The organism is Nostoc sp. (assembly GCF_036917975.1).
Classification (GTDB): Bacteria; Cyanobacteriota; Cyanobacteriia; order Cyanobacteriales; family Nostocaceae; genus Nostoc.
Map to the genome: position 1 here is coordinate 1 of NZ_JBALEJ010000059.1, position 57671 is coordinate 57671.

Here is a 57671-nt window from a genome sequence, read left to right on the forward strand (position 1 = left end):
GGGCTATTTTACCTTCAAATCTTGCACCGGAATATACTTCTTTGGTCTGATAATCTAGATACTGCAACCTTGTCTTTCTTTTTCAGCAACCCCTAATTAGTGATTCAGTAGTCACACCACCAGAATTTGCTGATGGTTTCAGCGAGAAGTTAGTCACCTTACCCCACAGCTATCAAGTTAACGATCATCAACAAGCGATCGCTTCTACCCCTGTGACTCGTTCTGAGTATGCTTTACCAGAGTCGGGTTTTGTCTTTTGCTGCTTCAATAACAACTATAAAATTGAACCGCAGATTTTCGATATTTGGATGAGGATTCTCGCCGCAGTTCCAGGAAGTGTGCTGTGGTTACTTGTCAGATTCCCTATTGCCGAGGATAATCTTAAAAGAGAAGCTCAAGCTAGGGGAATTAATAGCGATCGCTTAATTTTTGCCCAATATCACTCCAAAGCAGAACATTTAGCCAGACATCAATTAGCAGACTTATTTCTAGATACCTTTTATTGTAATGCTCACACTACTGCTAGTGATGCTTTATGGGCAGGTTTACCAATTATTACCTGTCTAGGAAAAACCTTTGCTTCTCGTGTTGCTGCTAGTTTGCTAACAGCAGTTGGTTTACCAGAGTTAATCACTAATAACTTAGAGCAATATGAGCAATTAGCCATATATTTAGCTCATTCTCCTACAGCATTGCAGGAAATCAAACAGAAATTAGCACAAAATCGTACCACTTACCCACTGTTTGATACACCACGTTTCACCCGCAATCTTGAACTTGCCTACCGTGTTATGTGGGATATCTACGCTGCTGGGAAATCACCGCAAGCCATAGAGTTAAAAAGTGAAAAGTAAAAACAACAAAGATCCCCGACTTCTTGAAGAAGTCGGGGATCTTTTTGTTCATAACTATTTTTTAAATGCTATATCAGCACCTACGAATTATCATCTTTACGCTTATCGTAAGGCTCACCTGTAAAAGGTTGTATCCCAGTAGCAGGATAAGCATCATCCGTAGGGCCAAAAATCCGCATCGCAGCTTCAGAAATATACTGGGTTATGTTAGCAATGATTTTGGCAATAGCCATAATATTTGACTCCTTTTTTTGAGTCTATTTAATTGTGATGCTTCCACTCTAACGCTAATATTCTTGGTTCGCTAAAATTCTCAATATATTGAGAATATATGCAATGTTTATTTAGATAACTTCGCAATACTTTAGCTTCTCAAAAAGCCAAACTTTCCTCTTCGATTCTAATTGTAACATAGTTATTTCTTCAACCCTAGTCGGGGAAAGAGGCTGGCAAACAAACTTTCTCTGACAGAATCTTGTTTTTTCATTAGCCGCCCGATCTGATTAACATTATTGCTAGCTATTACTATTAAAAAATATTAAGTATTTGATAAAGTTAGTATTAATTTGACTATGAATCTGCCTTTTGACAGGGATCTCAGAAAATATACTTGCTGGTAGTTGACATTATTTATGGTAAATATTACCATAAATGAAAGAAGCATCTTGTAAGGAAGCTCTTGCATGACAACTTTGCCAGATTTGAATTATGTACATAAACAGCAAAGCCAGCAGAACCAGGAATTAAACCTTTCTGCGGATGAGTACAGCTTGCTGACCGACCTTTACCAGTTAACAATGGCAGCTTGTTACACAGGTGAAGGTATAGAACAACGACGGGCAAGCTTTGAATTGTTTGTCAGACGATTGCCAGAGGGTTTTGGTTATTTAATTGCAATGGGGCTGACCCAGGCATTGGAATATTTAGCCAAAATCCGCTTTAGTTCGGCGCAAATTGCAGCATTACAAGCAACGGGAATTTTTGTTCACGCAGGCGATCGCTTTTGGTCACTTTTAGCTGAGGGAAAGTTTACGGGTGATGTTTGGGCAGTACCAGAAGGGACGGCTGTATTTGCCAATCAACCACTGTTGCGGGTGGAAGCACCCCTGTGGCAAGCCCAACTAGTAGAAACTTACCTTTTAAATACGATTAATTACCAGACTTTGATTGCTACAAAAGCAGCCCGGTTGCGGGATATTGCGGGGGAATCAGCAACACTTTTAGAATTTGGCACAAGACGAGCATTTAGTCCCCAAGGGTCTTTGTGGGCGGCGCGGGCGGCTTTGGCAGGTGGTTTAGATGCCACCTCCAATGTGTTAGCAGCGCTACAACTGGGACAACAACCAAGTGGTACGATGGCACACGCCCTGGTGATGGCGTTGTCAGCAATAGAAGGCACTGAAGAACAAGCCTTTAGTGCATTTCATCGATATTTTCCGGGTGCGCCGTTGCTGATTGATACTTACGATACCATTGCTGCTGCCCAGCGCTTGGCTGAAAAAGTAAATTCCGGGGAAATGCAATTGACAGGAGTGCGATTGGACTCAGGAGATTTAGTTACCTTATCAAAACAGGTGCGATCGCTCCTTCCCGGTGTGCCAATTTTTGCTAGTGGCGACTTGGATGAGTGGGAAATTGCCAGATTAAAAGCTGCTGGGGCGCAAATTGATGGTTACGGACTGGGAACGCGATTAGTTACAGGTTCGCCTGTCAATGGAGTTTATAAACTTGTAGACATTGATGGCATCCCAGTGATGAAGCAGTCTAGTGGTAAAGTTACTTATCCAGGACGCAAGCAGATTTTTCGCTCGTTTACGGGAGGTAAGGTAAAAGCAGACAGGTTGGGGCTTTTAGGTGAAAGTTCTGTGGAAGAAGAACCTTTGTTGCAGTTGGTAGTGCAAGAAGGTGAACGGGTGCAACCGTTGGAGTCGTTGGCAACAATTCGTCAGCGTACCGCCGCCTCAGTTGCTAGTTTGCCACAGGAGACACGGCGTTTGGATCATCCGGTGGGGGTGCAAGTGGAGATTTCTGCCGCACTGCAACAGTTAACGGAGGAAACTAAGAAACGAACCGCAGAGGCGCTGAGTACACAGAGATAAAAGTACTTTTTGAGTCTGTCTTAATTACGAATTACGAATTACGAATTACGAATTATTATGAGAGTTGCTTTGTTTGGTACTAGTGCCGATCCACCAACTGCGGGACATCAAAAAATTCTGAGTTGGCTGTCTGAGGGTTATGATTGGGTAGCGGTTTGGGCCGCGGATAATCCATTTAAGTCCCATCAAACACCCTTGGAACATCGGGCGGCAATGTTACGATTGTTGATTGCGGATATAGACGCACCACGGCACAATATTGCTTTGGAACAAGAATTGAGTAGCTTTAGAACACTGGAAACAGTCGAAAAAGCGAAGGTTATTTGGGGTGAGGATGCTGAATTAACAATGATCATTGGTTCAGATTTACTGAGTCAGCTACCACGTTGGTATCGCATTGAAGATTTGTTACAGGAAGTGCAACTACTGATTGTACCGCGACCCGGATATGCAATAGATAAATCTAGTTCAGAGGTAGTGCAAAAGCTGGGAGGGAAGATGGCGATCGCTAGTCTGACCGGTCTAGATGTTTCCTCAACAGCGTACCGCGAACATGGAGATTCTCAAGCCCTCATAGCCCCTGTAGTTGCCTATATTAATCGAGAGCATTTGTACGAATGCCAGGACGTTCACAAAAAAAGATACCAACTCCGTTAAACCAACAACCTTTGGCCGATTTCAAGGTTGGTGTTGATAATGTAATTTTTTCTGTAGATACTGTACAAAATCGGCTGTTAGTTCTATTAGTAATGCGACAGCAAGAACCATTTTTAAATCATTGGAGTCTTCCCGGTACTTTGGTACGTCCTGGAGAGTCTTTAGAAGATGCTGCCTATCGCATTATGGCGGAGAAAATTAAGGTCAATAATCTCTACTTAGAACAACTGTATACCTTTGGCGGGCCGAATCGCGATCCACGGGAAGCAACTGATAGTTATGGCGTGCGTTATCTATCAGTTAGTTACTTTGCCCTAGTGCGATTTGAAGAAGCCGAATTAATTGCCGATCGCATGACTGGTATAGCTTGGTATCCGGTAAAACAAGTGCCGCAACTAGCTTTTGACCATAATGAAATTTTGGCTTATGGCCATAGGCGGTTGCGAAATAAATTAGAGTATAGCCCAGTAGCTTTTGAAGTCTTGCCAGAAATGTTCACCTTGAATGATTTATATCAGTTATACGCCACAGTTTTAGGTGACAATTTTTCCGATTATTCTAATTTTCGGGCGCGTCTACTCAAGTTAGGTTTTTTATGCGATACCGGAATTAAGGTATCACGGGGTGCTGGCCGTCCGGCTAGCTTGTATAAATTCGACGCGGAAGCATTTGCTCCCTTAAAAGATAAACCTTTAGTGTTTATTTAATGCACTGTTACGTAGAGTTAACTGGTTCCCAGCCTCCGGGCTGGGAACGTATTCCGAGAGGCTCTGCCTCTGGTCAAGCCACTGGAGGCAGAGCCTCCGAGGATCGGTTCCCAGCCCGGAGGCTGGGAACGAGGCAAACTTTTGATCTCAAACTCCTAACTCCTAACTCTTAACTAAAATGAAGATTGCGATCGCTCAAATTAATCCTACTATCGGTGATTTGCTTTTAAATGCCCAAAAAATCCTGGAGGCGGCACAAATAGCAGCATCTAGCGGTGCGCGTTTGTTGTTGACACCCGAACTTTCTTTGTGTGGCTATCCACCAAGAGATTTATTACTAAATCCTAGTTTTGTAGAAGCGATGGGCATCACTTTACAAAAGTTAGCTCAAGATTTGCCAGCAAATTTAGCTGTGTTGGTAGGAACTGTTGAACCGAATCTCCAAGCACATATTAGTGGCGGTAAAACTTTATTTAACAGCATAGCTTTGTTAGAGAATGGTAAGGTTGAGCAACTTTTTCACAAGCGACTTTTACCTACTTACGATGTATTTGATGAACGCCGCTATTTTGAAGAAGGCTTACAAGCTAATTATTTCACTCTCGATGATATCCATATTGGCGTAACCATTTGCGAAGATTTATGGAACGATGAGGAATTTTGGGGTAAACGGAGTTATGCAGCAAATCCGATTGCTGACTTAGCAATTTTGGGTGTAGATTTGATTGTAAATTTGTCTGCTTCGCCCTACACGGCTGGCAAGCAGCAGTTTCGTGAAACTATGCTTAGACATAGTGCAGTACGTTTTCAACAACCATTTATTTATGCCAATCAGGTCGGGGGAAATGACGATCTAATTTTTGATGGGCGTAGTTTTGCCTTAAATCGTCAAGGTGAAATTATGTGTCGCGCCCGTGGTTTTGAAACTGATTTATTAGTAGTGGAATTTGACGAGGTGCAACGTGATTTGCAGTTGGGTTCTGTAGAACCGATATATGAATCGGAAGATGAAGAAATTTGGCAAGCTTTAGTTTTGGGAGTGCGAGATTACGCTCGTAAGTGTCGTTTTTCTAAAGTAGTATTGGGTTTAAGTGGCGGGATTGACTCGGCAATAGTAGCTGCGATCGCTACGGCTGCACTTGGTAAAGAAAATGTCCTCGGTGTTCTCATGCCTTCCCCTTACAGTTCCGAGCATTCCATTAGTGATGCTGTGGCATTAGCCGAAAATTTGGGGATTAAGACTAATCTTTTACCAATTGGCGAGTTAATGCAAGGCTTCGATCAAACATTAGGTGAATTGTTTGCAGGTACGGAGTTTGGACTAGCTGAAGAGAATATACAGTCTCGGATTCGCGGTAATTTATTAATGGCGATCGCTAATAAATTTGGCTATCTGCTTTTATCTACCGGTAACAAGTCAGAAATGGCTGTGGGTTACTGTACCCTCTACGGCGACATGAATGGCGGGTTAGCGGTGATTGCAGATGTTCCGAAAACCCGTGTGTATTCACTTTGCCAATGGTTAAATCGCAATAATGAAATCATCCCGCAAAACGTCTTAACTAAACCACCCAGCGCCGAACTCAAACCGGGTCAAGTGGATCAAGATTCTCTACCGCCTTACGAAATTTTGGACGATATTTTGCAACGCCTAATTCACAACCACCAATCAGCAGCGCAAATTGTCGCAGCCGGTTACGATGCGGTGATTGTAGATAGAGTAATCCAAATGGTAGCGCGGGCTGAATTTAAACGGCGACAAGCACCCCCCGGCTTAAAAATCACCGATCGCGCCTTTGGAACAGGTTGGCGAATGCCAATTGCTAGTAACTGGGTTGGTGTCAAAAATGCTTACCAGGCTAAAAGCATAGCTACACCTACCTCAATACTGCTCGGTTAAGGAATTTCTTGGTTGAGGTAAGCAGTTCTTGAGTTTTGCCTCCCCTCCCTCAAGAGCTTATCCGAGCAGTATTGACATAACTCATGTGGGGTGGGCGTCTCGCCTGCCCAGGCTATATGGCGGGCAAGATGCCCACCCCACAATATTGGATAATTTAATTTCTTGGAGTTCCCTTAATAGCGATCACACCCAGTCTTTTTTTCACTAATGATTCAGGATTGCCGTAGTACTTTTAAATCTGGGTAATCAATTACGAATTACGTAGCTTGCTTCTCGCCGGAGATGAGTATTACGCGAATTATCTTGACACTTGCGCTACGATATCCCCTATTGCTTGCGTGCAATGTATATGAGGAGTAGTGCAGGTCAAACACATGACAGAAGAAATCAATACACAGAATACCCGAAACCTAGTGGCGATCGCTAACCAATTCGCCCAACTGGGGAAGGTTACAGGCGTTAAAGTCTTTGGCAGTGGTAATATAAATGACACCTTTTTAGCAACTCTAGATTCCTCAAAAGAACAACATTTTGTCCTACAACGCATTAACACACAAGTGTTTCGTCAGCCACAACTGATTATGCAGAACATGCGTACTTTCACGGAACATGTTCACAAACGGTTGCATGATACACCCCTTGATCGTCGCTGGGAAGTGCCACGCGTACTGTTAACCAAAGATGCTCAAGACCATTGCAAGGATGCAGATGGCTCCTTTTGGCGGGCAATTAGCTTTATTGAAGGCTCCCAGTCTTTTGATAGTATAGGCGATCGCTCACACGCCAAAGAAATCGGTTATGCCTTGGGGATGTTTCACAATCTCATCAGCGATTTGCCACCAGAAAAACTTGCTGATACTCTCGAAGGGTTCCATATTACACCGCTTTATCTCCAACATTACGAGGAAGTTTTGGCGAAAACTAGCGTGAGTGAATCTACTGAAGTTAATTATTGCTTACAGTTTGTTAGCGATCGCCAAGTCTTTGCACATATCCTAGAAAATGCCAAATCTGAAGGCATTCTACCTCTGCGTCTGATGCACGGCGATCCAAAAATCAATAACGTGATGTTTGACACTGTTACTCAGCAAGCCGTTAGTGTTATAGACCTAGACACAGTTAAACCCGGTCTGGTACATTACGATATTGGTGATTGCCTGCGATCGGGTTGTAATCCGGCTGGTGAAGAAACCGATAATTGGGAAAGTATTTATTTTGATACTGATTTGTGTCAGGAAATTCTACAGGGTTATCTCGCTGTGGCTAAGGCATTTCTGACTGAGAATGATTATGCATATATATATGATGCAATTCGTCTAATTACTTTTGAACTAGGACTGAGATTTTTTGCTGATTATTTAGCAGGGAATATCTACTTTAAAGTGAAGCATCCAGAACATAACTTGGCAAGAGCGATCGTTCAGTTTAAGCTTACCGAAAGTATTGAATCTCAAGAAACGCAGATTCGCAAAATTATCCAAGACATGAAATGAACAACCAGATATTTTCCCTGCAACCTTTCCCTTCTACTGAGTCCTTTCCTAATTTGAAAATTACAGGCAATATCTCCCGGAATGCTAATCAACTTGCCATCGACTACAACCTTGGAGGCGACTTAAAAGAAATTGCAATTTCTTCAGCATCAAATGCACCATCACGCAAGTACGAATTGTGGGAAGACACTTGCTTCGAGTTCTTCCTTGGTATCAAAGATTCTCAACGGTATTGGGAATTTAACCTCTCTCCTGCTGGACACTGGAATGTCTATCGTTTTGATGGGTATCGTCAAGGGATGCAAGAAGAAACAGCCTTTGAAAAGCTACCGTTTAGTGTTCAGAATCAAACCGATGCTTTGGTACTGGCGTTAGATGTCGATTTGGATAAAATCGTTTCGGTAAATCAAGCCATTGAAGTTGGCATTACTACCGTTATTAAACATAGAGATGGCGAGGTAACTTACTGGGCGTTAACTCATCAAAGCGCGGAGGCTGACTTTCATCTACGAGACGGTTTTATTATTGAGTTGTGAGATGTGCTTGCTGCTACCAATATGCCAGAACAATAAACCAGCAAATAAGTCACTCATTTGGATGAGAAACAAATCACCCGTTTGGGTGAGTTAATTGTATAAGTTAATTTCTATAAATATAAATTAAGAGGAATCTATTAGTAGAAACTATTGATTCTACTTCCCTCTAGTTAAGGAGTAGGTTATGAAATTAACAACATTGATAAATTCCACAGTGATCATTGCTTCTCTTGCGCTCACATCTGGTATTGCTAGCGCTCAAACAGCCGCAAACAACAATACAAGTACTGGTGCCACTACTGGGAAACCAATAAACACAGCAGTTAATCCTGATGCATTAGGCAGTAATTACACCAATGTTGGCTATATTCAACCCTTTAATCTTGTTAATCTTGCTTACCAAGGTGGTTTTAAAGAGCAAGGAATTCCTAGTGGAGGAACTTTGATTTCTGAAGGACAGCGCGGAAATATTACTCCGAAAGATTTAGTAAAAGCTGCGATCAAAGCTCACAAGTTACCGGCACAAGTTTTAAACAATCAAGCTTACATAGGCGCTGTTAGCTCACAATTGGAGACATTAACCGGAGCAAATTATCCTGGATAAGTACAGCTTTGTCTATGGCTCTTTGTAAGTTTGTAATTTGATGCAACACAAGTTAACCTTTTCTTTGAAATTTCCCTGCAAGCTGAAATAACCCCTGTACATTTAAGGTATGGGGGTTTTAGATTAGACATCTCCAGAAATTAAATATGCGTTATCCAAAACCCTTGTAGAGACGTAGCAGTGCTACGTCTCTACATTCATTTTCGGAGATGTCTATTAGGTTCTTCGGCTATTTATATTAAGTAAGAACATTACGTGCCTGCTATCTTAATCGAATTATGCCATTCGACAGTTGAGTAACGGGAGCATCCCAAATGTGCAAGTTATATCAAACTCAGGTTACAAATTGTCATTGCGTACTCCTTCGGAGAACCCGCAGGGTACGCAACGTAGTGGAGTGAAGCAATCCCATATCTTGCGATTGCTTCACTACGCTATCGCTTCGTTCGCAATGACAAACATGTTCTTGCAAAATTGGGATGCTCCCTGAGTAACAGCGATCGCATCCTATGTGAGTTGTGAAAATTGTAACCCACACTGGCTGTTAACTGCCTCAACATTGTTAGTTCAATTGTTTTAAACTTGAATTAACTAGCCATCGCCAAGAGTTAATAGAGGTGGCTTCATAAATGGGTGTGTCTTTTACTCCTGATACCAAATGAAGAGGCGCTAAACCATATTTAAGTACAAGGAAGAAAACGAACCGCAAAGGACAGAAAGAAAGAAAGAAAGAAAGAAAGAAAGAAAGAAATATCGTGGATACTGGATAAGTCTTAGAAAATAGCGATCGCTACATCTAAAACGTGACGATTTTACGCAAAGTTATACTTAGTGAGACAATTGTGCTTTCAGATGGTCTGCCAATCTGATTGCCAAGGCAACAATGGTGAGCGTAGGATTAGCATAGCCTCCTGTAGGGAAAACAGAGCTACCTGTCATGAATAAATTAGAAATGCCGTGAACTTGACAATTTGCATCGACTACTCCTTGTTTTGGGTCATGATTCATACGCGTTGTTCCCATATTATGATGGGTACTCAGTGAAGCAACTGGACGATCTCCATCTAATTCAATCTGCAACTCACCCAGACCGACACTAGCAAACTCTTGTGCAAATACTAACTGCGATCGCTTCACACTGCAAATATCTATTTCGCCCCAATGATTAATTAATTTTGCTTGAGGACAGCCAAGTTTATCTAGTTGATTACTGAGTGTCACCCGATTATTTGGATTTGGTGTTTGTTCGGTTTGGCTGAGAACTTCAAACTTTGTATATTTCTGTTCATTACCTTCATGGTCAGACCATCCTCCATGACTCAAATCAGGAAATAAATATTCTTTTTTGACATTATACTTATACCAATCAGCTACTAAATCATCAAGATTTGTAATGACTTTTTGTAAATGTTGAAGAACATTCTTAGGTAACTGTCTTTGCCGAAGTGAAGAGAATAAAATTTTTGCAGAAGCCTTTGCAGGCGATCTAAATCTTTCATCTCTGGGATATAACAACGCGGTCATATTTAGTAATTTTTCGCGGCGCATCACTTGTTCAGTTAGGGCAAATTTCCCCATGACTGTGACATTATTAACCCGGCGTAAGTCATACAAAGCCATCGAATTAAAGATTTTGCGATTTTGCGGAACAAGCATACCACAACGGATAAAAGGATGATCCATAAAGAATCTACCTACTAAATCATGTTGATTGCCTAATCCATTCTTTTGAATTTTGTTTGATAGTAATAATAAACGTGCATTCTCAATACCACCTGTGCCTAAAATAAATATTTTGGCAGCTACCCAAAATTTATTACCAGATAAACAAGCTACTTGTACGCGTTTCACCGTTTGGGCTGCTTCGTCGGCCTCAATTTCTACTACGTTGGCGTTCAGGAATGTGGTGATATTAGGAGATTGATTAATTTGGTGACGATATTCATTGGTGAAAATATCGCGTGGGCCAAACTGAAACATACTAGTAGTAACTCGGTCACTTGTGAAATGTGTCCGGGGAGATTGAGCATTTTCCCAAGCCTCGGCTTCATAAGCAAAGGAACCGAGTTTACAGACTGCTTGAGCGCGTTCATAAAATGGATTCAGATGAGATTTCTCAAAAGGCCAACCACTATATGGAACCCAATCTCTTTTTTCAAAATCTATTTCGTCTAATGGCACATGCCTCAGACCAAGTTGATTTTTATTAATTTCAATATTCCAGACATTCGCCAATCCACCAAATTGACGATGGCGCATATCTTGCAGTGGTGGAAAAGGATCTCCAACGGTTTCGCCTTCACCAAGAGATGCAGTCTCTTGATTAAATTCAATATCACCACTTTCTAGTAAGCAAACTCGAAAGTCTTGCCCAATTAGTTCTCGTGCAAGTGTAATTCCTGCTGGGCCAGCACCAACTATACAAACTTCGGTATTGATAATTTCATCTATTGGCACTTTGCGGCTATCAATCAACATTAATTTAATTCCTTTTAATCTAATTTATTTAGGACTTACGGAAAAGCGAACCACAGAGGACGCAGAGAACACGGAGAAACAAGAGTCTGAGAGGTTTTTTGCATAAGTCCTATTATTATTTGTAACCACAGATGTATACAGATAATTAATCGATGTAAATCTGTGGTTTCATTTTTATAAAATTGACTTTTGCAAGAAGTTTACTGTTTTATTCAGCCTATGAAATGCTTGGGATTGCAGAACGAATTGCATTAATAAAATTTTGGGCATAATTCTGTGTTGAGAAATCGAGGGCGCGTTGTCTGGCAGCTATTCCCGCACTTCGGGCAAATTCTTGCTCGTCAAGATAGCGGAGAATTGCGATCGCTAATTGATCCGCATCGCCGTAAGGTGTTAATAGTCCATTCATGCCATCGGTAATAATCTCTGTCGGCCCGCCTGCACTGCCAGCAATTACAGGTTTACCCAATGCCATCGCCTCAATAATCACAATCCCAAAGGGTTCTTTATCTGACGCATGAACGAATACATCCATCGCCTGCACCCACTCCGGGATATTACGCTGTAGTCCAGCCATAATTACTTGGTCTTTTAAGCCTAAAGCGGTGATTTCAGCTTTTAAGAAGTCCTCATAATCCGGTTCTAAATCGTGCTTACCGCCAACCACCACACAATGGGCATCGGGATACTTCTGTAAAATTTTGGGCATCGCTTGCACCAGTACGTGCATTCCCTTCCATCGTTGCAATCGTCCTACAATTCCAATCAATGGCCCGTGTAAAGGTAAGCCTAGTTTCCGCCGTGCTTCTTCTGGAGTTGGTAAAGCATTAGGCTCAAATCGGTCTAATGCGACACCAGGATAAACCAGAGGCGTTGGTCTGTGGGGCCAAATCTCTGCCTGTGCTTGCTTGCCATCTTGCGAAAGGGTGATAATTGCACGGGCTGGAATTAAAGTAGCAATTCGTACTAACCAAGTTTTATCAGTAGGTACTTCTAGTTGATACCACACAGCAGGTAAGCCCGCCAGCATAGCCGCCAAACCTCCTGATATATGCGTGATCCACATCCAATTGACAATTATATCTGCACGTTCGCGGCGTGCGATCGCAGCTATCCGCAAAACAGCACCAATAAAACGGTGGATTTGGCGTAAACGTCCACTTTCCACAACTCGCGCATCAATACCGAGAGACTTTACTTGTTCGACCATTGGGCCGTTTTCTAAAAATATCACCAGCCACTCGACACCAGCATTACGTCCCTGCTGCACCAAATCCCAAAGCATCATTTCACCGCCGCCTCGTTGCTCGGCCAGTGGCATTACAATAATTACTTTCATAATCTATAAGAGTCCTATTTAAGTTGTAAGATTTATCAAATTCTCGACTTCTTAGAGAAGTCGGGGATCTTTAGGATTGCTATAGTACTTATGTCCTGCCATCGCCATAGCTAAAAATCCCCAAAGAATCATCCCGGCTACGCTCAACATACCGCTACCGATAACTAGCTGTGAAGCGGAACTGATACCAATGGCACGGGCAGCACTGATAAAGCTATCAAAACGGCCTTCACCATAACTGCTAACACTAACAATTAACAAAATTAATCCACCCATATAAAAGATGGCTCCAAACCAGCCAAGGGTGAAAAACATATCTAAAATGCCACTATCAATTACCACCACTTCAATTTGACCAGTTTTTTCGTTGACTTTCCAGATATTTCCTAAGCCGTTACCTAAACCATTAGAAAGGGCTAAACCAAGGTTTTTGTCATAACTTCCCGATCTATCTTTAAAGCTACCATCTTCTTGAAGATTAGAAAAAGTTTCCAAACGGGTTGCTACAACTCCAGCAATTGGCTCAATAGTTGTCAACGGCACAACGCAAATTGCCATAACCACAATTATGGTAATTAAGCGCATTTGAATTTTGGCTTTGACTGAACCCATAATCATAATTATTCCAAATAACCAGCCTCCCCAATTAGTCCGTGCTTGTGTCAATAAAAAAGATAAGTAACCAACAGCTGAAGCCGGAAAAATTAAGTTTCCTGAACTGGTAAATAACAACAGTAACCCAGCCTGCATAACAGAACCAAAGGGGCCGACTGAGTGTAATGTACTCCAGACGCGCATCCCAAAAGGTACAGGATTTCCAGAACTCATGAATAGTTTTGATTGTATTAGCCAGTACCTATCCCACTCAGGAGCTACCACGAATTGATATACGCCATAAGTTCCTAAAATCAACACACACCAGAGAAATGTTCGCTGAAAGTTTTGGCGATAGCTGGGATAATCTCGCCAGTTAATAAATAAGTGAAAAGCGAAGATAATCGGACTGAGCCAATCCATTAACCCCCGTGCTACAGGGATAGGTGGGTTATAAACCAGACCGATGAGAAAGCCATAAAACACTCCGATAAAAGCCAAAACAAACGGCAAAGCCCCTTGCCGAGAAGCGCGGGGAAAGTGTCGGAAGAATGTTGCTATGGTGACAAACACTACCAAGTAAGGTGCTATCAGCATTTGACGAGTAGCGTCCCAACCCACTCGATAGTCAACTAAGCGCGTAGCTAAAGGTGTGAGAAACCAAATCCACCAGGTAAAGCTGATATAGAGAATGGGATGGCGCAAGTATAAAAATATGCCTACTGCTAAAGCTGTCACCGGGTAAATTAGGCGCAATGCGGCAGTAGCACCAGCAAAATAGCAAACTACAGTTAGTAGTATAAAACCTGCGATCGCCATCCACCCCTGTTGCGATCGCTCTTCGGGAGAATAGTTTTCTTGTAAAAAACTATTGAAAAGTATCTGCTTAGAATTCATTCAATTTTGGATTTTAGATTTTAGATTTTGGATTACTGGCTCTCTAGAGACAGCAGCCCAAGCATCTTAATTCCCAGTCTGGAAACTAGAACTAAGAAGAAATTGAATTCATTTTGAATTTTGAATTTTGAATTTTGAATTCTTGATATCCTTGCCAACGTCCCCGCCAAGATGCTAGCAATTTTTTCCCTGCCAACTGCCCTTGACTAGGTAAAAATCTCAGCCATTGTACTAAGCCCAAACTATCGCATGTACCGACGAATATTGCCCAAAATAAAAATACAATCCGGCGGATAAATGGCAAATGCTCTAGTAAAACTAAGGTTTCATTATGGACTAAATTAATAAAGGCAATTTCATTAAAGTTATTTCGCTGATCTTCATCAAAACGTTGTGCTGGATAGTGATCTACAGCAACGTTTGGATCGTAAATTATCTTCCAACCAGCCCGCTTTAATGTCAGAGTAAATGCCATTTCAAAGTGTACCTGCGCTCCAGTACCACGCATCCGCTCGTCAAAGCGTAGTTGTCCGATTGCTTGGGTACGAAAACTCATGTTTACGCCCTTGAGAATATCCACTTCACGGGGTTCTCCCACTCCCAGATGATGGTTGCCAATGACTCGCCCAAACCACTGCAACTGTCCCACCACTGGGCGGGATTCGTCTTCTAATTTGCTGCCGTGATGTATCCAATCACGCCCACCCAGACCGCCGAGGCGACTATCTGAAACAAAGTAAGCAGCGATGCGCTCTAACCAATCGGGGTGAGGTGCGGCATCATCATCAGTAATGGAAACAATATCGCCCTCCACTGCTTCTAGTCCGGCGTTGAGGGCTGCTACTACCCCAGGTTGCGTCACTTTTATGGTATGCAGTGGCAAATTCTCCGTGTTTAGTTGCGCCAGAAATTGCCAAGTTTCTGCATCCGTATCGCGGACAACCACTATCACCTGATCAACTGGTTTAGTTTGCTCCTGTAGCGCCAAAAGGCAGCGTGAGAGGTCTTGTGGACGGCGATAAGTCGGTATCAGAACGGTGTTCCGCATTCTTGCTTAACTCCTCGAATAGATCCACATAAGTTTGTGCCATAGTAATCCAGCTATGTTGTTCTGCCACAGAACGAGCTGCTTGACTCATCTGTTTCATCAGGGCAGAATCCCTTACCAAGGACATCATCGCCACAGCCAAAGCATCGATATCATTTGAGTCGGTTAAGACAATGCCACATTCTGGTGTCACCAACTCTGCACCCCCGGTAGCTATGGCAGTAATTACTGGTAGTCCTGAAGAAAGTGCTTCTAACAATACGAGGCTACAAGCTTCATATCGGGAAGGAAAAATAAATAAATCTACTGACCGCATAATTTCGGGGATATCACGGCGAAATCCGACAAAATGAACGCGATCGCTTAACCCCAAGGATGCCGCTAGTTGAGGGAAGGGACTGCCTTCGATATGACCTACCACCGCAAGATGTAAATCGGGAACTTGCACCAAGGCGTGTAGAACTGTATCTAAATTTTTTCTAGGTGTGCGGATGTCTCCGGCGAACATCGCTAAGGTGACATTCTCCGGTAAACCTAATTTTTGGCGATTGCTTTCACCGGGGGTAAACTCTTCTAAGTCTACTCCATTGACAATTACCCGAATCCGAGAACGCGGTACACCAATGTTGACTAATTCTTGGGCTATCTTTTCGGATACAGCCACCACAACCTGGGCTTTTTGGAAAGCCTGTTTTTCCCAACGGGCATTAAAAGCCGTAAATAGCCATTGGTAGAAACCATATAAATCGCGGCGATCGCGGGAAATATGAACAGGCGATCGCAACCATGAACTGTGGACAAAATGTACAGCATTCACATCAGCCGCAGCCAGATTAATTGCTCCATTGACTTTAACAAAATCAATATTAGAGCGATGTTTACGTAACCAATCTGCACTTTTTCGGGCAAATATAAAATTACGCACAAATTCCGTTGGATAGCCTTTAACTGGAATTTTAATCCAATTAACTTGGTTATTATTTTCTAGTTCTGGTGCGACTTCACTAGCTAATAATGTCAAATTATGACCACGACGAATTGCTTCATTAGCAACCTCATAGTTTACTCGTCCCTGACCATCACCTTTTTTGATTTTATGAGTAACAATACAAATTTTCATCCAATATCTTCCTTAGTAATATAAACTCACATACAAGTGCAAGCCAATAATTAAAAATATTCTTGTTTTTATTCTCTCTGTGTCCTCTGCGTCTCTGCGGTTAGTTTAAAAGATAACTTTTATAACTTAGGTGCAATTCCTCGATTACTTCGATATTTTCATTAACTTATTAGCTAAAAAACGCGGAGTAAAACTCAGACCAAATGCCGCCAGAGTTCGGACATTAAACTTTTGTTTTTTCAAGGTCTTCCAAAAATAAGGACGTGATGCTGCTATCTGTTCACTTCGTAGCAAACCAATTCCAAAAGTGGTATTAGCTTCTAACCATTTCTGTTGAAAAAAAGTTCTAAATTCTTGTAGACGAGCATCTTCCATAAAGACTTGATAACAAAACATTTCGCTTTTAGCTTTGCGGAGTTTTGCCTGCACATCTCGACTACCACTGAGCATAGTATCAGTTTGCTCATGGGCACGATATCGCGTCAATCTTTCTGGATAATAGTAAGCGCCATGACCAGATATACAGCATATATAAGCTAAATATAAATCCCACATACCGCCAACTTCTGAGGGAATACTATCCCAATTCACAAAATTATTGCGAATCACACAAGATGCTGCGGTAGGTATGCTTTTATCTACCAATCCAATTTTGTGAAAAGGTTGATGAATTCCTTTTGCTAGTTTATCTCGCTTATAACCACGTGTATTTTCTTCAGTTCCAACATCATTAATTATGCCATCAGCATCTATGATATATTGATCACAAAAAGCGATAATTAAATCAGAATTTGCTTCGAGTGGTGGTACAAGCTTTGCTAAAAAATCTTCATTCCAGATATCATCGTCATGGAGACTAGCAACATATTTACCTTGCGCCATCTTGAAGCCATGTAGCTGATTAGCTAACATACCTACATTTTGTTGATGTCGCCAAAATCTGATGCGTGAATCACCAAAAGATTCGACAAGTTCTTGGGGATTTTCTGAACTACAATTATCAGAAATAATAATTTCAATATTTTGATAAGTTTGTTTTATAGCACTAGCGATCGCTTGCTTGAGATACTCTGGTCGATTATAGGTGGGGATAATAACGCTGACTAAAGGTTGTTGGGATTCTTGATGCAATGACATATTTTTCTCTCTTTATATTTCATAGATAAAAGATGCACCATTTAATATGTTGACCAAACTAAACTTTATTTAGCTTGAGAAATGCTATATATTTTTTTAGCTTTATCAGGAAATTGAGCTATTGTTTTTGCATAAATTTTTCGGAGATTATTTACATGAGTAGCCATTGTAAATTCCTTCATCAATAAAGCATGTCCTTGTTCACCCATATATCGGCTTTTTGGATGATCTATATACAACTCATTAATAGCATCAGCCAGCTTTTGGATATCATTAGCTGGAACAAGAATACCTGTTTCTCCATCTTGTAAATGTTCTGGAATCCCTCCCACTGCACTAGCAATTACAGGTCGGTAACGAGCATAAGATTCTAGAGTTATAAGACCAGCAGGTTCAGGCCAAACACTGGGAAAAATAACTGCAAAACACTGTTGATAAAGTTTATTTAATTTGTCAGCATCGCACCAACCATGCCAAGTAATCCGCTTATTCAATCCAAGGGTATTTGCTAACTTTTCTAAGCGTGGTCGTTCCCAACCTTCACCTGCAATATCAAGTTGAATTTTCGGGTCTGTATGTATTAAGGTTTTGAGTAACCATTCCAGACCTTTATCAGAAACAATCCGTCCAGCAAACAAAATTCTATGATTTTGATGGACTTCTAAACTCAAAGGTGTTGTTGCTGTTTGTGGTATAGAGATTCCACAGTGTAGAGTTACAGTTTGTTCTGGAGGTACACCATTTTTAATTAACTCTTGCCGGACATATTCGCTATTAGCAATAAAAGTAATTTTTATCTTTTTTAATACATCCAAAAACTCATGAGTGGTTTGCAGTTCTTTAAGGGTTCTTAAGGGTTTACGGCTACCACACTTATCTACTAATTTACCCCAGGTACATCCTACGTAAGAAAAGTTGCGATCGCAGACTGTCTGTTGCCCTGCTAAATACTTTGTGCCACTGGGACAGTATAATGAGTGATTATGAACACTGAAGATAGTCGGACATTCGCCTGTAAGCTGCAATAGCAAATCTGGACTGTGGATGTGCAGCAGTTTGAACTGGCTTTGATCGATATTTTTCAGTGATTTTAACACGCGATCGCTAATATCAGGTGGTCGATGTTCAAATAGAGAAGCTAAATAAGTTTCAACACCTCCGCTTCCACCGACATTAAAATTGGAGCATTGATAAATCAGGTTTTGGTCAACTATCTTCTGATACATATTTCTGTTATTGTTAATACCGTTTCTTTGTGAAGCTGCGCCAAATCTCTTAATTTCTTATTTATTGGCGTACTTGGCGTACTTGGCGGTTCGTTCTTTATTTCTTGTAGCGCATCTTTATACAGAATTGGTATAAGAATAGAGCATTAATTTTAAACATTTATTTGTAGAGATAATAAGTATTTAAAATCCTGTTTTTTTACTAGTTCACAAAACTACTGATACATAGTTATAGATTTACGGCTGTAGAGATGTACAGCCGATAAATATGTTGCAAGTACTTTGGTAATTGGATATTATTTCTAATCCAACGGTCTTACTTCATACTGCATTTGATGATATTTCCAAAGCTTACCTTTGAGTTCCAAGAGTTCTTGATATTTACCTTGCTCTACTATCCGTCCCTGTTCTAAAACTACAACTTTATCTGCCTTAGAAATGGTAGAAAGACGGTGAGCGATCGCAATTACTGTTTTACCTACAGATAGCTTTTCTAAGGAATCTTGAATTAATCGCTCAGATAGTGAATCTAAGGCACTGGTTGCCTCATCTAAAATCAAGATTTCTGGGTTCCGCAGTAAGGCACGTGCGATAGCAATTCGCTGCCTTTGTCCTCCAGATAATCTAACACCTCTATCTCCCAATTGGGTATCAAAACCTTCGGGCATTTCCAAAATAAATTCTAATGCGTTCGCTAGTTTGGCTGCTGCTTGAATCTCATCATTAGTCGCTTCTGGAGTCCCGTAACAAATATTCTGCCAAACATTAGTATTGAAGATAAAAGTATCCTGACTGACGACAGCTATTTTGCGACGTAAGGAGTTAACTTCAAACTGCCGTACATCAACTTCATCAATGTAAAGATATCCATCTGTAGCATTATAAAAGCGGGGAATTAAATCAGCAAGAGTTGTTTTACCAGCACCAGAGGCTCCAACTAATGCCGTCATTTTTCCCTTTTCAATCGTCAGAGTAATATTATGCAAGACTAGATTTTCTTCATCATAGCCAAAATCCACAGATACTAAATCTATTGATCTTTTTAATCCCTTGAACTCAACTTTGCCATTTTGAAAGTAATATTTATCATCGCTTTTCAACAGGTTTTTAATGTTGTCTGCTGAACCATGTAAAGTACTAAGATATGCTCTCGTGCCATTAATATCTTGAACAAATGGGATGAAGCGAAATAGCACAAAGAAAAAGGTTAGTAAAGAAGCAACTTGTAGTGTCCCGTTGGTGACAAGGCTAGTGAAAGCCAAAATAATCATTCCGATCAATACTGTAGTCGCTACCCCTTCGGCAATTGGCTTTACAAGTGTCCAGGTAAACACAACTTTTGTTGTCGTACTTATTACCTTATCACTAGCTTTATAGTAACGTTGACGCTCAAATTCTTGAGTACCACAGGTGTGAACAGTACGAATGCCATTAATAAATTCTATGGCTGTTGATGTAAAATTAGCATTAGCAGTTGTCATGCCAAAACTTGATTCTCTGACTCTAGCATTCAGATTTGACAACCCTACGCCTAAAAGTGTGAATAGTAATGCTGATATCACTGTCAGTTGCCATGATATCAAAAACATTGATATTAAGTAGACAAAGGTTGTTAGTCCTCTGGTTACTAAAAATGCTCCGCCACTGAAACCCTGTCTAATCCTTTCAATTTCTGTGGTAATTGTGTTGATTAGTTCACCAGAACGAGTTTTGGCAAAGTAACTGAGTGATAAGGATTGTAGTTGTTCAAAAATTTGCTTACGTAAGCGATCGGCAAGATGTAGTTGAGATAATTCAGTATAAACTTGAGAAAAATAATTGAAGGCGGCACGTAACCAAGTACTCAATAAAATCAGCAAAGATATACGGTATAAACGATTAATTGCTGATGCCTTAGCTCCCAAAATCCAAATATCAAACCAGCCTATTCCTGTTTGGACAGGTTGAGCGTTGGGGCTGGTTAAACTTTGCAAGAAGGAAAGTAAAAAACCAATACTCACGCCTTCAAAGGTTGCTGCAAAAATTGAAAATATTAGAGCTAAAATTGCAATTTTGCGAAAGTGTTTAAATTCTCGCAATATCAAATAGTTGTCTTGCCAGAAGCTAGTAGCTTTGAGCAGATTACTGAGTGGTTGTGGAAGATTCAAATTCATGAATTTTATAATAATAGTTTGGCAAGGTAGATAGACCGCTATAGATCAATACGGTTCGGTTAAGGATTAACTATTTGTCAAAGTGATTTTTTTTAACGAACCGCAGAGGCACAGAGGACACAAAGAAAGAGAAGAAAGAGAAGGAAGAGAAGGAAGAGAAGCTTAACTGAACTGTATTGTGCTATGTATTCTATGTGAGCAATTTTTGTTTGAGCCTCAGTGCGGTAGATCAAATGATCAATTACCGCACAGATAAATTACAGTGTTTGGCTATCTAGATGTAACAGATGGGACTGTGGTTCTACTTCCCATGAAGCTGTAATTTCTGGTAGTTTATTTAGCTGTACTGCATCTTCTAAAGTCCAATAACAAGATCCGGTCAAACTTATGTCACCCCGCAGAACGTTAAATAACTGTGGCAAATTGTCAAGACCGTATTTATGCATCCAACGCCCTAATGGTGTGATGTTGTGCTTTGTAGTTGTGCAAAACTTAATCGCCCGAAAAAATTTACCCCGTTCTCCAACACGCCATTCACGACAAAAAAGTGATCCTGGTGAATAAACCTGCATTAATACAATCAATCCCAATATGACTGGACTTACTAATAGCAGCAATACGCAAGCAGCAATCCAATCAATTAGTCGCTGTAATTGTCTCCAGGGTTGGTTAGGCAGTTTCTTACTAGCGGGTAAGCTGAGAAATATTGGTTTTTGAGCTTCTTCACAAGCATCTGCCCAAAACCTGAGCAAAGTTTCACCCAGTTTGGGATCGATGCTTACCAAATTTATAGGAGAATGTTGTAAGCATTCTACTAGCGATCGCTTATTATCTAATGCAGGTAGATATGGTTGTTTAACTCGTCCAAGCGGCTTCACCAACAACTTACCCCGTCGCCACTGGAGTGTGCAGTGCCCAGAACGATTAGCTTGCTGTTGCTGGGTTACATCATATAAATTCTCTAGAGTTGGAATTATTGAAGTTGCCATAAGTCTTTGGGATTATACAGGAGTGAATTGCTGAGGAGTTATCAAAGGCTATCAATGCCAAAGACCCAAATCCAAATCTTGTTGTAACTCCAAAAAATTGGAGATAATTGAGGGCAAAATATGTTATTATTTACCACTCAGCCAAGCATATATTGTGCAGAATTCTGCTGATGTAGAGATGTACAAATTAGACAGATACTAATTACATAGGTCGCAGTCACCGAACAAGGTAAAAGTAAAAAGTTAAAAGGCAAAAAAAAGAAAAAGAAAAATGGTTTGAGAACAACTAAATTTATTTATGGGGATTATCTTTTTGCTTTTTACTTTTTACTTCTTAACGCTACTATTAACATTCATGGGTAAATCATGATTTTCCGGGAACTACTGACAGTAGTAAAGTGTAGAGGTAAATTACCCATGAATTTATATCTATGTTTAATTAGGCTGAGGTGTTCATGTGTCGATAGATTGCACAAAATTAGTCTACAGTTGTGTTCTAGCCTTTTTGAAGGTGCTTTAATCTCTAGAATATAAGACTATGTAGAAATAGCGATCGCTCAAATAAATTCTTTATTTACTCTTTAAACGAGTCAGTGATTTCTCTGAAAACCAATAAAGATAGCATAAATATACTTAATTTTTCCTGATTGCAACAAAATGAAATTTTGATTACAAATACGAAACGCAAAATCCCCGACTTCTCTAAGAAGTCGGGGATTTATTATCTAGCGATACTAGCTACTTTTCTACAGCTTGACGTAGAGCTAATTGCTGTTGTTTGATATTGGGTACGTAATTAATACTAGAGTTTGATACCCCATTAGCTACAACCCCAATCAAATTTAACTTACTCAGCATGGCTGTCGCTTGAGTAAGCTGACTTCGTGTCACAATACCAATGCTCGCCACCATGACCACACTACGACAAGATGATGCAGTCAGCATGGCATCTACTAAGCCGAGAACTGGCGGAGCATCTATGAGTACCAAATCATAGTTTTCCTCAAATGCTGCCATTAATTGCATCATCCGTGGGGAACTCAACAGATTCGCGGGGTCGGCAGGTTTGGGGCCAGCAGTCAAAATATCGATGTAGGAGGAACCTGAGTATTGAAGACTAATTTGGTTGGGTAGAGTTGTATCACTCGCCAATAGAGTTGAAAGTCCCTGTTCATTAGGAAGATTCAGTTGTTCGTGCAAACTGGGATCGCGTAAATTGGCATCAATCAGCAACACCCTTTTGTGTAAACGGGCAGCACTCATTGCCAAACCCAGCGCCAAAGCTGATTTCCCCTCATCGGCTAAAGCCGAAGTGATCATCAAAGATTTTAAATTAGTAACAGTATTTAAAAGTTCAATGTTTTTGTAAATCAGATCCAGTGATTCCCAACGCGGTGGAGATTGCAATACCTGAATTGTCCAGGGGGCGAGAACTTCTGGCTTGCCAAAAGGCAACTTGATCATTGATTCTTTGGGTTTGGCTGGCGGTAACTTGGGGGTTGTTCCCAATAACGGCATGGCCATTTGCTTCTCTAATTCAGCAGTGGTGTGAACTGCATCATCAGCTGATTCTCGAATAAAGGCAGCAATACCTCCTAACATTAACCCAACTACACCACCTAACAACAAGTTTTGTTGGAGATTTGGGCCTAATTGTCCGCCTTTTTGAGGTTCTTCTACCACTTCCCAATTAAATCCACCTTTAGAAAGTTCTTGCCGTAATTGCTGTTCTGCTCTTAAAAGTTGCTCCAACCTTTCACGACTAAATTGCAACTGTGGTAGCATCCGATTGTAATAAGCCAACAGAGGCGGGAAACGTTTGATTTCAAAACGCAGCTCGTTTTCTTTCTGAGCCAAAGTTTGATCGCGAGCAGTTAAAGAAACTATAGTGGTCTGCGTTTCCACTAGCTGACCAGCAAGGCTGAGATCAATTTGGCCAAGTTGTCCTCGTTCGAGGAGAGAATCTCCAGAAGTGAATGCACCAGAGGACTTTCCGCCTAAAGTTCTTCCTACCTCTTGTTGCAATAATTCCTTCTGTCCTTGGAGTTGTTCTTTGAGCTTTTGCACACTCGGAGTTTCATCTGTAAAGCGTAAGCGTTCTTGTGATAGTGCCAGTTCGCTTTTTTGAATTTCGTTCAGTAAGCTTTGATAGCGAATAGACTGACTCAAACGAGAAGCAACTAGAGCATTTTGAGGAGAACGGTTAAGTTGTTCTTCTAAAGATTTTTGGCGTGCCAAAGCTTCCCCATACTGGGCACGAGTTGTTTGTCGTTCTTGGGCAATATTGTTCAAAGCTGTTTCAATCGCTTTGGCTTGTGACTCTGGATCGATTAAGTTTTGATTTCTCCGAAATCTTTGTAAATTTGTCTCAGCTGCGTTTACTTCTTCACTGGCTTTACTTAACTGTTCCCTGATAATTTGCAGACCTTTTTGTAAGCGTGAATTCTGTTGTTGTTTATTATATTCCACATAAACTTGGCGAATTGCACTCAGAACTTTTTGGGTCTTTTCTGGATCTCCAGCAGTGTATTCAACTTGAAAGATTTTTGTAGCGACATTATCTTCTTTGCTCCTTAATTGAGTTAAGACCAAAGAAGCTTTAATTTCACCTGAAGTTATATCTGGATAATCAGATTGAAGTTTATCAACTGCTTTTTGGATAAGTCCTGAACTTTGCATCAAGTTAAGCTGGGTGGCAGTATCGATGACCACATTAGAGTCAGTAAACTGATTGTCTACCCCAGCACCTTCCGCTTTACCTTGATAGTTAGGTTCTACTAGCAGTTGCATTGAACTTTTATAAGTAGGTTTTGTCTTAACAGTTACTACGCCTGCAAGAGCTATGGAAGTAATTAATACTGCTAAAAACCAAGGGAATCGCCGCACAAGCACGGCAAATAATTGTCCGTAACCTGCTTCATTTTCAGAGGTTGGAGTTATATGAGGATTTAGACTAGCTTGAACCACTTTTATTATCCTTGTCTTCGAGATTTACGCTAAGAGATAAAGAAGAATTCAGAATTCAGAATTCAGAAGTCATAATGTAATCAGTAGATAATTTAAATTGGTCACTGGTTGAAGACTAGTAAATATTGGATAAAACCAGTAAAAGTAAATTTAACCTATGATTTCGCTAGTTTGGCAAAATTCATGCTGTTAGCGGTAGCGGGGCGTTTAGCCCGTTCTGAATCCTGAATTCTTTATTATTTAAAGATGCACGCCACAAGCTTGATTAATTATTTGATCAACCTTACCAAAGAAGGCATTCTCTGAGAAATTTGCTACTGCATGATTACGGATGCGATCGTAATCCCAATAAATGCCGTTAGCTTCTAGTAATGCAAGTTGTAGAGATTCGGGTGTTTGTCTTTTGAAAAAGACTCCTGTTTCACCTGGGATTTGAGTATCTAATACTCCACCTGCTCCGTATGCAATGACTGGTGTGCCGCTAGCATTAGCCTCTACTGGCACTAATCCGTAGTCTTCTAAGGCTGCGACAATAATAGACTTGGCTTTGGAAAACAAGTCTTTGCGGGTTCTATCACTTACGTGTCCCAAGAACACAATATTTTGTAATGCTTTGGATTTTAACCGTGCTTGTTCTGGCCCATCACCAGATATTAATAACCGCCACCCTAACCAATTAAAAGCTTCGACTATTATATCAAGTCGCTTATAACTGATCATCCGGGCGGAGGCGAGATAATATTCATCTTTTATATCTGAAAAAACAAATTTACTAGTATCAATTGGATAGTTCACCATCATTGCCTTTTTGCCATAGATATTTTCAATCCGGCGGGCAACAACACTAGAGTTAGCAATGTAAAGATCAGGCTCCTGTGCATATTTCAGGTCTACCTTTCTCATTAATTGAAATACTTGTTCGATTAAAGGAGCAAAATATCTATAGTCTCCGTACTCTCTTAAATAAGTTGCTGTATCCCATAAAAAACGGGTGACGTTATGACAAAAACAAATGTGGCGAGCCTTAGGGTTTTTTCGTACTGCTTTGGCGAAGCTGGTGCTACTACTAATAATTAAATCATAGTCTTGCAGATCCAAGGCACGAAAGGCAGGAAAATATAGAGGAGCCATTGACCTAAAATATTTTGCTGCACCAGGAATCTTTTGTAAGAAGGTTGTATTAACGATGCGATCGCCTAGATCGATAGTTTTTTGGGGATCGTACAAAGATGTGAAAATATCTGCTTCAGGATAGCGCTTACAAAGCAGTTCAAACACACGCTCTGCCCCACCTCGCTGGGTTAAATAATCGTGGACGAGAGCAATTTTCATGAATTTGACCTAAAGTTTCGATCAGGGTTGTTTAAACGCTCCCCAGCAAGTTACTATCAACAACTTTAGTGTCCCGCAGTTAAATCGGCGGTTAGAAACCGCGTCTACACGAGGCTTTACCCACCTCCGTGGGTTTCAAACCCTCAATTTTTACTTAGTCCGCGCAGGCGGACTTTGCTTGTGTAGCCGCGAATTCTATTCGCCCTGTCTCTACGCCCCTACAGCCAATTCATTTGTGGCAAATATTTTTGAAACCGATATTAGGGACTTCCAACAAATAAATTATCCAATCTTGTGGGGTGGGCATCTTGCCCGCCTTTGGCTATGGGCTATCGTGTCGCCCACCCCACAAGAAGTAGTTGAGTATTTTTTTATTTGTCAGTCCCTTATCCAACCGCTACTAAGATTTTTTCTGGAGCGAAATAGGTGTTTTGCTCAGATCGTAGTTGGTCGCAAAGTCTGCCTTCGGGTAATTCTACATCCTCATAAGTGAGGACTTGATCTTTAGAAATATCTCGTTTGAGGCGGCACCCTTCAGCTAGACCGATTGGTAGAAGATTTTGCTGTTGGACGATATCGGAATTTTCACATTGTCCGTAGGTCATGTAGTAGCCGATGCCATCTAAGGTTTCTCCTGCTTTCAGGTCGATTTTGGCAGTGGTGACAACATCTACTAGCGGGCCTGCTAGTGGAGACATAACGGCATCACCGAAGAGAACAGCACGCGCTACGGACAAGGGAACTTCAAAATGACAGAGGTGATAAGGAGTATAGAAGCTGTAAAGCGGGCCTTCGCCTAATTTGTATAAGTTGAGATAGTGCTGTTGCTTGGGGTCGTCGTGAGTGGCAAATACATATACGCCTGGGCCTGGTTTTGCTCCAACTACATAATCGACAATGCCGCCCAGTTCTTTGAGTTGTTCAACATCATATATATGGGCCATTTCATCGACATAACCATTGAAGTTATATCCCAGCATTCCCCGTTTGGCAACTTTCATGCCTGTGGCATTGGCAACGATCGCTTGCTCAAAGGAAATTTTAGTTCCATCAGCGAAGCTAGCCACCATGTGGGGCTTTTGACCCCAACGTTTAGCAAATCCTTCCTGGGTGGTGGGATTGCGATAAGGGTCTTGGAGTCCTTTAATGTTACCGCATAATAAGGGAGTTAAACCAATGCTTTTGACAAAGCGGTAAAGGTTCATTTGCACCCCTGGCTGATCGCCATCACAAGCGCTGAGAATAACGCCTGCTTTGTCGGCATACACTTTCAGGATGGGGCCAATGGTGCCGTCGAGTTCGGCATTCATCATGATCACATGCTTGCGGTGGGCGATCGCTTCCATAACGATGTGAGCGCCAAATTCCACTGCACCTGTGACTTCGATTAATGCATCGATCCCTTCAGCCCGACACAGTAATTTAGCGTCTTCTGTGACTGCATATTTACCGTTAGCGATCGCATCTTCTAATTCGCTGACAGTTGCAACAACTTGAATATCTTCAATTCCGGCTTCCGAATAAGCTTGTTTTGCTGCATCAATCTGGCGATTGGAGATCGCAACTAACTCCATTCCTGGCACTGAATTGACAATTTGGTTGGCAATTCCTCGACCCATGAAACCAGCACCGATCATTCCCACCTTGATAGGATTTCCTGCTGCTGCTCTGGCTCGTAAGGCGCGATCGATAATAATCATGAACTAAACTCCTTTTTGGAACTGTTTGTTGTGTTACAAATTCGCGATATTTTTGCACTTAATAATTTATTACAGCTAAATATTAAGTACATTTTGTGTTAGCGACATCTTAAACCAAGCGACTAGAAGTCGCGGCTACACAGGCAAAACCCACCTCGGTGGGTTTTAAACCCTTAATTTTTCCTTAGTCCGTGTAGGCGGACTTTGTTTGTATAGCCGCGATTTCTAATCGCCAGGGCTAAATGCTAACCAGTTGTTTGCTAGATGTCTGTTTTTTCTGGCTGTGATTTTCGATAATTTGCTCCACAGCATTTCTGTAGGCTTGAGCAAACTTTTCTTTAGTATGATTTGCTCTTGCGTATTCCCATGCTTTCCGAGACATCAGTTTTAGGTCTTCAGCAGGTAAATTGGAAATACTTCTAACTTTCGCCTGAATTTCTTCAAGGGAAAGGTTATCGAAAATGACACCAAAATCATGAACATCCACACCAGATTCATAGCTTAAAATCGGAATTAACCCGGCTTGTAAGCTGGTGATTACTGCACCTGCCTGTCCTTCAGAAACAGAAGGATAAACAAGTCCCAAACAATTATTTGTAATCTTTAAAAAGTCAGGGCTACTAACATCAATCCAACCATAAGTATGAATGTTTGGTGTTTCGTATAGTTCTTTATAGAAAGCTTGCTCAAACTCTTTGTCATTACTTACTGGGCCACAAACTGTTAAATGGTATTCCGGCATTTGGGCAAAGGCATCTAAAACTAAGTCTAATCCTTTGAGAACTAAAGCGCTACCACCAAACCAGATAAAATTCTTTCTTACCGCTTCAAAGTCTTTCTCTTCAGGAGAAGGATAAACGAGTGACGAAGAAATGGGAATACGATACATTGGTTTGTTCGCATATTTGAATGTATCAACTGTAAAATCGTTGCCCAGTACAGTAGCGTAATCGGCATATTCAATTCCTAAGTTGGGCGTTTCAAATCGCTGTGGACGTAAGGTAATTCCTCGGCGCTGTTGAAGTTCTAGAAGTCTGTTGCATTCTGCTGCATTGCGAAAAATCATATTAGCAATGTCAACGTGGAAAATCTTAATGCAATCTTTATTCAGTTTTGGTGCAAGCGCTTCTAGACGATGACGGATATCAATGAAAAATGCGTAGTCTTTTTGAGGAACGAATTTATCATTGTGGAATTGGATAACATCAACGTTATAGCCCAGGTCTAAAAAAGTTTGGGCGATTAGTAGACATTCCCAGTTCCAACTCTGATCATTGGGGACAGTCTGACCTGGTTTAATGAGAAATGGTTCAATCCGATAAGAAAGAAGTACATTTCCTTTAGAAGGCTGTTTAGGCTTTAGGGAAACAACCTGTAAGGTCTTAGCGTAATTGATGCGAGCTTGGACTTTGTTGGAGACAAATGAGATAGTATTTCCAACACGAGATAGAATATTATTTGGCATTTATTTCTACCTAAGTTAATTATTTTTTCATACAGAATTAGTATGAAGATGCACCAAACTATATGAGGAACGAACCCCGAAGGGCGCAAAGGACACAAAGAAAGAAAGAAAGAAAGAAAGAAAGAAAGAAAGAAATGGATATCAGATGGAGGTGTAGATAAAGAGTTTAAATTTATCTAGAAGCTGTACCACCAACAGTCATCATCCTCAACAAAGGCCAATTTAAATCTTTCTCAGATATTTCAGTTACATCTAGAGGCCAATCAATGTTAAAGAATGGGTCGTCATATCGTAAACCTCTTTCATATCCAGGGGTGTAAAATTCACCTACTTGATATACAACTTCCGTCTCATCTGTAAGTGCTTGGTAGCCATGAGCAAACATTTCTGGAACATACAAAGCGCGGCGGTTTTCTGGAGTTAGCTCTACACCAATGTGTGATAAAAAGCTAGGAGATTCAGGACGCATATCAATAATTACGTCATAGATAGCGCCTTTAGTACAACGAATCAATTTCGTTTCTGCTGCTGGCAGAATTTGATAGTGCATTCCCCGGATAGTGCCTTTTTTGTAGTTAAAAGACAGGTTACATTGAGCGACTGTTGGCTTTAATCCGTGTGCTTCAAATTCTTGAGCGCAGAAAGACCGAGCAAAAAAACCACGGTGGTCTGGTTTTTCTTCTAAGTCAATAATGAATGCGTCTTTGAGTGCGGTTTCGGTGAAAATCATGATAATTCCTTTGAGATGAATGTTGAGTCTTAGAACGTCCGCAGATTAAAGGATTTCCAAGAAATAATAAATTATCCAATTTTGTGGGGTGGGCGTCTCGCCCGCCCAGTAACCAAGAAGATGCCCACCCCACAGTAAATATTTAGTCCCTAAACAGACATTACATCTGATGCAGAACGTAACTCTGCTCTGGGATAAGTATCATCCCAGTATTGGGTACAAAGGTCTGGTCTTTCGGGAGGATTAGCAGTGTAACAAAAGAATAGCGCTGACCGGTCTTCTGTGCGGACTGTACCGTGATGCAAAGCATTCTTCGTATCTACAATAATCACAGTACCGGCTGGACCTGGGCAGGATTTCCAAGCTGATTTGGGGATGACTGGTTTTACTTCTTCATCATCGATGCCCATATAGCCTGACTTCCAAAGTTTGTAGAAAAGCTGAATATAATTCCAACTAAAGAAGGGAGTTAAAGAGCGAGGAATGTATTCAAAAGGCCCAGTTTTTTCTTCTACATCATTCAAGTAAATAAAGATTTTGATAATCCGACGGTCTTCGGCATCGCTATGCCAAAGCAGTGTCCCAAACTGATGTTTATTATTGAAATCTTTGCGTAAATGTACACCGTGGAAAGCAATGGGAAGACCAATATAATTTTCGATGATATTGAGAAGTCTTTTCTCCATTCCCCAGGCATAAAATTCTGGTAAGCCTGTAACTGTGGAAATTTGTGGCCATTTTTCGTCTAGATGGTCATTGTTGGCATTTTCCATCTGAGACAATTGATGGTAAGAAGCTTTGAGCAGTTCTGAGCTAGAGTTTAACTCTAAATCTGCCAGGGTTGTGATGTAAACGCCATCTTTTTTGAGAGCATTAAGGATTTTGCGATCGCGCCCTTCCAATGCTGGCAGATTTTTGCTATGCTTCCAACGTGCTAGATAATATTCTAAGTCAGAAGATAGTGTAGATATTTTGCGTTTAATTACACTAAACATGGTGTCAATTCCTTGTAGTTTTGATGTAAATTTATCAGTAGCTTATGGCTTATAGCTCTGTACTTCTTGAGTAGATATTTCACCTGATTCCGCTAAAGTAAATTCTTTAGAAACCATCACGTCAAAAGCACACAAACCAACTAAAGCCAAAAATGGAACTACTGTCTTGATTGCTGACATAGGCCATCTTCTTAAAGCACCCAAGAAAACTTTCAAGTTGACTTCTTTGCCGTTTTGCAACAGCATCCGCCGACAAAACTGCTTAGAATATCCACTCTGCTCCAATTTCAAAATCACTTCGGGTATGTGTTTGTATTGCATTAACAGTGCAGATTTTGGTTCTTTCTGCCAATAACTCACACCAACAACACATTCTAAATAAGTCTCTTTCGTGACAATTACACGACCATTGGCAGCACAATACCCGGCTAAATATGCTAAAGATATCCAGTTATTCTCAGCATCTTGCCAATTTTGGAGAGCGCGTTTTACTAAATCAGTGCGGTAGATTGTAGCAGTCAGAAAAATTACTGCACCGACACTTTTTGAGAAACAATGCTCAAATATAGCTTTACCATCACCATCACCTTCTTCACTATCTATATCAAACCAGCGATTACCAACAATTGTGGGTGGATGAACTGCTTCACCAGTAATTTGGTTGCGACCGGAAAAGTTGAGAAACAATAAGGATAAATCTTCATATTGCTTGAGCTTGCTAATTACATAAGTAATGGCTCTATCTTGAATCGGGTCATCATCACCAATTGTCCAAACATATTTTGTTATTGTAGAATTTAGGCAATACATGATATTTTTGACAACGCCTAAATTCTGAGGATTTTTATTTGATTTAAATGTGATATTGCTAAGTGTTGCTTGCCATTTTTTAATCACCTCTTGAGTATTGTCTGTGGAACAATTATCAGAAACTAAAATTTCACAATCATCTTCAAAACCTTTGATAGTTTGAGCTAGCCAAGCTAACTGTTTATCAAGTAATTCAGCACGGTTATAAGTGGGTATAGCAATGGTCAGTAATTTAGACATGGTAATAAATAGTAGTTAATAAAATTGATATATGAGTGGTTATCGCCAAGAACTATTGTTAACAATAACTTGGCAATTAACACACTAAGTTACAGGCTATTCTCTAGCTGTTTGGGTGGAAAAAGAATTGCCCAAGCTGATATAGTTAAAAAACGTAGGTAAGGAATAAATATCTTGATTGTCAAGAAAGGCCAGCGTTTTAAAGCACCTAATAAGATTTTCAAGTCATTTTTTTGTTGGAAATTCTGCCAAATCATTTTCTGACAAAACTTATGAGGATATCCTACCTTTAGTAGTTTTATATAAACTTCAGGTATGAATGCATATCGCATTCTAAAGTTCCATGTTGGATCGAGATCCAAAAGACTAGCACCCATAGTACATTCTAAATAAGTGTCTTTAGTGATAATGACACTTCCATGAGCAGCGCAAAATGCAGTCCAATATGCTTGAGATGCCCAATTACTAGTAGCAGATGGCCATTTTTGTAAAGCGCGTTGTACTAAATCTGTGCGATAAATTGCTGCTGAGATAAAAAGTACACCACCAAAGTTTTCGTTTAGATAACTTTGAAATACAGTTTTACCATCAACTCTTAGTTCATCGTTATCGCTATTCAACCAGCGTTCTACAACAAGTTGACCCGTTCGTTTTTGACGACCAGAGAAATTTAAAAACATTAGTGCTAAATCTGCATGTTTTTTTAGTGTTATTAACACATACTCTAGGGTTCTTTCCTGAATTGGATCGTCATCACCAATCGTCCAGATATACTCACTAGTTGGAGCTTTTAAACAACAAGCAATATTACCCATTACGCCAATATTTTCACTATTTCTACTTGATGTAAATTTTACATTATTGAAAATTATCTGCCACTTTTTAATTACTTCTTGGGTATTATCTGTAGAGCAATTATCAGAGATAAAGATTTCACAGTCAGACTCAAAGCCTTTAATTGATTTGGCTAACCAAGTAAGTTGTTTATCTAAAAGCTGGGCGCGATTGAATGTTGGAATGGCAATGGTCAGCAATTTATTCATATTAAGCTCAACTCTGTAATTAAGAAGAACCAGGATTAACAGCAGTTTAGATAATTAAAAAGCTGCTTTACAATTATTTATTTGCGATTTGACGACATAAATTTTATAAGAGATGCGCCTTTTAATTACTCAAAAAAGTTAAATTATTAGTAATAAGAGGCGTTTTTGCTTCTCTTTAGTAATTACGACGCTATTAAAAGCCTATCCGGAATAGGACGGGGATAAATTTTTACTTCAGGAATTGGTACTACAAACTGTCCGCCCCATTCACCAATGAATGCCATTTGTTCCATAATTTCTTCCTTGAGATTCCAAGGTAAAATTAGGACATAATCTGGTTTTGTTTCACGGATTTTATCTGGTTCAAAGATAGGAATATGAGTACCAGGTAAAAATAGTCCCTGTTTATAAGGATTGGAATCTACTGTGTAATCAATAAAATCTTTTCCAATTCCACAGTAATTCAGCAATGTATTGCCTTTTGCCGGTGCGCCATAACCAGCGATTGATTTACCTTCTGCTTTCGCCTTTAAGAGGAAATTTAATAGCTTGTGCTTTGTTTTTTTGATTTTTTCTCCAAATGTAATGTAAGTCTCTATGCGATGCAATCCAGCAGCAATTTCCTTAGCTTTCAAATGGCTAACTCGTTCACTAATGCTGAGATGATCGGCGTAGTCATGTTTGACATAAATTCTGAGTGAACCGCCATGAGTTGATAATTCTTCTACGTCAAAAAGTTGCAAATTGTGTGCTGCAAAAATTTTCTCGATCGTCAGGAATGAGAAGTAAGAAAAATGCTCATGATAAATCGTATCAAACTGATTTTTTTGAATGAGTCGTAAGATGTGAGGAAACTCCATCGTCAAAATGCCATTAGGTTTGAGGATAAGTTTCATCCCAGCGATGAAATCGTTTAGATCCGGTACATGAGCTAAAACATTATTACCGATCAAAAGGTCAGCTAGTTTTCCTTGTATCACGAGTTCTTTGGCTGTTTCGACTCCAAAAAACTTGTTAATACTAGGAATGCCTCTTTCTTCAGCAACCTTGGCAATATTTGCTGCTGGTTCTATGCCTAAAACAGGGATTCCCTTCTCTAAAAAATATTGCAGTAAGTAGCCGTCGTTACTAGCAATTTCAATAACTTGATTATGATGATTAAAGTTGAACTTCTCTACCATCATATCGGTGTAGGCTTTAGCATGTTTTAGCCAACTGACCGAGTAAGAAGAAAAATAGGCATAGTCACTAAAAATATGATCTGGAGTTTCAAACTGCTCTAATTGAACTAAGAGAGTGTCTTCAGAGACATAAGCATGGAGAGGATAAAATTTTTCGGCATTATTTAGCTGTTCTGCTCTCAGATAAGCATTAGCTAAAGGTGACATTCCTAGATCAATAAAGGTTTGATGCAGAGGTTGACCACTAAAACGACATTTTGCGATCGCCATAATTTTCAAGTCACTGATTGCAAATAATTTGATGGATGAAATAGGTCTGAAAACCTTTTTTATGCTGCTATTAGTGTGTATATTTTACTCTCGTAGTTTCGCAATTCATACCTGATTTTTAAAACAAAAATTACGACTATTTCCTACAATTATTTTTTTGTTTACACACTAATAGCTAACTCTAGTTACTTCTTATTCCAGAAGAAATCTTTGTCAATTTGCTCTGTCCGAATCAGATACTCTAGCTGTTTTAAACGAGTAAATCCTCTAAACAAGAAAGTATCTTCAGCCATGTGTATTTGACTAAATAAATCAAATAGTTGCTGGGCACCAAGTCGGGCATTCCAATCACATTTAAATCCAGGTAGGATTGTGTTGATTTTCTCGAAGGATACGCGATAGCTGCGGTTATCTGCGCTGTTGTCACCAAAGGACAATTTACAATCGGGGAAAATATCAGCAATAATTTCTGCGATTTCTTTAACGCGATAGTTATTTGCTGTATCTCCCACGTTGAAGATTTGGTTATGTACAATGTCGCGTGGTGCTTCTAAGGTGCAGACTATGGCTTTGCAAATATCTAATGCGTGGACTAATGGCCGCCAAGGTGTACCATCACTAATCATTTTGATTTCTTTGCTAGTCCATGCCAAGCCAGCTAAGTTGTTTAAAACAATATCAAAACGCATTCTGGGAGAAGCACCAAAGGCTGTAGCATTCCGCATAAAGGTGGGAGAGAAGTCATCGTCAGCGAGTGGTCTGACATCTTTTTCTACGAGAGTTTTGCATTCTGCGTAGGCTGTTTGGGGATTAACTGAGGATTCTTCTGTGACATCACCGGCGGTAGCAACACCGTAGACACTGCATGAAGACATATATACGAAGCGACGCACACCCATAGCCTTAGCCAGACTAGCTAGACGAACTGAACCGACATGATTAATTTCGTAGGTAATATTTGGTGCCAATTGTCCGGCTGGATCGTTGGAGAGTTCCGCCATGTGAACTATGGCTTCAATACCTTCCAAATCATCAGGGGTGATGTTGCGGATATCTTTATTGAGGGTTTTGGGTGTCACGCCACTAGCGTTGTACAGCCAACCAACTTTATAGAAGCCGGTATCTAGACCAATAACTTCATGTCCTCGTTCAATTAACAAAGGGGGTAATAACGAACCTAGATAGCCTTCTGTTCCAGTTACTAATATTTTCATTGTGGTTAATTCCTTTGTATTGATGAGTTAAATTAGGGACGCACAGATGTTCGCCCTATTGGGTGTTGCATCCAAGAGGGAACCGCTATATTTTTCGTTTGTATGCAATAACTCGACCTCACTTCCATTCCTCTCTCCTAAGAGGAGAGAGGCTTTGAATCTTACTCCCATTCCCTTGTAGGGAAGGGGTTGGGGGTTAGGTCATTGGACTAAAACCAGAAGCGCTATGTATAACAGTTTGCCGACTAACCCATTAGGTAGCAGCACTCTATAGCGGTTCTTAATTGATGCACTACACTTTTTATCTTGTGGGATGGGTATCTTACCAGTCTCTTGTATTTCTAGGTGGATAAAGAAAAGATGCCCACTATACAAGATTCATCCCTTAATTCAGCAGTCCCGGAAATAATAACGATGTTATCTATGCAGTTACCACACTATTTAGATGGGAAAGTTGTGGAATTTCTGCCACAAGCGCTTTGCCAATTTCTAGAGAAGATGTGGCAGCCGGAGAAGGAGCATTGCAAACATGAATGGAGTTTTGACCAGAAACAATCAAAAAGTCGTCTACAAGCTTGCCATCGTTCATTAAGGCTTGAGCGCGAACACCTGCATGGGTGGGAACTAAGTCTTGTGCTTGAACTTCGGGAATTAGTTTTTGCAAACTTCTGGTGAAGGCTGCTTTACTAAAGGAACGAATGATTTCTTGGATGCCTTCATCAGCGTGTTTGGCTGCTAACTTCCAAAAACCGGGATAGGTGATAACTTCCAGAAAATCTCGTAAGTCAAAGTCGGTTTTTTTGTAACCTTCGCGTTTGAGCGATAGAACCGCGTTTGGCCCTGCATGAACGCTACCATCAATCATTCGGGTGAAGTGGACACCCAAGAAGGGGAAATCTGGATTGGGAACTGGGTAAATTAGTGTCTTAACCAGATAGCGTTTTTCTGGGGTGAGTTCGTAGTATTCTCCCCGGAATGGGACAATTTTGGCTTGGGGTTCAACTTGCCCTAGTTTGGCGGTGCGATCGCTATGCAATCCAGTACAATTAATTACAAAGCGGGTTTCAAAGTTACCTTTGTTTGTTTGCAATACCTGATTTTTACCACTTGCAGAGATTTTCAGGACTTTTGTATTGAGGTGTAAATCCCCACCCTGCTGTTGAATTAGCTGGGCATATTTTAAACAAACTTGCTTGTAATTAACAATGCCAGTTGAGGATACCCGAATTCCACCTACACATCTTACGTGAGGTTCAATTTCCTTGACTTCTTCGGGGCTGATTCTCTGGACTTCTATGCCATTGTCTAAGCCGCGTTTGTAGAGATTTTCTAAGCGTGGTAGCTCTTGTTCTTCAGTTGCGACAATCACTTTCCCACAAACTTCATGGTCAATTCCATGCTCTCGGCAAAATTCTACCATTGAGCGAGAACCATCACGACAAAATTTAGCTTTGAAACTTCCTGGTTTGTAGTAAATACCAGAATGAATTACCCCGCTATTATTGCCAGTTTGGTGAAATGCCCATTGACTCTCTTTTTCTAGTACTAAAATCCGGGCATTGGGATAGCGTTTTCCTAAAGCCAACGCTGTCGAGAGTCCAACTATTCCCCCACCGATAATCGCAAAATCATACATTAGTATTATCGCACTTCAAATTACAGTCAATCTATAAAGTTATTTGGGATTGGGTACTGGGTACTGGGTACTGGGTACTGGGTACTGGGTAAGAAAATATGAGTAAGATTTGGTTTGGATGTGAATCTTCATTCAAATCTTCCCAATCCCCAATCCCCAATCCCCAGTCCCTAGTCCCCAGTCCCCAATCCCCAGTCCCCAATCCCCTTACCATACCTTCCAAGGAGCCTGATTGTTTTTCCACAGCCCTTCGAGATAGTTTTTATCGCGTAAAGTATCCATTGGTTGCCAAAACCCTTCATGTCTGAAAGCAGATAGCTGTTCCATATCAGCTAGCTTTTCTAATGGCTCTTGCTCCCACACTGTAGAGTCATCAGCAATTAAGTTGATTACTTCTGGTTCTAACACAAAATAACCGCCATTAATCCAAGCTCCATCACCTTCCGGCTTTTCCCGAAAGCTGGTGATTTTGGTTTGCTCATATCCTAAAGAAATAGCACCAAAACGTCCGGCTGGTTGAACGGCTGTGAGTGTTCCTAAGCTCTTTTGCTGTTTGTGAAAGTTAACTAGCTCTGTGATATTAATATTACTTACACCATCACCATAAGTAAAGCAAAAAGTCTCATTACCAAGATGTTCGCTGATTCGCTTTAAGCGTCCGCCTGTCATGGTATTATCACCTGTATTTACTAAGGTGACGCGCCAGGGTTCTGCATAACCAGAATGCACGTTCATCTGGTTAAAGCGCATGTCAAAGGTAACATCTGACATGTGTAAAAAGTAGTTAGCAAAATACTCTTTAATGACGTAACCTTTGTAACCACAACAAATAATGAAGTCATTAATGCCGTGGGCTGAGTAAGTTTTCATGATGTGCCAGAGAATTGGCTTACCACCAATTTCAACCATCGGCTTAGGTCTGATACTAGTTTCTTCACTGAGGCGTGTACCAAGACCTCCAGCCAAAATCACCGCTTTCATGCAATTACCTCGGAGATTTGTAGGGATATAATTATTTGACCGTGCCAATTTCAGATTTTGGATTTTGGATTTTGGATTTTAGATTAAAAGAGTTTTTTGGTACATACCCGGTTATGAAAGTGGGTGTAATAAATCTACTCTAACGCTCGTGACGTTCAATGACTAATCCCAAACCGCAAACCTAAAATCTAAAATTGGTTAACTTTATCGACATGAAGAGGATGCACTTAGATGGAGGAAAATTGATTTCTGATTTCTTTTTCTCCGTCAATAATCTAACTGTAATTTCCGCCAAAATTATAAAGGAAATATAAATTAAAATCTTTTCTATATAAAAGCTGTATGAATATCTATAAACATGAAAATAAACTACTTAATTAATTGAATAAAAATATTACCAATAAAATAGCTAGGATTAGCACCAGCTAACCCTAGTCAGGCTTGATTTTTTCAATCAAAACCAAAAATATGCAGGTAACAAAAACTACTTGTTTCTAGTTAGTTTTTTCCGCATTATTTGCTCCTTGGAATAAAGGATCGCATTTATTTTCTACGACTACACATAAGTTACTGAGTGATTGCTGATAATTATCCATGTCATTTTGCTCAAGAAAGATTTTGGCAGATGCCTGTATGTCTTCGACAGCTTTCGTCTGGTTTTTGCTAGATTCACTACCGCCATATTGTGCCAGTTCGTAGCGAACCATACCTCGTTTGAGATATGCTTTTGCTAGTTTGGGGCTGAGGATTAATGCTTGGTTAAAGTCAGCGATCGCTTGATGATATTCTTGCTCATAATTGCTACTATATTGAGCAATTTGATAATAGACAGCACCACGCTGAAAGTAAGCTTCGGCTTTGGATATATTAAGTTTGATGGCGTAAGTAAAATCTGCGATCGCTCTTTTGTAAACTTGTTGAGATTCACCGCTATATTTAGCCATTTGGGCGCGGACAATTCCCCGTCTGATATAAGCTTCAATTTCATTCTTATCCAGACCAATAGCCTGATTATAGTCAGCGATCGCTAGTTTATACTCTTGATCGGGATCGTTGCTATATTCGGCAAGCATATAGCGGGCATTACCCCGATTCACCAAAGCTTTGATTTGATTGGGATTGATTTGGAGAGCTTGGCTATAATCTGCAACTGCTCCTTCATAGTCTTTCAGGTTATAGCGAGCATTACCACGATTTACAATTGCTCTGGCCTGTGTAGGTTCTTGTTCAATCGCTTCGGTAAAGCTGACAATTGCTTTGTCATAGTCTCGCTCTTTGTAAGCAATATAACCTTGCTGATAGGAATCAGCGAAGCTAAGTTTGTTATTTGGCTTGAGAGAATTGATTGTTTGTTGGGTGTAGGCATTTTGGGATACCAACGGCTGAGTAAATTTAATCATTAAGTCCGCATATCCCAATAGACCAAAACCCAGCAAGCAGAAAACAACCGGATACAATTTTGATTTCTTGGAAGGTTTATAAGATGAACCGCTAGGGGTAATTATTGGTTGCCAGTAATTTAGCTGCGGTGACAGACCACGTTGCGGAAAATGCGGTGTCTGATTGTAGTGTTTTCTCGGTTTAATTCGCGGTTGTAAATGTTCTTTAGCTTCTATAGCCCGATGTGATGGAAAGGGGTCGCGTCCACCTAATCGCACGGTACGTTCACACCACGGACAGCTACGCATGTGGTTGTTGTAGCGATGCTGGGGATTTGTCGTGCAGGTAATCAGGGAATCTTCGGCTTCCGCGATTGCTGAAAGCCAAGTTTGGGCACTGGGGCGCAGTTGTGGGTTGTTGTGACCCTCTTCAAAACAACGGATAAATAATTCTTGTAAGCCGGGATGGAGAATTTCCCAAGGGGGTGCAATTGGTGTCGGTAAGTAGGGTACGTAACGCTTTTCGCTGTAAGTGAAATGACCCGATGCAATACGTGCTTCGTATGGTGGTGGCTCAATCGCGCCTTGAAATATCCCCGAAAATGGGTGAGTGCCTTCCATTAAGAGTTGAAAGACTAGCACCGATAACCCAAATAAATCGTGAGAGATTTCGCGATCGTGTTGGGCAAAAGTTTTATTCTGTAGTTCTGGTGGAGTAAACTCTGGTTTACCCACCGGACAGCGATAAACAATATTGTTGTTTGGGTCTGGTACTTGGAAAGAGTCTGTGTCTATCAAAGTCACCAGTGCGGTGTCACTAACGAGAATATTGGACTCGTTGACATCACCAATACAATATCCACTAGCGTGCAAAGCTGCAAAAGCCGCCGCTAGGTTACGCGCCGTGCGGAGCAGGTACTGATAGTTGAATAGGGGGCAGTGTTGGCGACGGGTTCTGGGGTTGTAAAAGTCGATGATGGGACGCATCCCTTGAATGCGTGGCATCAAAAACCCCAGGATGCTATTTTTGCCATCTGCCGCCCGTAATAAATCTTCTGGCCAAGCGATAGATATATGCCCCAAACTAGCCGTTGGGTTTTCTGGCGGGTTGGCTAGCATCGCCTGGAGTTTATCAGCATGGGCAGTGGTTGGCTTGTGGTAAATCTTCGCCACCAAGTTGTTATCGGATGGCACTGTGTAAACACAAGCTTCACCGCCACGCCCCAAACTGACATTGAGGCTGAGGATTTCTTTTCTAGGGGAACAACGTAGTACCTGCATAATGAAATTACCGCTAACGGGAGTTATTTAAGATGAGAAACCTGTAAATTTATTGCTTATAAGTCGTTGAATGCGGCTATAATGAGTGTCAAATCATCGTCAGTGCGTTGGGTAATCCGCTCTGAGCGTAAAAATTTTACCAATTGCTCCTTAGCTAATGTCTTATCTTCGGTATTGGCGACAAATTCAAACAGGGGAAAAAAGAATGGCTTGTGAGGTTCGCCAACAACCATATTCAAAGCCAACATTTGTAGTCCGTCGGTAATGATGCCAACATTTACTATGTCTGTGCGCCATAATCTCATCTGCGCTCTGTCTATGGCGTTGGGCGAAGTTAAAAAAGTAGTTTCGTTGATATATTCACCGCTATCAGGCATAGTCAGTGCCAATAGATTGCCCAGACGATCTTTTGCCACTGCCAAACCATCACCTATCTGGGCTACAGCGACAACTTCTGGTGTGGCAACCGTAATAATTAAGGTAGTTGCTAAATCTTGAGGCTGTTTGTCTGAATTAGCTGCCTCAGCTTCTACAGCTTTTTTAGCAGCTAATATGGCATCATTTAAAAGCGATCGCACGTAGACATCATCACTCAAACTTTTTCGGTTCAGCCCAATGGTTGAAATGTTTTCTATTGCTGTCTCCACAGCAATCATTGCTCCCACTTTTCCCAGGCTAGCAGAACCCGCACCATCTGCTGCCGCCGCCACCAAAACGTTATCTGACAATATCTGCCAATGATGAGCATCCTGACATAATTGATTGTTTTTTAAGTGACTTGTACCACATACAGATGCAGCCACAATCCGCCATTGAGTAATCTGTTTTGATATGTTCATAGATTTTTTTCCAGCAGCTGGCTGTGTAAATACCAAGCTGCAATTTTAATTAAACAGTCCCCCAACCAATCGGCGGTAGTGCTACCTGTTCGTCTACCTGAGAATGAGAAACAGCTGACATACTAGTTGACAGCCAGACAAACATCTCGATAAAGTTCAGCCCTTTGAGCTTCAGGGGAGTACGTACAGCTATTTGATTTAAACGGGTCATATTCGCATTTTCTACGCCTACCGTAAAAAATGCTACGCGCTTATTCGCTTCATCTCCCTGTAGGCGCTGGGATGCCTGCTCTACAATATGTTCTAACTCGCCTTGCGGTTCTCCATCGGTAATCATAAACACCCAAGGACGATAGTAAGCAATGCCATTGGCACGATACTGAGATTTCCGCTCTTGAATGATGTCCAAAGCTTTATGAATTCCCGCACCCATTGTAGTCAAGCCCTGTGCTGTCAAAATCGGCGGATTGAATTGATCGGCAGTCACAAAGTCTTGTACTACATTGATATTACTATCAAAAGTGACGATCGCTACTTCCACTCGTCTTGCAGCTAAGGAATTTTTGACTAATTCATCCTTTAGGCTGAGTAAACCTTGATTTAAAGCCTCAATTGGATCTCCTTGCATCGACCCAGATGTGTCTAATAGAAGTACACAAGGACAACGTGGCTCTGGGTTCTCAGCAAATTCTACTACTTCATCAAGTCTTAATGTATCATGCATAACTTTTTGTGTTATGTTAAAGTTCAAAGCTTTATTTCCCTTTGATCGAGAGTATGTAATTTCAGCCAGTCGCTTCGGCGACTATAGAATATAGTATCTAGTGGTAGATGCTCTAATCTTTATTAAACAAATTATTTTCATGAAGTTCTCTATATATTTAAGAAGAACTTGAGTACATTTTAGTTTAGCAAAAAATAGTTTATCAAAATTTAGCATTACCTGTTGTAATGTATCTACCAAAAATTTATATCCATTAAACCTACAGTACAATAAATACATAAACTTTCCTAGATAACTTTTTAAAGATTTTATGTAGAAGAACTGTTCCTTAAGATAAAAGTAATTAACCATAATTCAGATCGTTAACTCTAGAAGTATACCAGTGTAACTGCGCTAACTTGGAATCAAATTTGCTTGCTTTTCTGAGTAGGCATAAATAAACGTCATTATTTAAGGTCTTCACCCAAGACTCGTCAGTAGTCAGTAAAGGTTAGAAGCAACTAACATAGACTGTTAGTCTAGCCGTGATAATTATTTACTTTTATTCATACCCACTAATTATTTTTTGAGATAAATTAAGTAGGACATGCCAAATGTAACAAATCGGTTATAAAATTTATAGTTTTTAATATATATACATATTTTCAAAGAAATAATTTGTGCGTAGAGAAATATTACAAAGAAGAAAATACTTCATAACTGATATTTTTAATCTACAAATGTTCGATTCTTGATTCCGCAAAAAAACTTGAAAAATATGAATAACTCAGGCGCATTCACCCAACTACGTCCTCTCAGTTTGTTAAGACAGTTATCCAATTGCTCCGACAGTACTTGTTTGCAAGCATTGAGTAACTCAGTTTCTTGGTCAATTTACTTAGAACAGGGCAAAATAACCTACGCCACCCATTCAGTAGAACCTTTTGATAGACTAGAACGCCATTTACGTCGCCTCAGTCACCAAATTCCACTCCTTAGCAGTGAAGTTCGTGTTCAAGTCAGGCTGATGTTTGAACCTGATGTACACAGTCAGTTAATCGAAGATGACAACAGTTCGAGAAACTATCCTCCTGAGTATCAGGCTATATCTTGGCTTGTTAGTCAACAACATCTACATTCTACGCAAGCAGTAGTGCTGGTTCAAGAATTAGTTAAAGAAGTGATTGAATCATTTTTGCTAATCAAAGAAGGTAGTTATGAATTAGCAGAACCGCTTAGTAGAATGACAAAAATTTGCAGGCTAGATGTAGAAAAGATTCTAGATCGTTGCCAACTAAGATTACAGAATTGGCAAGCTTTTGTTCCCCAAATTTCTTCTCCATATCAACGTCCATATCTGTTGATTAGCAGTAAACTTGAGAACCAAGATTTACCAAAACTTCAGCCAGATTTAACTACTTGGATGAAGGGTTTTAGCCTGTGTCATCTAGCTACAATTTTGAATCAAGATGAAATCCAACTGGCTCACAATTTATACCCTTACATCCTTCAGGGTGCGATTATCTTACATGAACCCGATCCACCTTATGATAGATTACCAAAGATTTTTGAGGAGCAATCGCTTTTCTCAAAATTGATTTCAGGGTTAGTTGACACCAAACAAGAACTAAGCACTACTGTCAATTCTTACCCCAATATTCCTGAAGAGAAAATAGTTCCTGTTCAGCGATTACCACAGATTTCTACTCCTTCAAAAGAAAACTTTCAGGAACCAACAATATCAAATAGCATAAATCCTGCTTCCCAAAGAGTAACGGCTGCTACTGTCACAGCAAAAAAAGTCCATAAAATCGTTTCTGTAGATGATAGCCCGACAATTCTTAAAGAAATTAGCTATTTCTTAGAAAACGAAAATTTTTCTGTAGTGACTATCAACGACCCAGTAAAAGCAGTTTTGTCAATTATAAGGCATAAACCAGACTTAATTTTGCTGGATTTAAACATGCTAGGAATCGATGGTTATGAGTTGTGTCGGATTATACGAAATAATTCAATATTTCAGAAAACTCCTATCATCTTTGTCACTGGTAATAAAGGAATTATAGACAAAGTAAAAGCGAAATTAGTCGGGGCATCTGGATATCTGACTAAACCGTTTACCCGCGCCGAATTACTAAAAATAGTTTTCATGCATTTGGCTTAAATTAACGGTAAAATATAACGACTTTAAGCTAAGGAGTACAAATAAATATGGCTACGGTTTTAGTTGTCGAAGATGCTCCTTCTCAGTTGGAGTTAATCAATAGTTTTTTAAGAGACAGCGGACACACGGTAATTAAAGCTTATGATGCTAAAGATGGGATGAGTAAGGCAATAAATCACCAGCCAGATGCAATTATTACTGATGTAGTAATGCCAGAAATTAGCGGTTTTGAATTCTGTCGCCAACTGAAAAAAAATCCAGCAACTCAAAAAGTGCCAATTATTATTTGTAGTTCTAAAAATCAGCCCATTGACCGGATTTGGGGAATGAGGCAAGGTGCAAATGTTTATTTAACTAAGCCTTTTACGAAACAGCAATTACTAAATGCGGTCAAATCTCTTGTAGAGTAGAAAATGGGGAGTGGGAAATAATCTGCACATGGTTACTAATCTAGAAATTGACGAAAATTTAATTAAGGAAGCTCTCAAACTTGGTGGTCATCTAACTAAGGATGCCGTTATTGAAGAGGCATTACGAGAGTATGTGCAATGTCGAAAGCAATTGAAAATTCTGGAACTATTTGGCACGATTGAATACGATGATAATTTTGACTACAAGCAGCAGCGCCGGAGTAGATGAAATTAAGAAGTAAAAAGTAAAAATATTGATAAACTTCTTAGTTTATTTTAACTTTTAACTTGTGCAAGCGCTGCACGTCTCGAAATAAATGTTTTTATTTCATTCCATAAATAAATTTAGTTGCTCTGTGACCATTTTTCTTTTTCTTTAGAGTACTCCACGTTAAAAAATGCCCAATGACGGGTTTTGGATCATTTATTTTGTGGAGTTCTCTTAAACAAAAATTAAGGGTGGGCAATGCCCACCCCAAATTATTATCCAATCACCTCAGCAGTCTTCTTCTTATCCAGCTTGAGAATCAACACACCCAAAGGTGGCAAACACAAATCCAGAGAATAAGGACGACTGTGCAAAGACCAATCATCCGTCCATTTACCACCTAAGTTGCCCATATTGCTGCCGCCATACTGACGCGCATCACTATTGAACAACTCAGTATAAAATCCCTTTTGCGGTACACCAATGCGGTAATGAGAATGGGGTTGTGGTGTAAAATTGCAAACGACGATCGCGAAATCATCAGAATCCTTGTCGCGACGCATGAAGGAAACTACACTATGGCGATTATCGCTACAATCAATCCACTCAAACCCCGGTTCAGCAAAATCCTGGGTGTACAAAACTGGCTCAGAACGGTAGAGATGGTTCAATTCTTGGAAAAACGTTTTTAACTTTTGGTGGGCTTCATGCTGCAATAAATGCCACTCCAAATCTGCCCAAGCATTCCACTCACTCCACTGCCCAAACTCCATGCTCATAAACATGGTTTTCTTGCCTGGGTGAGCAAACATATAGCTAAATAAACAACGCACATTAGCTAACTTCTGCCATGTATCCCCCGGCATTTTGCCGATGATATTGCTCTTGCCATGCACCACTTCATCGTGGGACAAAGCCAGCATGAAGTTCTCGCTGTGGTTGTACCACATACTAAAGGTGATATTGTTTTGGTGGAACTGGCGGAACCAAGGGTCCATGCTGAAATAATCCAGCATATCGTGCATCCAGCCCATATCCCACTTTAAGTTAAAGCCCAGTCCGCCTGTGTAGGTGGGCCAAGATACCATTGGCCAGGAAGTAGATTCTTCTGCAATTGAGAGAATGCCGGGGAAATAGCTAAAGATAATGTGATTTACTTGACGCAGAAAATCTGCTGCTTCTAGGTTTTCTCTGCCACCGTACTTATTGGGCAGCCATTCTCCTGGTTCGCGGCAATAGTCGTTATACAGCATCGAGGCAACAGCATCGACACGAAGCCCGTCAATGTGGTATTTATCAAACCAGAAGAGGGCATTTGCTGCTAAGAAATTACTGACTTCATGGCGACCGTAGTTGAACACCAAAGTACCCCATCCTTTGTGTTCGCCTTTGCGGGGGTCGGCGTGTTCGTATAGGTGGCTACCATCAAAGAAAGCTAAACCATGCCCATCTTTAGGGAAGTGACCAGGAACCCAATCTACAATTACCCCTATATCATTTTGGTGACATTTGTCAACAAAATACATGAAATCTTCGGGGCTGCCGAAACGGGAGGTAGGGGCATAGTAACCAGTTACCTGATAACCCCAAGAACCATCAAAGGGATGCTCTGCAATGGGCAGCAATTCTAGATGGGTGTATCCTAATTCTTTGACATAAGGAATGATTCGGTCAGCAAGTTCTCGGTAAGTAAGGAACCGTGCGCCGGGCTTAATTTCTGAAACGATAACTACAGGTTCAGTTTCACCATTGGGGAGTTTTGCTGGTTCTGCACTCGAAGCGTGTAACCAAGAGCCTAAATGCACTTCGTAGACTGAGACAGGCTGGGTAAGAGGGTCAGTGCGACGCCGCTTTTCCATCCAGCTTTCGTCATTCCAACTGTAAGCATCTAAATTAGTGACAATGGATGCCGTTTTCGGGCGGGGTTCCTGCTGGAAACCATAAGGATCGGATTTTTCGTAAATGTGTCCTTCAAAATTTTTGATTTCATATTTATAATGCTCTCCCACACCGATTTCAGGAATAAACAATTCCCAAACTCCGGTAGGGCCTTTACGCATCTGGTTTTTACGTCCATCCCAGAGATTAAAGTCTCCCAACAATGAGACATTACGAGCGTTGGGTGCCCAAACGGCAAAATAAACGCCTTTAACACCGTCTATTACTGTGGGATGCGCTCCCAGTTTTTCATATATCCGGTGATGGTTGCCTTCACTAAATAAATGTAGGTCAAAGTCTGTCAAGTTGGGTGAACGGAAAGCGTAAGGGTCATAAATGACACGCTCATGCTCCCCTTCTTGAATACGTAACTGGTAGTTTGCCAGTTGTGCGGTTTCAATGGTGCATTCAAAAAAGTGGGGATGATGCACCGTTTGCATTGGGTATTCCTTCCGTTGTTCAGGAAGAACAACCCATGCTGCATTTGCATTTGGTAAGTAGGCCCGCACAGCCCAGACAGTTTTACCGTCTTGTTCTATGGGATGAGAACCTAGTATTTCAAAGGGATCGTTATGCTGATTCCAAACGATGCTGTTAACCTGTTCAGGGGCGATCGTGGTTATGGACATGAAGCTACCTAAGTGAAATAACGTGATTGACTAAATCTACTTTTTTAAACTATCTATATATATTCTTTACATTTATTTGCAATTTTGTCGCCACCGTTATCCTACATCAGAATGGGGCATTGGGGATTGGGGATTGGGGATTGGGGATTGGGGATTGGGGATTGGGGACTGGGGATTGGGGATTGGGGACTGGGGATTGGGGATTGGGGATTGGGGATTGGGGATTGGGGACTGGGGCAGACGATGACTAATGACTAATGACTAATGACTATTGAGTAATTTGTCAAAAATTTAAAAATGGGAAAAACTGAAATAATGTTTTACGTAAGCGAAGCAAGTAAATCTGTTCTCGAATTTTGGGGTCTAGTTTTGGTGGCGGGACTTCTTGCAGCTGGGCTTGCAACTGGATGTATTCGGCAGCTGTGAGGAATTTTCCATCAATAGGCGATCGCGCTTCTATGATAATCTGTATCCGTAATATTTCTTCTGGTGTATCCTCTGGTGGCGGTAATGCGATTACAGATGACCCCCAATAGCTACTCAATACAAGCAAAGTTGCACTAATCACAATTAAGCTCAGTAATTTTATCGCCTTTCTCGCTTTCACTCTCCCCATATTCTAAACTGCGTTCACAACGCAGGATGAAAATCTATTTTTCCCATGCCCCATACCTAAATTTTTGCAATAAAAATCTGGCAATATCAAGTGACATTACCAGGTCTTTCCTGATACAGGATAGACTACAGGGAATGCTCAAGAGCAATTGCCAGTTAGCGATCGCAATAAATTAAATTATTTTGCCCTCTCAAAACTCAGTAGTCTCAGCAATTCAAAATACCAAAAGAAGGAAGTATCTTGCGTACAAAATGGCTGAGATTTACATAACTCAACTCACTTGGATTAGAAACAAAGTTTTATCAGGCGGACACTTGGTTGAGGAAGGAACCCTCTTTACCAGTGTCCTCTACTTCTTGCCCTACTTAGCTGATATTTGAGCCAACATAAAACATGCAGGTTTTTACGCGAACCTAATTAATTTCAGCTATGTAATCAGGAACGTTGTCACTAAGCAGTTCTGGGCGTGATTTAAACTAAAGTTTAAGATGCCTTATTTAGGAGTAGCAGTGGGAGTAGCAGCGGGAGTCGTTGCAGGTGCTACGGGAGTCGTTGCAGGAGTAGAACCAGGAGCAGGTGCATCAGTTGGTTCACCTGTAGCAGCAGGAGTAGCAGTACCAGTACCACCACCACCACCACCACCACCTTCACAGGCTCCGAGAATTGCAGCCAGACTTAACATTAGAGCAAAACCAAAGATTTTTGTTTTCATAACTCCTCTTTCACCAATTGTGGCTAGAACAATTTTTCGCCTGTTGAATACGATACCGTATTTATTGCTTTTTTTTAATTCTGCGAGATTACATACTTAAAAAAAACAATCCTTCGGGGTATTCTTTTTCAGATTACGCATCCTGCTGAGTTTCTCTTCAACTCAGGAGCAAAACGAAAATTACCAAATTCTCTAGCAAACCGAGCTATGATAGCAAAAATTTTTATTTTTTTCATAGAGTATTGCACCTTGCTACTCGACGTTGCCATACTTTAGGTGCGATACCTAAAGGTTAAGCTGTGCAATTTTTAATCGCTGATTACAAACATTGGATATCTAGGGGATGCAAACACTGGTACAGCTATAGGAATCCGATTTGATTACTGAACTTACTTGTATGGGGAGGGAACAGGGAACGGGGAATAGGGAACAGGGAAGAAGGGAATAGACGTGTACTGAGTTTTTTCACGCAATCAAGTACGAATCCTATACCTATCAGAAAAGTTAAAAGGGTGTAGCCTGTTATGTGTGCTTGTTGTATAGAAGGTGATTTTAACCTCAGCAAAAACAGACAATTAAGACAATCAATCTAAAGTACAATATTTTACATCTAAAAAAATTATGGTAGTTGCTCGTAAATCTACTGTTTCTGCAAAGGCTAATTGGTTCCGGCGAGATTCTATCCTTTCTTTAGGGAGGCGACGCTCTGCACGCTTGAAGTCAGCAGTACGGAGCGTTTCTCCACCAGTATCCTCTCAAAGACAACAGCGCTCCTCGAAAAATTTAGCGGTTTCTCTCACAAATGAGCCAGCTGTAGCTAAATCAGTGAAAGATTTGGGTAGACGACAAGTTCCAAATCTCAATGAGCAGTCGAGTCCGAATCAGAAGAGTAGGGGGCTAGGTTTTCTTGGTCTTCCCACAATGCCTAATTCTGGAGCGACACCTTTGTGGTTGCTGCGCTTGTACACCTTTCATCGTTATTCGTCAGTTTTGGCGTTTTTGTTAGTAACATCAACACTTGCTGTGTATGGCTGGACGGTATATTCACAAGAGCTTTGGGGTCAGTCATATCGCAGACTGCAAAACCTCCAACGTCATGAGCGGCTGCTAACTACAACCACCGCGACACTGAAAAATCAAATGGCTAATGAAGCAGAACAACCAACAGCAGGTTTGGTATCGCCAACTCCTGAAGGGGTGATTTTCTTGCCTCCAGTATCTCAAAGTCCTAAGCAAGCATCGTCTAACACAACGCCAAATTCTGAAACACAACCGCAAACACCCTCGCCACTGGGATACTAATCCCTAAGAGTCATTTGTCATTTGTCATTAGTCATTAGGACTGAGACTTCTGGTTAATCACAAAAGGCAACAGACAAAGGACAAAGGACAAACCCAATGCAGAAGTCACCAAGCAAAACAAAATTCAGAAAATTTCGGAATTCAAAATTTACAGGGCGACACAAGGACAAGGGTGATAAACGAGGGCTTTTGGGAAAATTAGCCTCTAGTATCCAAAACCAAACATCCAGCATTAAGTCCCGACTGTTCATCGTCTGGGGCGTATTAATGGCATCAGGGTTGGGGTTGGCGATTAATTTGTATAACTTACAAATTGTCAAGGGGCCAAAGTTAACTGAGCAGGCACGCAACCAGCAAATGGTGAATGTGCGACCTTTTATGCCCCGTCGCCCAGTGGTAGATCGCAATAGTAATCTGCTGGCGATTGACCGTCCTGTATATACTTTGTACGCTCATCCCAAGCTGTTTGATAAGTCTAATGAGGATATGGCAGAGCGACTTGCCCCAATATTGGCAAAAGATTCTGCTGAATTGGTGAAAACTTTTGAAAGTAAAAGAAGCGGAATTATACTTGCGCCAGCCTTACCAGAAGAAATTATCGATCGCGTCATCTCTTTGCGCTTAAATGGTCTGGAGTGGACTCAAAAATACTCCCGATATTATCCACCAGATGATTTGGTTTCTGACGTGGTAGGCTACGTGAATGTTGACCGTCGTGGTCAAGCAGGTGTGGAATATTCTCAAGAGAAGTTGTTAGAACGTCCTGTGCAAACGGTGCGGCTTAGTCGGTCGGGGAATGGGGTACTGATGCCGGATCATGCACCTGAAGGTTTTTTGCATTTTGATGATTTGCAACTACAACTTACTATTGATAGCCGTCTGCAACGAATTGCTCGGACTGCGCTCAAACAACAGATGCAGAAGTTTGATGCTAAACGTGGGGCGGTAATTGTCATGGATGCCTTGGATGGTTCCTTACTCGCCCTGGTTTCTCAGCCTACTTATAATCCTAATGAATACGGTAAAGCTGATATCTCGTTATTTAAAAACTGGACGGTGGCGGATCTTTATGAACCGGGATCGACTTTTAAGCCTTTGAATGTAGCGATCGCTCTCGAAAATGGTGTCATCAAACCAGATGATATGTTTAATGACTCCGGTTCTATTCGAGTCGCTAATTACACTATCAAAAATGCCATGAATAATGCTAATGGGCGAATTAGCATCGCTCAGATTTTGCAATATTCCAGCAACATTGGGATGGTGCAAATTATCCAACGCTTAAAGCCTTCAATTTACTACAACTGGCTAGAACGCTTGGGGCTAGGACAAAAAGTTGATACAGATTTACCTTTTGAAGTCGGCGGACGGCTCAAAAGTCAAGAAGAATTTATCGCTTCGCCAATTGAACCAGCTACTACTTCCTTTGGGCAAGGCTTTTCCATGACACCGTTACAGCTAGTGCAAATGCACGGTGCTTTAGCTAATGGCGGTAAGTTGGTTACACCCCATGTAGTTCGCGGGCTGATTGATAGCAAAGGGCAGATGCATGATTCACCAAATCACACCACCCCCCGCCAAATTTTCTCAGCCGCAACAGCCCAAAAGGTTCTAGAAATGATGGAAACTGTGGTTACTCAAGGTAGTGGGAAGGCTGCACAAATTCCGGGATATCGCATTGCTGGTAAAACTGGTACAGCTCAAAAAGCTAGTGCGAATGGCGGATATATCAAGGGTGCGAGAATGACCAGCTTCGTAGCTATTTTACCTGTAGAGTCTCCTCGCTATGTAGTATTTGCACTGGTGGATGAACCAAAAGGAGAAAGTGCTTATGGTTCTACTGTCGCCGCCCCAATTGTGAAGTCAGTAATCGAAGCCCTGATTCCTCTTGAGGAGATTCCACCTAGTAAGGTGATTGAGCAGCAGAAAGTGCCGTAGTTGGGAGTTGGCAGTTAGGAGTTTCACTGGTTCCTAGCCTCCAGGCTGGGAAACCATTCTGGGAGGCTCCGCCTCCAGTACTTTGACGAGAGGCAGAGCCTCTTTGAATACATTCCCAGCCTGGAGGCTGGGAACGAGGTGAGACAAGGCTTTCAGCTTTTATTAGTGCCATTCGACTCATACCCAATGCCCAATTCCCAATTCCCAATAGCCCTTTCGTCTGAAACTTAATTTTTCTTTATAACCAGGGAAAGAGGTACAGAAAGCTACTGGTGTGGAAACCTAGATATTAGAGGTGAAAGTAATTTCTCACTTTTTCTAAAGCTACCGAAGATTCCATGCAAAGCAATTTAGTTATATTTCCTAACGCTGGGGCTGCGAAAAATAGCACGCAAACTGAAGAAAGAACAAGTACCAAATACGATCGCGCTGAGAAGCAATTTATAGAATTGCTAGCATTGGAGGATTTGGATAATAAACTGGATGCAAAACCTGCAAGAGCCAGTGAGTTTGAACAATCGCTCTCTAGAGCAATTAGCGCCGCTTATGGAAACGATCGCACTGATGAACAGGCTCACCGTTTTCTCCAACGAATACTTTATCGAATTAATCGGCTAAAGCTGTTTTGGTACGACGATTTGCAAAACTATACCAATGAGCGATCGCTGTATTTATCCTCTTGTCGTGACCAAATCGAAACTGCTTGGCAACAGTGGGAATTAGCACAACTCGATGTGGCTGCACTGCAACAATTGGATGTAAAACACGCTTTAATTGAGCGTGCCTCTGCCGATTTAAATCCCCCTTTGTCGGAGAGTAGCCACTACATTCGTGAGGAAATGACTGAAGCTGGCTATCGTCACTTACTAGCGATCGGCTCCTTTGATGGCTTGGTTGAAGGTAGTCGTCTTTGCTACGTATTGGGTGGTGCTGCTAATGAAGTGCAGTGTACGCTGGTGCGAGTACTAATAGAAGAATACGGTAATGGTCGTTTATCGCGCAAGCATTCGACATTTTTTGCTCAAATGCTGGCTGAATTTGGCATGAACACTGAACCAGAAGGATACTTTGATTTAGTTCCTTGGGAAGTATTAGCTTGTGCTAATCATAACTTTCTGACTACCGATCGCAAACGCTATTTCTTGCGTTACAGTGGCGCGTTGACATATTTTGAGGTGGCTGGCCCTGCGGCTTATAAAAACTATCTAGCGGCGGCGCAGCGATTGGAACTGTCAGAGGCGGCGATGGGTTATTGGGAACTGCACATCAGGGAAGATGAACGCCACGGCCGTTGGATGTTAGATGATGTAGCTTTGTCTTTGGCAGAACGGTATCCCAATGATGCATGGGAACTTTTGCTCGGCTATGACCAGGAGAAACTCATGGGCGATCGCGCCGCTGACGCTGTTGTGCGATCTATACGCGAAGCAGAATAAGTCCCTTGACTCGTTTGAACAATCCAAAAAACTATAAATAGCAGGTTATTTTTAGCCTTTTAATTTGACATTTATAAGTCATTTTATTGCCTACTCACCTGCAAATACATTTCTTTAGCAAAGGGTTGCTAAAGGAATAGTTTTTATTGCCTTTATACAAGGTAATGAATAACCTTGTATGACGCTGATTATACCTTATACCTTGAAGTGCAGTCAAATGAAAGATATCTTTTTTTGTCCAGAAGAATCTAATTTCTACTCCAATTGCTTAGAAAGCTTTGTGATCAGAAATTGTCAAAATTCTGAATCTATTGTGGAGTTTGGTTCAGGAGATGGTAGTCCTGTAATTAATTCCTTATTGAGGAACAACTTTGATGGAGTCATCCAGGGATTTGAATTAAATACTTCTGCATGGAAAGTCGCAAATTCAACCATCGATGAATACAATCTCGCTAATAAATATATCATCCATAATTCATCTTTGTTTAATGCTTCTCAACCAGATGCCAAGTATCTTGTAGCCAATCCTCCCTATCTCCCCGCACCAGATAATGATATTTATATGCCACTCTTATTTGGGGGTGTAGATGGAGCCACAATTACTAATGAGCTTTTATCGTTAGGTTATGAAAATGTGTTGCTTTTAATATCTAGCTTTTCTAATCCCATAAATACGTTGAACATAGCAAAAGAAAATGGTTATTATGTTCAAAATTTCATGGTGTTACCTTTGCAGTTTGGCTACTATAGCTCTGATCCCAAGGTAAAGAAGCACATCGAAAAACTCCAAAAAAATCAGATGGCATTTTATTCTGGCAATTATTATTTTTTAGCTGGAGTTTTATTTAAGAAATACCAGGAGTCTGCAATTGATTTATCTAATCAATTAGCTCAGGTGATGACTAGTTTGTGAAAATTGAGAGTCTCAGATTCCTAACTTGTTGAATGAATCAGTTGGGAATCTTGTTGCTCATTACTACAACTTTGATTTCATGGTGAACCAAGTTGAAATTGAAGTTTCTCCTTCACTGCGAAAGCCGTATCTGGGTAATCACTAAATACGCCATCAACACCTAAATTGAAAAATAGTTCATATTCACCTTGGGGATTTCCTTGAAAGTCCAGTGGTAAAAAGTAGTCTTCATTGCGGAAAGTCCAGACATGAACCAGCAAACCAGCCGCATGAGCATCTGTGACTAAAGATGTAGGCGATGTCTGGCGACAAGCCTTACCATTGCTGTCTCTCGGAACCAGTAAATTTTTATGAATTCCAATCGCTTTTGCATATTTAGCAATTTCTGCCAAACCTGATGCTGTGACTAAATCTGCATAAGTACTTTCACAACCACTAACGACAAAATCATAAGGTTTACCACTGTCATTCAGCAATTGCACCAGAGGTAAATCTGTCTTTGTAGATAAATCTTGTAAATTACTCACTTCAAAAGACTGAATAAAAACAGGTGCGTTAGCTCCCTGATAACCGTTGGCTGTTAAAGTTGCGAGTAGTGGTGCTTCTAGAGCTAATCCAATAGATTGAAAGTAAGTTGGGTGCTTAATTTCTGGGTAAATGCCAATCTCCCGATTAATTTCGCGACTTTTAACCTTGACTAAATCGATGATTTCTTGCAGCGTCGGAATTTCTAAGAGTCCATCATAGGCGGTATTTTGAAAGCGCAGTTGGGGGATTCGCTCTTTAGCTCGTAGTGTTTTCAGTTCTCTTAGGGTAAAGTCTTCAGTAAACCAGCCAGTTTTGGTTTCGCCATCAATTATTTTGGTAGTTTGCAAGTGAGCAAATTCTGGATGGCTTGCAACATCGGTAGTTTCAGAAATCTCATTTTCGTGACGAGCAATTAAAACGCCGTCTTTGGTGGAAACTAAATCAGGTTCAATATAATCAGCGCCCAGGGCTATTGCTAACTCATAAGCAGCTAAAGTATGTTCGGGACGGTAGCCGCTAGCGCCTCGGTGTGCAATGATAATTGGAGATATATCTTGCAAAATTCTACTCATTACAAACTGGTATATAAAACAATACGGTTCAGTTAAGCATTTTTTTCTTCTCTCTATTTCCTCTGCGCCTCTGCGGTTCGTTAAAAAAATTGAGTTTGACCAAGAGTTTTAACCTTAACTGAACCGTATTGGTATATAAAACAGAATTCAGAATTCAGAATACTCTACCCAAGTCAAGGAAACTTTCGCTCTCGCACTTCTGCGGCATAATCTTGCACAGCTTTGGTAATCGTCTCACGCAAATTTGTGTAAACTTTAGCGAATGGTGGATGCTTTTCTGCCAGTCCAAGGACATCTGAGGTAACTAAAACTTGTCCATCACAGTGAATTCCCGCACCGATACCAATTGTGGGAATACTTAATTTTTGGGAAATCTGCATTGCCAAATCTGCGGGTATATGCTCTAACACGAGGGAAAATACACCCGCTTGTTCGAGAGCGATCGCTTCTTGTAAAATTCTCTCACTGGCTTCTTGCGTCTTACCTTGTTGTCGCAAACCCAGTTGATGTATTGATTGCGGTGTCAAACCCACATGACCCATGACCGGAATTCCGGCTTCTACTAAACGAGCCACAGTTTCGGCCATTGCTGGATACCCGCCTTCTAATTTTACCGCTTGAGCGCCCGTTTCCTTCAGCACCCGCCCAGCTGAGTGCATCGCTTGTTGGAGACTTTCTTGATACGTCAGAAATGGTAAATCTACAACTACCAATGCCCGTTTCACCCCACGGCGCACAGATTTGGCATGATAGATAATTTCATCCAAAGTAATAGGCAGTGTTGTTTCATACCCTAGAACTACTGCCATAGAATCACCCACAAGGATTAAGTCTACACCAGCTGCGTCGAGGAGTTGAGCGATCGCATAATCCCAGGCGGTCAACGCCACAATTGAACGTCCTTGTTGTTTCCATTGAATTAATTGCTGGGTAGTGATTGCCATTGCCAATTTTAGATTTTGGATTTTGGATTTTGGATTGGGGATTAGGTATTGGTTATTTAAGTATTGGGTATTAGGAATAAAATTTCCTAGTCCCCAGTCCCTAGTCCCCAATCCCTAATCCCTACTTAACAACGCGGCTGAAAGCAATATGGGGTTTTGCAGTGTCCGTTTTGGGCATTAACCAAGCCAGACCTTCACTAGTGCCTATCCATAATTTATTAGCGATGTCAGGTGCAAGGGTAAGAACCCGACTAGAAGGAAGTCCAGCAACTTCTGCATCTAACACAGCTCCTGTATTTGGATTTAATCGTAACAAACCATTACTAGTCCCAACCCAGAGACTACCATCTTTAGCAAAACGTATCGCTTTCACGTCACGCCCACGTAAGCGAGTTACAGACCGCAACACTGCGCCAGTTTTTGGGTTAATAACTAGCAAATTATTCGCCATTCCTGCCCAAATTAACCCTTCTGGACTAATAGCTAAAGCTTGTACGGTTGTCCCTGGTAAATCAGCTATCCGCTTCATAATCGCAGCACTAGCAGTATTTACCCGCACCAATCCATCAAGAGTGCCAACCCACAGTTGACCTTCAGCATCTAAAGTCAGGGCGTTGGCGCTGACACCAGGCAGATTTTTTAATGTTGTCATAATCAAGCCTTGGTCGGGACTAATTAAAGCTAAACCGCTATCAGTTCCAGTCCACAAATAACCGCGCTTGTCAAGTAACAGTGACAACACGCGTTTAGAAGGCAAAAATAAA

At 40.9% G+C, this 57671-nt stretch carries 49 protein-coding genes (1 of these 49 running past the window's edge); 17 read left to right on the forward strand and 32 right to left on the reverse strand.

What is annotated here, in order from left to right; translation table 11 throughout:
- The first annotated feature begins 212 nt into the window (after positions 1 to 212).
- Positions 213 to 854: an O-linked N-acetylglucosamine transferase, SPINDLY family protein gene (locus tag V7K76_RS23840; protein WP_334778161.1), complete on the forward strand. Its 642-nt coding sequence runs from the start codon at positions 213 to 215 to the stop codon at positions 852 to 854.
- Between the two features lie 80 nt (positions 855 to 934).
- Here V7K76_RS23840 and V7K76_RS23845 read toward each other — a convergent pair whose 3' ends face one another.
- The gene (locus tag V7K76_RS23845) at positions 935 to 1087 is read right to left on the reverse strand and encodes a hypothetical protein (protein WP_334778160.1); all 153 of its coding nucleotides are present in this window, start codon (positions 1085 to 1087) and stop codon (positions 935 to 937) included.
- Positions 1088 to 1537: 450 nt separating this feature from the next.
- Between V7K76_RS23845 and V7K76_RS23850 the strand changes: the two genes are divergently transcribed.
- From V7K76_RS23850 to V7K76_RS23885, 8 genes are all read left to right on the forward strand, one after another.
- Complete coding sequence (locus V7K76_RS23850) at positions 1538 to 2953, forward strand: nicotinate phosphoribosyltransferase (RefSeq protein WP_334951339.1); 1416 nt, start codon at positions 1538 to 1540, stop codon at positions 2951 to 2953.
- A 57-nt stretch (positions 2954 to 3010) separates the two neighbouring features.
- Positions 3011 to 3610 carry a nicotinate-nucleotide adenylyltransferase gene (locus V7K76_RS23855; RefSeq protein ID WP_334778157.1) on the forward strand — a complete coding sequence of 200 codons (600 nt, stop codon included), beginning with the start codon at positions 3011 to 3013 and terminating at the stop codon, positions 3608 to 3610.
- Positions 3571 to 4317, forward strand: a complete 747-nt coding sequence (locus V7K76_RS23860) for an NUDIX hydrolase (protein ID WP_012411955.1) — start codon at positions 3571 to 3573, stop codon at positions 4315 to 4317. Before V7K76_RS23855 ends, V7K76_RS23860 begins: the two co-directional genes overlap by 40 nt.
- The gene (locus V7K76_RS23865; protein ID WP_334778156.1) at positions 4317 to 4490 is read left to right on the forward strand and encodes a hypothetical protein; all 174 of its coding nucleotides are present in this window, start codon (positions 4317 to 4319) and stop codon (positions 4488 to 4490) included. The genes V7K76_RS23860 and V7K76_RS23865 overlap by 1 nt, the downstream gene beginning before the upstream one ends.
- 5 nt (positions 4491 to 4495) lie before the next feature.
- Entirely contained in the window at positions 4496 to 6217 is a 1722-nt protein-coding gene (locus tag V7K76_RS23870) for an NAD+ synthase (protein WP_334778155.1), read from the forward strand.
- Between the two features lie 374 nt (positions 6218 to 6591).
- Positions 6592 to 7710 carry a phosphotransferase enzyme family protein gene (locus tag V7K76_RS23875; protein WP_334951336.1) on the forward strand — a complete coding sequence of 373 codons (1119 nt, stop codon included), beginning with the start codon at positions 6592 to 6594 and terminating at the stop codon, positions 7708 to 7710.
- Positions 7707 to 8246, forward strand: coding sequence for a DOMON-like domain-containing protein (locus V7K76_RS23880; RefSeq protein WP_334951334.1), 540 nt, complete (start codon positions 7707 to 7709; stop codon positions 8244 to 8246). The genes V7K76_RS23875 and V7K76_RS23880 overlap by 4 nt, the downstream gene beginning before the upstream one ends.
- Positions 8247 to 8430: 184 nt before the next feature.
- Entirely contained in the window at positions 8431 to 8850 is a 420-nt protein-coding gene (locus V7K76_RS23885; protein ID WP_334951332.1) for a hypothetical protein, read from the forward strand.
- Positions 8851 to 9678: 828 nt separating this feature from the next.
- Here the strand turns inward: V7K76_RS23885 and V7K76_RS23890 are convergent.
- From V7K76_RS23890 to V7K76_RS24005, 24 genes are all read right to left on the reverse strand, one after another.
- A complete protein-coding gene (locus V7K76_RS23890) occupies positions 9679 to 11328 on the reverse strand; it encodes a GMC family oxidoreductase (protein ID WP_334778150.1) in 1650 nt (549 codons plus the stop codon).
- Positions 11329 to 11545: 217 nt separating this feature from the next.
- Entirely contained in the window at positions 11546 to 12667 is a 1122-nt protein-coding gene (locus V7K76_RS23895; RefSeq protein WP_334778149.1) for a glycosyltransferase family 4 protein, read from the reverse strand.
- A gap of 51 nt (positions 12668 to 12718) precedes the next feature.
- Positions 12719 to 14158, reverse strand: coding sequence for an O-antigen ligase domain-containing protein (locus V7K76_RS23900; RefSeq protein ID WP_334778148.1), 1440 nt, complete (start codon positions 14156 to 14158; stop codon positions 12719 to 12721).
- A gap of 91 nt (positions 14159 to 14249) precedes the next feature.
- A complete protein-coding gene (locus V7K76_RS23905; protein WP_334778147.1) occupies positions 14250 to 15206 on the reverse strand; it encodes a glycosyltransferase family 2 protein in 957 nt (318 codons plus the stop codon).
- Positions 15124 to 16326: a glycosyltransferase family 4 protein gene (locus tag V7K76_RS23910; protein ID WP_334951328.1), complete on the reverse strand. Its 1203-nt coding sequence runs from the start codon at positions 16324 to 16326 to the stop codon at positions 15124 to 15126. The genes V7K76_RS23905 and V7K76_RS23910 overlap by 83 nt, the downstream gene beginning before the upstream one ends.
- A gap of 144 nt (positions 16327 to 16470) precedes the next feature.
- Positions 16471 to 17463, reverse strand: coding sequence for a glycosyltransferase family 2 protein (locus tag V7K76_RS23915; RefSeq protein WP_334951326.1), 993 nt, complete (start codon positions 17461 to 17463; stop codon positions 16471 to 16473).
- Positions 17464 to 17528: 65 nt separating this feature from the next.
- Positions 17529 to 18689 carry a glycosyltransferase family 4 protein gene (locus tag V7K76_RS23920; RefSeq protein WP_334951325.1) on the reverse strand — a complete coding sequence of 387 codons (1161 nt, stop codon included), beginning with the start codon at positions 18687 to 18689 and terminating at the stop codon, positions 17529 to 17531.
- A gap of 302 nt (positions 18690 to 18991) precedes the next feature.
- Complete coding sequence (hepA, locus tag V7K76_RS23925; protein ID WP_334778142.1) at positions 18992 to 20842, reverse strand: heterocyst formation ABC transporter subunit HepA; 1851 nt, start codon at positions 20840 to 20842, stop codon at positions 18992 to 18994.
- Positions 20843 to 21099: 257 nt separating this feature from the next.
- A complete protein-coding gene (gene hepC / locus V7K76_RS23930; RefSeq protein WP_334778141.1) occupies positions 21100 to 21831 on the reverse strand; it encodes a heterocyst development glycosyltransferase HepC in 732 nt (243 codons plus the stop codon).
- A 738-nt stretch (positions 21832 to 22569) separates the two neighbouring features.
- Complete coding sequence (locus tag V7K76_RS23935; RefSeq protein WP_334778140.1) at positions 22570 to 24798, reverse strand: GumC family protein; 2229 nt, start codon at positions 24796 to 24798, stop codon at positions 22570 to 22572.
- A gap of 240 nt (positions 24799 to 25038) precedes the next feature.
- Positions 25039 to 26130 (reverse strand): glycosyltransferase, encoded by a 1092-nt coding sequence (locus V7K76_RS23940; protein ID WP_334778138.1) that lies wholly within the window; start codon positions 26128 to 26130, stop codon positions 25039 to 25041.
- A 386-nt stretch (positions 26131 to 26516) separates the two neighbouring features.
- A complete protein-coding gene (locus V7K76_RS23945; protein ID WP_334778137.1) occupies positions 26517 to 27830 on the reverse strand; it encodes an NAD(P)H-dependent oxidoreductase in 1314 nt (437 codons plus the stop codon).
- A 238-nt stretch (positions 27831 to 28068) separates the two neighbouring features.
- Positions 28069 to 29295 carry a glycosyltransferase gene (locus tag V7K76_RS23950; protein ID WP_334778136.1) on the reverse strand — a complete coding sequence of 409 codons (1227 nt, stop codon included), beginning with the start codon at positions 29293 to 29295 and terminating at the stop codon, positions 28069 to 28071.
- A 172-nt stretch (positions 29296 to 29467) separates the two neighbouring features.
- Positions 29468 to 30025 (reverse strand): dTDP-4-dehydrorhamnose 3,5-epimerase, encoded by a 558-nt coding sequence (rfbC, locus tag V7K76_RS23955; RefSeq protein WP_179065991.1) that lies wholly within the window; start codon positions 30023 to 30025, stop codon positions 29468 to 29470.
- Positions 30026 to 30174: 149 nt separating this feature from the next.
- Positions 30175 to 31020, reverse strand: coding sequence for a phytanoyl-CoA dioxygenase (locus tag V7K76_RS23960; protein ID WP_334778135.1), 846 nt, complete (start codon positions 31018 to 31020; stop codon positions 30175 to 30177).
- A gap of 42 nt (positions 31021 to 31062) precedes the next feature.
- Positions 31063 to 32070, reverse strand: a complete 1008-nt coding sequence (locus tag V7K76_RS23965) for a glycosyltransferase family 2 protein (protein ID WP_334778134.1) — start codon at positions 32068 to 32070, stop codon at positions 31063 to 31065.
- Between the two features lie 89 nt (positions 32071 to 32159).
- On the reverse strand, positions 32160 to 33113 hold the full coding sequence (locus V7K76_RS23970) for a glycosyltransferase family 2 protein (protein WP_335030104.1): 954 nt from the start codon (positions 33111 to 33113) through the stop codon (positions 32160 to 32162).
- Between the two features lie 182 nt (positions 33114 to 33295).
- On the reverse strand, positions 33296 to 34564 hold the full coding sequence (locus V7K76_RS23975; protein ID WP_335030106.1) for a class I SAM-dependent methyltransferase: 1269 nt from the start codon (positions 34562 to 34564) through the stop codon (positions 33296 to 33298).
- 185 nt (positions 34565 to 34749) lie between these two features.
- Positions 34750 to 35778, reverse strand: a complete 1029-nt coding sequence (locus V7K76_RS23980; RefSeq protein WP_334778130.1) for an NAD-dependent epimerase/dehydratase family protein — start codon at positions 35776 to 35778, stop codon at positions 34750 to 34752.
- A gap of 421 nt (positions 35779 to 36199) precedes the next feature.
- Positions 36200 to 37414, reverse strand: a complete 1215-nt coding sequence (lhgO, locus tag V7K76_RS23985) for an L-2-hydroxyglutarate oxidase (RefSeq protein WP_334778129.1) — start codon at positions 37412 to 37414, stop codon at positions 36200 to 36202.
- A 207-nt stretch (positions 37415 to 37621) separates the two neighbouring features.
- The gene (gene rfbF, locus V7K76_RS23990) at positions 37622 to 38395 is read right to left on the reverse strand and encodes a glucose-1-phosphate cytidylyltransferase (protein ID WP_334778128.1); all 774 of its coding nucleotides are present in this window, start codon (positions 38393 to 38395) and stop codon (positions 37622 to 37624) included.
- Between the two features lie 494 nt (positions 38396 to 38889).
- Positions 38890 to 41055 carry a tetratricopeptide repeat protein gene (locus V7K76_RS23995; RefSeq protein WP_334778127.1) on the reverse strand — a complete coding sequence of 722 codons (2166 nt, stop codon included), beginning with the start codon at positions 41053 to 41055 and terminating at the stop codon, positions 38890 to 38892.
- Positions 41056 to 41111: 56 nt separating this feature from the next.
- On the reverse strand, positions 41112 to 41894 hold the full coding sequence (locus V7K76_RS24000) for a PP2C family serine/threonine-protein phosphatase (RefSeq protein ID WP_334778126.1): 783 nt from the start codon (positions 41892 to 41894) through the stop codon (positions 41112 to 41114).
- A gap of 49 nt (positions 41895 to 41943) precedes the next feature.
- Complete coding sequence (locus V7K76_RS24005; RefSeq protein ID WP_334778165.1) at positions 41944 to 42618, reverse strand: vWA domain-containing protein; 675 nt, start codon at positions 42616 to 42618, stop codon at positions 41944 to 41946.
- Positions 42619 to 43375: 757 nt separating this feature from the next.
- On the opposite strand from V7K76_RS24005, the gene V7K76_RS24010 reads away from it, so the two are divergent.
- The 3 genes from V7K76_RS24010 to V7K76_RS24020 are packed head-to-tail and all read left to right on the forward strand — an operon-like array spanning position 43376 to position 45400.
- Positions 43376 to 44761, forward strand: coding sequence for a response regulator (locus V7K76_RS24010; protein ID WP_334778125.1), 1386 nt, complete (start codon positions 43376 to 43378; stop codon positions 44759 to 44761).
- Positions 44762 to 44808: 47 nt separating this feature from the next.
- The gene (locus V7K76_RS24015) at positions 44809 to 45171 is read left to right on the forward strand and encodes a response regulator transcription factor (RefSeq protein WP_334778124.1); all 363 of its coding nucleotides are present in this window, start codon (positions 44809 to 44811) and stop codon (positions 45169 to 45171) included.
- A gap of 28 nt (positions 45172 to 45199) precedes the next feature.
- The gene (locus tag V7K76_RS24020; RefSeq protein WP_334778123.1) at positions 45200 to 45400 is read left to right on the forward strand and encodes a type II toxin-antitoxin system VapB family antitoxin; all 201 of its coding nucleotides are present in this window, start codon (positions 45200 to 45202) and stop codon (positions 45398 to 45400) included.
- Positions 45401 to 45654: 254 nt separating this feature from the next.
- Here the strand turns inward: V7K76_RS24020 and glgB are convergent, their stop codons facing one another.
- Positions 45655 to 47946: a 1,4-alpha-glucan branching enzyme gene (glgB, locus tag V7K76_RS24025; RefSeq protein ID WP_334778122.1), complete on the reverse strand. Its 2292-nt coding sequence runs from the start codon at positions 47944 to 47946 to the stop codon at positions 45655 to 45657.
- 26 nt (positions 47947 to 47972) lie between these two features.
- Here glgB and V7K76_RS24030 point away from each other — a divergent pair, with 26 nt between their 5' ends.
- A complete protein-coding gene (locus V7K76_RS24030; RefSeq protein ID WP_334778121.1) occupies positions 47973 to 48197 on the forward strand; it encodes a hypothetical protein in 225 nt (74 codons plus the stop codon).
- A gap of 32 nt (positions 48198 to 48229) precedes the next feature.
- On the opposite strand, the gene V7K76_RS24035 is transcribed toward V7K76_RS24030, so the two are convergent.
- Together V7K76_RS24035 and V7K76_RS24040 are read right to left on the reverse strand one after the other, a co-directional pair.
- On the reverse strand, positions 48230 to 48562 hold the full coding sequence (locus V7K76_RS24035) for a hypothetical protein (protein ID WP_334951313.1): 333 nt from the start codon (positions 48560 to 48562) through the stop codon (positions 48230 to 48232).
- A gap of 493 nt (positions 48563 to 49055) precedes the next feature.
- Complete coding sequence (locus V7K76_RS24040) at positions 49056 to 49274, reverse strand: hypothetical protein (RefSeq protein ID WP_334951311.1); 219 nt, start codon at positions 49272 to 49274, stop codon at positions 49056 to 49058.
- Positions 49275 to 49895: 621 nt separating this feature from the next.
- On the opposite strand from V7K76_RS24040, the gene V7K76_RS24045 reads away from it, so the two are divergent.
- Together V7K76_RS24045 and V7K76_RS24050 are read left to right on the forward strand one after the other, a co-directional pair.
- Complete coding sequence (locus tag V7K76_RS24045) at positions 49896 to 50576, forward strand: hypothetical protein (protein WP_334778115.1); 681 nt, start codon at positions 49896 to 49898, stop codon at positions 50574 to 50576.
- A gap of 96 nt (positions 50577 to 50672) precedes the next feature.
- Positions 50673 to 52514, forward strand: coding sequence for a peptidoglycan D,D-transpeptidase FtsI family protein (locus V7K76_RS24050; protein ID WP_334778114.1), 1842 nt, complete (start codon positions 50673 to 50675; stop codon positions 52512 to 52514).
- On the opposite strand, the gene V7K76_RS24055 is transcribed toward V7K76_RS24050, so the two are convergent.
- Positions 52480 to 52686: a hypothetical protein gene (locus tag V7K76_RS24055; protein ID WP_334951308.1), complete on the reverse strand. Its 207-nt coding sequence runs from the start codon at positions 52684 to 52686 to the stop codon at positions 52480 to 52482. The two genes, V7K76_RS24050 and V7K76_RS24055, sit on opposite strands and share 35 nt — an antisense overlap.
- Before the next feature lie 166 nt (positions 52687 to 52852).
- Between V7K76_RS24055 and V7K76_RS24060 the strand changes: the two genes are divergently transcribed.
- Together V7K76_RS24060 and V7K76_RS24065 are read left to right on the forward strand one after the other, a co-directional pair.
- A complete protein-coding gene (locus V7K76_RS24060) occupies positions 52853 to 53950 on the forward strand; it encodes an iron-containing redox enzyme family protein (RefSeq protein ID WP_334778112.1) in 1098 nt (365 codons plus the stop codon).
- A gap of 217 nt (positions 53951 to 54167) precedes the next feature.
- Positions 54168 to 54863, forward strand: coding sequence for an SAM-dependent methyltransferase (locus tag V7K76_RS24065; RefSeq protein WP_334778111.1), 696 nt, complete (start codon positions 54168 to 54170; stop codon positions 54861 to 54863).
- A gap of 77 nt (positions 54864 to 54940) precedes the next feature.
- On the opposite strand, the gene V7K76_RS24070 is transcribed toward V7K76_RS24065, so the two are convergent.
- The 3 genes from V7K76_RS24070 to V7K76_RS24080 form a co-directional block, all read right to left on the reverse strand.
- Complete coding sequence (locus V7K76_RS24070) at positions 54941 to 55963, reverse strand: glycerophosphodiester phosphodiesterase (protein WP_334778110.1); 1023 nt, start codon at positions 55961 to 55963, stop codon at positions 54941 to 54943.
- 173 nt (positions 55964 to 56136) lie between these two features.
- Complete coding sequence (gene panB, locus V7K76_RS24075; protein WP_334951304.1) at positions 56137 to 56907, reverse strand: 3-methyl-2-oxobutanoate hydroxymethyltransferase; 771 nt, start codon at positions 56905 to 56907, stop codon at positions 56137 to 56139.
- 121 nt (positions 56908 to 57028) lie between these two features.
- Positions 57029 to 57671, reverse strand: partial view of a ligand-binding sensor domain-containing protein gene (locus V7K76_RS24080; protein WP_334778108.1) — the 3' portion only. It continues 464 nt past the right edge of the window; 643 of the gene's 1107 nt are visible here — the last part of the coding sequence; its start codon lies beyond the right edge, outside the window; its stop codon occupies positions 57029 to 57031.

What these genes read in the sequence shown, in the direction of transcription:
- V7K76_RS23865 (WP_334778156.1), top strand. Translation starts at nt 4,317, where the DNA reads ATGCACTGTTACGTAGAGTTAACTGGTTCCCAGCCTCCGGGCTGGGAA.
- V7K76_RS23940 (WP_334778138.1), bottom strand. Translation starts at nt 26,130, where the DNA reads ATGAAAATTGCTCTCGTCCACGATTATTTAACCCAGCGAGGTGGGGCA.
- V7K76_RS24065 (WP_334778111.1), top strand. Translation starts at nt 54,168, where the DNA reads ATGAAAGATATCTTTTTTTGTCCAGAAGAATCTAATTTCTACTCCAAT.
- hepC (WP_334778141.1), bottom strand. Translation starts at nt 21,831, where the DNA reads ATGGCAACTTCAATAATTCCAACTCTAGAGAATTTATATGATGTAACC.
- V7K76_RS23920 (WP_334951325.1), bottom strand. Translation starts at nt 18,689, where the DNA reads ATGTATCAGAAGATAGTTGACCAAAACCTGATTTATCAATGCTCCAAT.
- V7K76_RS23915 (WP_334951326.1), bottom strand. Translation starts at nt 17,463, where the DNA reads ATGTCATTGCATCAAGAATCCCAACAACCTTTAGTCAGCGTTATTATC.
- V7K76_RS23910 (WP_334951328.1), bottom strand. Translation starts at nt 16,326, where the DNA reads ATGAAAATTTGTATTGTTACTCATAAAATCAAAAAAGGTGATGGTCAG.
- V7K76_RS23970 (WP_335030104.1), bottom strand. Translation starts at nt 33,113, where the DNA reads ATGAATAAATTGCTGACCATTGCCATTCCAACATTCAATCGCGCCCAG.
- V7K76_RS23875 (WP_334951336.1), top strand. Translation starts at nt 6,592, where the DNA reads ATGACAGAAGAAATCAATACACAGAATACCCGAAACCTAGTGGCGATC.
- panB (WP_334951304.1), bottom strand. Translation starts at nt 56,907, where the DNA reads ATGGCAATCACTACCCAGCAATTAATTCAATGGAAACAACAAGGACGT.
- V7K76_RS24070 (WP_334778110.1), bottom strand. Translation starts at nt 55,963, where the DNA reads ATGAGTAGAATTTTGCAAGATATATCTCCAATTATCATTGCACACCGA.
- V7K76_RS23945 (WP_334778137.1), bottom strand. Translation starts at nt 27,830, where the DNA reads ATGATTATTATCGATCGCGCCTTACGAGCCAGAGCAGCAGCAGGAAAT.
- V7K76_RS24000 (WP_334778126.1), bottom strand. Translation starts at nt 41,894, where the DNA reads ATGAACATATCAAAACAGATTACTCAATGGCGGATTGTGGCTGCATCT.
- V7K76_RS23850 (WP_334951339.1), top strand. Translation starts at nt 1,538, where the DNA reads ATGACAACTTTGCCAGATTTGAATTATGTACATAAACAGCAAAGCCAG.
- lhgO (WP_334778129.1), bottom strand. Translation starts at nt 37,414, where the DNA reads ATGTATGATTTTGCGATTATCGGTGGGGGAATAGTTGGACTCTCGACA.
- V7K76_RS24005 (WP_334778165.1), bottom strand. Translation starts at nt 42,618, where the DNA reads ATGCATGATACATTAAGACTTGATGAAGTAGTAGAATTTGCTGAGAAC.
- V7K76_RS24040 (WP_334951311.1), bottom strand. Translation starts at nt 49,274, where the DNA reads ATGAAAACAAAAATCTTTGGTTTTGCTCTAATGTTAAGTCTGGCTGCA.
- V7K76_RS23895 (WP_334778149.1), bottom strand. Translation starts at nt 12,667, where the DNA reads ATGAAAGTAATTATTGTAATGCCACTGGCCGAGCAACGAGGCGGCGGT.
- V7K76_RS23900 (WP_334778148.1), bottom strand. Translation starts at nt 14,158, where the DNA reads ATGAATTCTAAGCAGATACTTTTCAATAGTTTTTTACAAGAAAACTAT.
- V7K76_RS23885 (WP_334951332.1), top strand. Translation starts at nt 8,431, where the DNA reads ATGAAATTAACAACATTGATAAATTCCACAGTGATCATTGCTTCTCTT.
- V7K76_RS23995 (WP_334778127.1), bottom strand. Translation starts at nt 41,055, where the DNA reads ATGCAGGTACTACGTTGTTCCCCTAGAAAAGAAATCCTCAGCCTCAAT.
- V7K76_RS24050 (WP_334778114.1), top strand. Translation starts at nt 50,673, where the DNA reads ATGCAGAAGTCACCAAGCAAAACAAAATTCAGAAAATTTCGGAATTCA.
- V7K76_RS23855 (WP_334778157.1), top strand. Translation starts at nt 3,011, where the DNA reads ATGAGAGTTGCTTTGTTTGGTACTAGTGCCGATCCACCAACTGCGGGA.
- V7K76_RS23950 (WP_334778136.1), bottom strand. Translation starts at nt 29,295, where the DNA reads ATGCCAAATAATATTCTATCTCGTGTTGGAAATACTATCTCATTTGTC.
- V7K76_RS24010 (WP_334778125.1), top strand. Translation starts at nt 43,376, where the DNA reads ATGAATAACTCAGGCGCATTCACCCAACTACGTCCTCTCAGTTTGTTA.
- rfbF (WP_334778128.1), bottom strand. Translation starts at nt 38,395, where the DNA reads ATGAAAGCGGTGATTTTGGCTGGAGGTCTTGGTACACGCCTCAGTGAA.
- rfbC (WP_179065991.1), bottom strand. Translation starts at nt 30,025, where the DNA reads ATGATTTTCACCGAAACCGCACTCAAAGACGCATTCATTATTGACTTA.
- hepA (WP_334778142.1), bottom strand. Translation starts at nt 20,842, where the DNA reads ATGAATTTGAATCTTCCACAACCACTCAGTAATCTGCTCAAAGCTACT.
- V7K76_RS23980 (WP_334778130.1), bottom strand. Translation starts at nt 35,778, where the DNA reads ATGAAAATATTAGTAACTGGAACAGAAGGCTATCTAGGTTCGTTATTA.
- V7K76_RS23845 (WP_334778160.1), bottom strand. Translation starts at nt 1,087, where the DNA reads ATGGCTATTGCCAAAATCATTGCTAACATAACCCAGTATATTTCTGAA.
- V7K76_RS23975 (WP_335030106.1), bottom strand. Translation starts at nt 34,564, where the DNA reads ATGGCGATCGCAAAATGTCGTTTTAGTGGTCAACCTCTGCATCAAACC.
- V7K76_RS24045 (WP_334778115.1), top strand. Translation starts at nt 49,896, where the DNA reads ATGGTAGTTGCTCGTAAATCTACTGTTTCTGCAAAGGCTAATTGGTTC.
- V7K76_RS24015 (WP_334778124.1), top strand. Translation starts at nt 44,809, where the DNA reads ATGGCTACGGTTTTAGTTGTCGAAGATGCTCCTTCTCAGTTGGAGTTA.
- V7K76_RS23870 (WP_334778155.1), top strand. Translation starts at nt 4,496, where the DNA reads ATGAAGATTGCGATCGCTCAAATTAATCCTACTATCGGTGATTTGCTT.
- V7K76_RS24020 (WP_334778123.1), top strand. Translation starts at nt 45,200, where the DNA reads ATGGTTACTAATCTAGAAATTGACGAAAATTTAATTAAGGAAGCTCTC.
- V7K76_RS23965 (WP_334778134.1), bottom strand. Translation starts at nt 32,070, where the DNA reads ATGTCTAAATTACTGACCATTGCTATACCCACTTATAACCGTGCTGAA.
- V7K76_RS24055 (WP_334951308.1), bottom strand. Translation starts at nt 52,686, where the DNA reads ATGGCACTAATAAAAGCTGAAAGCCTTGTCTCACCTCGTTCCCAGCCT.
- V7K76_RS23860 (WP_012411955.1), top strand. Translation starts at nt 3,571, where the DNA reads ATGCCAGGACGTTCACAAAAAAAGATACCAACTCCGTTAAACCAACAA.
- V7K76_RS24060 (WP_334778112.1), top strand. Translation starts at nt 52,853, where the DNA reads ATGCAAAGCAATTTAGTTATATTTCCTAACGCTGGGGCTGCGAAAAAT.
- V7K76_RS23880 (WP_334951334.1), top strand. Translation starts at nt 7,707, where the DNA reads ATGAACAACCAGATATTTTCCCTGCAACCTTTCCCTTCTACTGAGTCC.
- V7K76_RS23960 (WP_334778135.1), bottom strand. Translation starts at nt 31,020, where the DNA reads ATGTTTAGTGTAATTAAACGCAAAATATCTACACTATCTTCTGACTTA.
- V7K76_RS24035 (WP_334951313.1), bottom strand. Translation starts at nt 48,562, where the DNA reads ATGGGGAGAGTGAAAGCGAGAAAGGCGATAAAATTACTGAGCTTAATT.
- V7K76_RS23890 (WP_334778150.1), bottom strand. Translation starts at nt 11,328, where the DNA reads ATGTTGATTGATAGCCGCAAAGTGCCAATAGATGAAATTATCAATACC.
- V7K76_RS23905 (WP_334778147.1), bottom strand. Translation starts at nt 15,206, where the DNA reads ATGCGGAACACCGTTCTGATACCGACTTATCGCCGTCCACAAGACCTC.
- glgB (WP_334778122.1), bottom strand. Translation starts at nt 47,946, where the DNA reads ATGTCCATAACCACGATCGCCCCTGAACAGGTTAACAGCATCGTTTGG.